Source organism: Vibrio sp. 1751 (assembly GCF_033339895.1).
GTDB classification, from domain to species: domain Bacteria; phylum Pseudomonadota; class Gammaproteobacteria; order Enterobacterales; family Vibrionaceae; genus Vibrio; species Vibrio alginolyticus.
On sequence record NZ_JAWOVM010000017.1, the window covers coordinates 1 to 57671 of the forward strand.

A 57671-nucleotide genomic window follows, 5' to 3' on the forward strand; every position below is an offset into this window, starting at 1 on the left:
GCTGATCAAGAACTGTATTTCTACAACTGGTCGGAATACATTCCAAACGAAGTTCTTGAAGACTTTACAAAAGAAACCGGAATCAAAGTTATTTACTCTACATACGAATCTAACGAGAGTATGTACGCAAAACTAAAAACTCAAGGTTCTGGTTACGACTTGGTAGTACCGTCTACCTATTTCGTCTCTAAAATGCGTAAAGAAGGCATGCTACAACAGATCGACAAAGAGAAATTATCTCATTTTGCCGATCTTGATACTAACTTCCTAAACAAACCGTTCGATCCGAACAACAACTACTCTATCCCATACATTTGGGGTGCGACCGGTATTGGTATCAATGCTGACATGCTAGACAAATCATCGGTTACTAAGTGGGATGATTTTTGGGATAGTAAGTGGGAAGGTCAACTAATGCTGATGGATGATTCTCGCGAAGTATTCCACATTGCATTGACTAAGCTTGGTTACTCACCAAACACGACTAACCCAGAAGAAATCAAAGCCGCTTACGAAGAACTGAAAAAGCTAATGCCAAACGTATTAGTATTTAACTCAGACTTTCCTGCAAACCCTTACCTTGCGGGTGAAGTTTCACTAGGCATGCTTTGGAACGGTTCTGCATACATGGCTCGTCAAGAAGGTGCGAACATCGACATCATCTGGCCAGAAAAAGGCACTATCTTCTGGATGGACAGCCTAGCAATTCCAGCTGGTGCGAAGAACGTTGACGCAGCTCATAAGATGATCGATTTCCTACTACGTCCTGAGAACGCAGCTAAGATTGCACTAGAGATTGGTTATCCTACGCCAGTTAAAACGGCACACGATCTGCTACCGAAAGAATTTGCTAATGATCCAAGCATCTTCCCACCACAAGAAGTGATGGACAGCGGTACTTGGCAAGATGAAGTTGGCGAAGCGAGCGTAATGTACGATGAGTACTTCCAAAAGCTAAAAGTGAACAACTAATTCGTTAGTTTTAAAGATATGAAAAAGCGGCTCATGAGCCGCTTTTTTGTTCTTAATGACAAGACAAAAACTCTTCCTGTTGAAGTTATTACGCTCTTTCTTTTCCTTCTAGAGCCAGTATCTCGTCAACTAATTTTGGAACCTCAACGCTTGCTTTTCCGTAGCGTTTTTCCTCAAATTCACTTTCTACCGCACTAGGTTCTAGGTTAATTTCAATGGTATGTGCGCCGTGCATTTTTGCATCATGAACAAAACCTGCTGCGGGATACACAACGCCAGAAGTCCCAATAGAAATAAACAAATCTGCTTCTTCTAATGACGCGTAGATATCCCCCATTCGCAGTGGCATTTCACCAAACCAAACAATATGTGGTCGCATTTGTGAAGGGATCTGACAACAGTGACAAAGTTCGCCTGTCTTAATGTCCTCATTGTGCTCTACTACTTGGTTAGATTCACTACAGCGCGCCTTGAGCAACTCACCATGCATGTGAATCACATTCTGACTGCCGCCTCTTTCGTGAAGGTTGTCTATATTTTGAGTGATGACCGTCACTTTACCTTCTAACTCAGCCTCTAAACGACCTAATGCTTCATGCGCTGCATTAGGCTTTATCGCATTATCTTGAAGTTTCTTGCGGCGTTGGTTGTAAAAGTCTTGAACAAGGTCCGGATCGCGAGCAAACCCTTCAGGCGTTGCTACATCTTCGATACGGTGATTCTCCCATAGGCCATCTTGCGCACGAAATGTTTGAATACCAGATTCGGCCGAGATACCTGCACCAGTAAGTACTACAATATTTCTATAAGGGAAATTCATAACTCATCCTTGCTGTTTTTTCATTAGCTTAACACTGAAAGAATAGCAACAGTAGTAATATGGATTAGACCATAGTCGTAATGGTCACTATTAGAATTACAATTTAAGAGGAACAGCAATGAGACAAGTATCTCTAACGTTTACATTGCTTCTGACTTTGGCAGGCTGTCAACTTACCAATGTTGAAGGCGAAGTCGATGATGTAAAGGTAAGAGTCAGCACCAATGATGATGACCATCGAGGTAATGGTAATTTCTGTCCTCCGGGCCAAGCCAAGAAAGACAATTGCTAAAAGAGCGGCTTTATGCCGCTCCCATATTGGCCTCAATCCTCGTTGGTCGAAGATATTTTATGAATGGCTAGGTCAGCGCCATTGAATTCGTCTTCTTCTGAAAGCCTCAGTCCCATACTGGTATTAATCGCACCGTAGACTACAAGTGCACCAAGCACTGCGATGGAAAGGCCCAAAAGCGTTCCTAGAAGCTGAACGATAATACTCACGCCACCTAGCCCACCCAATGCGCTTTGACCAAAAATCCCAGCGGCAATACCACCCCAAGCGCCACATACACCGTGTAAAGGCCAGACACCTAGCACATCATCAATCTTGGTTTTGTTTTGTAGGTGGGTAAAAAGATAAACAAATAGCACGCCAGCAATCGCACCTGTCACTAAAGCACCGATAGGATGCATTAAGTCTGAGCCCGCACATACAGCAACCAAGCCAGCTAGTGGGCCGTTATGAATAAAGCCAGGGTCATTCTTACCAGCCAACAGTGACGCGACAATGCCCCCGACCATTGCCATCAATGAGTTCATAGCCACCAAGCCACTTATGCCTGACACAGTTTGAGCTGACATGACGTTGAAGCCAAACCACCCCACACATAAGACCCAAGCTCCCAAAGCCAAAAACGGAATATTCGAAGGTGCAAAGTTGGTGTGCTTTCCTGCTCGAACTCTGCCTTTTCTCATGCCCAAAAACACGACAGCAACAAGCGCTATCCAGCCGCCAACACCATGCACAACGACTGAACCTGCAAAATCGTGGAAGCCATAACCAAAGCTATTTTCAAACCAAGCTTGAACACCAAAGTTTCCGTTCCAGATCATTCCCTCAAATAACGGGTATACGATGCCGACAGTGAAAAATGTTGCGATTAGAATCGGATAAAAACGAGCTCGCTCTGCGATACCACCAGAAACAATAGCAGGAATCGCTGCAGCGAAGGTCAGCAAGAAAAAGAACTTCACCAACTCGTAACCATTGCCTTGAGATAACGTCTCTGCATCAGCAAAGAAGGTGCCGCCATAAGCGACCCAGTATCCAATGAAAAAATACGCAACGGCGGAAATACCGAAATCGGCCAAGATTTTAACTAAAGCATTAACTTGGTTCTTTTGGCGCACGGTTCCTACTTCAAGAAAAGCAAAACCAGCATGCATCAAAAAAACCATGATTGCGCCAAGTAGTAAGAAAAGTGTGTCGGAACTTTGCGTGAGAGTTTGTACAGCGCCGTGTACCTGATTGGCAGTTACACTCATTATGATTGTCTCCGTTGATCTGTAGCGCACTTATCCTGTGCATCAAAGTTAGGCTCATCACCAATTTGGTGAACTTGATTTATAGAGCGTCTAACAGAGCAATTCTCATTCCATAATTTACATTTCTAACACTTACGATTTAATTTATTGTTTTGCATGAACTTTAATAAAATTACGTATTCTTAAAATGGCGCTTAACACGCTAATAAGTGCACCAATATGGTTTTAGTGCACCAACATAAAGCGCACCATATAACTCAACAAACAGCAAACTTTCTACGATAAACGTAAAAGCCACCTCATGAGAGGTGGCTTATATACTGAATGGCTAACTAAAGGAGTTTATCGAGTGATCTTCCCTGCTTTTACTTCTTCTAGCCAACGCCCCTCGACGAGATATAGCGGAAGCTAACTAAGCAGCAAGGTTTAAAATCTCTCTATAGGATATAGTACGTTATATTTAGGACTAGTACTTGCAATTCTGCAGCTCCCATACAACATCGCTTTAAAACTCTTCTATATCTGCCTCGTCGATCCTACCTTTTTTGAGTGTCTTTAAAGCTTTTTCTGAAACTACAAGTCTATAGTCTTCAGCTATCCAAAAATCATCCTTTTCCACACTACCTACTACCTTCAACCAATAGAATTTAGGCAATTGTATTCCTGGATATAGTTCGCCAAATTGCTCAGATGTTGATATCTCCACATCACTCAGTTTGTAACCTGTTAAATTTGCTGATCCAATTTCTTTTGCTAATGACTCGGTAACAATGTAGCACGGAAACGTCGCCAGTAAATCATCTCCCAACCAACCATCAAATTGATAGTGTAACTTAAACACTTTAGGTGGATGAGTTGATGTATCAAGTAAAGAATGCCTTCCCAATCCACCACTAACCTCAGGTTCAATATAAAAATACATGTGCTCCTCCGGACTAATTATCTAATAGGTGGGTTGAATTGTGCACCAAACATATCATCAATTTCTGTCGCCTTATCAAGTAACTGTTGCTTATTCGGGTTAGGGTTCTGCCGATAAAACTTGTCCCACTCTTTCCTGATCTTACTCAAATGAAGTTTAGAGTTTACTTCTTTTGGTATCCCACGCAAATTTTCAAGAGAGTGCATTTCGGATTCCTTTATTATCCCTGGGTATCGCTCACGAACTTGTTGCTCGACTGCATGATGAACAACCACTTTTCCTTCCGTTAAAGGGTTGGCTTCAAAGAACGTTTTTCTATAATTTATAGTTGTAGACTCACCAAATTTAGCTGATTCGTATTGGCCAAAAACATAAGTCACTCTAGATTCTTTGCGCGGGTGTAAAAGAACAAACTCCTCAATCCCAACAACATACTGCACTTCGTGTCTGCTGCCATCTGAGTGATTAATATGACGATAAAAAGTAATCTCGTTCTTCTCGCAATCAATATGGTCTAAATCGTATTCATATCGAATAAGATTTTTACCTTTGGGTTTTCGGATTTTGACTTGCGAGCGAACGCCATCTTCTCCGACGGATGATTCTTTTGCTGCCTCTAAAATCTGATCGCAAACCTCTTGGGGGACATCGCTTTGCGCCTGATACTCTGCCAACATTTGACCCAAGCGTTTTAGCCCTTCTTCACAAAGGAAACCTGTTGGATCAATCCACTGGATAGGGTTGACTGCATATTGGTAATGATTAATACCACCAGCAATAGATATCGGATCTTGTTGGATAAAACGTCCTAGTTTAGGATCGTAATACCGAGCGAGGTTGTAATGTAAGTTGGTTTCTTGATCGAAGTACTGCCCTTGAAAACGCAGTGGATTTGCTACATTTTCAATATGTACATGAGCAAAGCCGTTAGCATCGTAGCTGGCACTCCATACAACATTCCCCTCGCAATCGATCAGTCGCTCTGGTTTACCAACTTGATCGCACTGGTACCAATAAATAACGTCATTTTCTAGCAGTGCCACTGGCGTGTAGGTTTCTGGTTGATATAGGTACCAACGGAAAGCACCTGAAGAGCGTTCACCAATTAAACGTTCACCTTCCCACAGGAACTCCGTAACGCCTTGTTGTGTAATTTTCTTCGTTCTGCGCCCTAATGCATCATATTCATATTGACTGATGCCATCGTCGGTGTGAACTTCAATGAGCTGATTTAACGCATCAAATACGCGAGTCTGAACGTGTCCTTGCCCCTCACGTTTTGTCTGATTTCCTTGCGCGTCATATTTGAACCTGACACCATCGTGTACTTCAATACGATCAGCGAATACCTCTGAAGTTGGCAAAGTAGGATTGCCAAAACTATCGTATTCAAATTTAGTCACATCTCCGGAAGCATTGACTCGTTTAAGTTGCCCTAAGGCATCGTACTGATAGTGTGTTGCTCCTGCCGTATTATCAATGATTGATGAAATACGGTTTTGCGCATTGTAAACGTACTTTTTCTCTCTATCTGGCCAATGCTGTTCAACCAAACGACCAACACCATCATAAATGATGCGCTCATTAAAATATGCCGTTTCAATTTGGGAAACTCGTCCCATTTCATCGTAATGAAATTTGATTTGAGGTAAATCTAGGTTTCCAAACCGAATCGCTGAAAAACGCCCATATCGATCATAAGAGAAGTTCAGCTCCGTATTATCTGGCAGTACCTGAGATACGCGTTGGCCAACTCTGTTAAACTCCTGCGTTATCTCAAACTGGCCTTGAATGCGCTTTGTTAAATGCCCGAATGAAGAGTATTGGTATTGCAATGTGTGATGGCGATTGGATGCGAAAGTAAGTCGCCCACCAAGCGTATAATTGAAGTGGTTCTCTACAATACTGCTACCATTTCCTGCTTTGACGTGCTTGAGATAACCCGCAGCGTCATAGCGATACAGCACCGTCCTATCGGCGACTTGCTTACGATGGATTCGCCCCATATGATCATAATCAAATTGGCTTTGTAGATTATCAAACCCGACAGTTCCTGACAGCTGGCCTTCATCGTCATACAGGAATTCGAACTCTAAGCCGTCACTCCGAACTAATTTAGTCAGGTTACGTTGTTGATCGTATTCGTAAGAAATATGGCTGCCATCGGGAAAGATGACTGCTTCTTGTTGCGCGAGTGCTCCCCATTGATACGAGGTAATGCCTGCTGGCGTTCGAATCTGAGCAACACGGCTGTGCTCATCGTAAGAATATTCTTCGCTATAACCGACTTTGTCTTCGTCGTTAAAATAACGAACTGATGTACGCCTGCCAAATTGATCATAAGCGAGTTGAGCAATACACCCATCGGGATAAGCAACGCCATTCACTAAATCTTCTTCATTGTAGCTATAACGAAGTAATGTACCGTCTATTTCATTCGCGATAAGTCTTTGTTGTTCATCCCACCACCACTGACTTTTCTTACCATCTTCAGACTCTTTTTTGACGACTTGACCGTGTTTATCGTAATCATATTCCGTGACACAGCCGAACTGATCGGTATCCCAAACTCTTTGACCGAGGCTATTGTAGTAAGCCTTCTCGATATCCCCGTCAGGTGAAACCGTTTTAACTAACTTACCTAAGCCGTCATAACCATATTGAATTTCTTTGCCAGAGGAATGAAACTTAGAAACTAATTGACCATGCTGATTATATTGATAATTGACCGTTGACTGATCAGGATAGATAGCTTGCGCTTTTCGCCCTAATTCATCATATTGCCATCGCCAAGTTCTACCTGTGGGGCTTATTTTCTCGAGTAAGTTACCCTGCTCGTCATGCAAGAAAGACCATTGATGATCTAACGAGTCAGAATAAGAAGAGTGATTTCCTTGATAATGGAAGCGATAGTCATAAATTCCTGCGTCCCCAACGTTTCTGATGCATTTCGCTTTTGCACCTTCGCCATCCCATTCAAAATAATGAGTAAAGCCAGTTGGTCGTACACGTTTAACAATTAAATGCCCGCGGTATTGATACTGTTCCTTTAAGCCTAAATGATTAGTTGCACTGACCAAATCATCGTGCTCATCATAGGTATAAGTTGTCAGAACTTTTTGGGACTTTGCATTTAGCAGTTCTACAAGGCGTCCTTGCTTATCATATTGACATTCAAGAACCGGACGCTTGTTGTATGCAATCTCGATCAATCGATGGTTTCGAGAATACTGCAGTTGAAACGTTGAAAACGTGCCATTTCTGACTTGTTTAACAACCCAACGATCATCTTTCTGTTCAAATCGATATTGATGCCCACTAGCGAGCGTCACGATCCGAGTTGCTGAATTTAGGAAATAACAGCTCGCACCAGCGTATATCTGGTAACTTGTTGCTCCAATATCTACTGGCTCAAATTCTGTGATATCGGCCTTATCGTCAACAAACTCCCAAGCGATAACATTGTCTTTCTCGTCCGTCTTTTCGCGTAATTCAAACTGAAATGCATGTCGCCAACCAAAGCCCATTCCATGATTTACATCCGACTGCGAAGAGCGGTAAGTACGCTGCCAAGTAGTACCTTGTTGTAGCTCGATATCATAGAGTTCGAGAATTTCTTCACCCGTCACAAGTGATACAGGATCACCGGCTTTCTCATGTTTTTCGCTGCTTTGTTGCTGAGGCTTGGCGGATGCGGCACTTCTGCCACTCTTTTTATTCGACTTCCCCTTTCCCTTCGATGGTTTTGCATTGACGGTATTTTGAGTCGGTGGAGGCGTAACCGCCGACGAGAGTGCGTAGTTTTCGCCGGTAGGTACAATTCGAGCGACATGCAAGTCACCGTTCACCAAAGCATTGGCAAACGTTGAATTATAGTGTTGGGAAGTAAGCTCACCGTCAGGTATGTTTGGCTTGAATTGACCAATCGCATAGAACAAGTCCTCGACAGAGCGAAGGTCAAGCTCACCAAAGCTCTCAAGAAACTCTATTGCCTCTTGTTTGGTCACGAATGTTTTAGGTTCGCCGCTAGTAAGTAACTGACCAGAGAAGTGATAACTTTCGCCAAAGCGATTCGTGATAGGAATGACGAATTGAGGGATCATAGCCGTAACGTGTTTGTCCTTTTCTTACCTTGCCGCATCATTTAATGCTCGTTTCGCTCTTTTTATTTGTGAGAGCAAGATGCCTTAATCAAACATCCTCCGATAGAGATTCCTCTGTATGCGTAGACTGAATGTATTGATGGCAATTTTCACGTATGCAACTCTTTGAATTTCTGAGCGCAGCGTACTTTAACGGGACGATGAATCCTGAGTAAATGAACAATAGCGTGAGTGAGACTAATGTCTCATCGTGACGCGATTTTTTTACATGTTTCTTACTTAACTATGATTTTCTGCCCAGTTACGTAAATTCACTCAATAAGTTGCATCAAGTATCACCACTGCGACTCAACGCTTCATATTTGAGACAAAACAGCAACAAAAAAACCGCCTATTACGGCGGTTTTGCTTAAAGAATACTGATTAAAGGTTTGGACCTGTCGATGGTCTGTGTGGTTGGTTATTGAGCAGTTGCTGCATCCCTTGAAACATTCGCATAAACCACACCAAGATGGCTAATGCAGCAAACACCATCCCTACCCAAGGAATAAAGTAAGCGATGGTTTCAAGCAAAGTACTATGCAACCAATAATCACTCACGCCAACGAGTACACCGTTAGAAGTCGCGACGGTGACGATCAACACAACAAAAAACGTCAGGTAGAGAAAGAAGGTGCGAATTAAACCGTAGTAATGAGAAATCACTACGTCGCTGTCTTCTCCCTTATCTAATCGGTAACCCGCATAGATAATTGCGATAACGCCTGAGATCAGAAACGTAAACGGGGTCAGACAGCTCAGGATGTACGCAACCCAAATCCCGTTATGAGGTTTGTTCATTCGCTTTCGCTCCTTTTACTTCCGTTTGTGCCGTATCTGTTTCACCCATCGCTTCTTTGGACTTCACTTCCTCATACCAAAGATCGTGATGCTCTTTCGCCCATGTTTCATCAACTTCACCTGTCACCATGCCTTCTAGCGCACCTTCCATACCGAATAGACCAATATAGATGTGGAAGATAAAGCCACAGATTAGAATCAGCGCCGAAATCGCATGAACTAAGTTAGAAAGCTCCATGTCACGGCGAGTTTGGCCAAAGATAGGAAAGTCCAGAACTAAGCCACTCACTGCCGCGATAGCACCAAAGAAGATTAACAACCAATAGATTGCCTTCTCACCACCGTTTGAGAAACCAGCTGACGGATGTGTGCCTTTGTATTTACCAACCATGCCGCCCATTTTCATAAACCAACGAACATCTGTCATGTTTGGAATCGACTTGCGCCACCATTTAAAGAGCACGAGCATCAGTAAAATGAAGAACAATGGTCCCATGTAATTGTGGTACTGCTTCGCCAACATGACGATAAAGCCCCAGAACTCAGTAGGAACGTACGGTTTTAAGAAGTGCTTACCGTAAACCAGCATCAAACCACTGAATGCCAGCGTTAAGAATGTAAACGCCATACTCCAGTGAAGCGCGCGGTCTAAACGAGACCAACGCTTCATTTTTTTACCAGTACGCGGCTTGCTAAGCATCAAAGGACCAACGAATACGTAAGCCATGATTACCATTGCAATACTGCCGAAAATCGCGACAGCACCCGCTGGAGACATCCATTTCTCTTTTAGAATGTACCAAGTCTCACCAGGTTTACTGATCAATACGCCATGTTCTGGCGATTGAGACGTGGTGTAGCCTTCTTGCCCCTCTCTGACTTCGCGCCAATAGTCTGCCCCGGCGAGTTGCGTGATCTCCTGTTGAATAACTTTAGAAGATTGTTCCTCTGCTGAAGCAGGCATTGCGAAAGTCAGCAGCAATGCTGTCATCATTGACAGCATTGCTAAAGATGCACGTTTAAGCGTGTTTAACATGTGCCTCTCCTTACTTAGCTTTTCGTCGCATCGTAAGAAAGATCGTTTCCGTCTGTCCAACCTGCGTTTTTCGCGCCGCGTTCTACCACACGTTGACGGAAAATGTCAGAGACTTTCTCTGCGTCACCCGCAAGCAGCGCTTTGGTTGAACAAAGCGATGCACACATCGGTAACTTGCCTTCTGCGATACGGTTCGCACCGTACTTTTGGCGTTCTTCCTCAGAGCCAGGCTCTGTTTCTGGGCCGCCCGCGCAGAAAGTACATTTATCCATTTTGCCACGTTCACCAAACGCCTCTTGTTTAGGAAATTGAGGTGCGCCAAACGGACAAGCAAACAAACAGTAACCACAACCGATACACAGATCTTTATTGTGAAGAACGATGCCGTCTTCAGTATGTTCGAAACAATCAGCTGGACAAACTGCCATACAAGGCGCATCGGTACAGTGCATACAAGCAACAGAGATAGAGTTTTCACCAGCTTCACCGTCGTTTAGTGTTACCACGCGGCGACGCTGAATGCCCCATTCAAGCGCATCGTCGTTTTCGTTCTTACATGCAGTAACACAGCCGTTACACTCGATACAGCGCTTGGTGTCACATAGAAATTTCATTCGTGCCATTGTCAGACTCCTTACGCTTTACGAATGTTACATAGGGTTACTTTGGTTTCCTGCATCAAGGTAACCGGGTCGTAACCGTAAGTGGTTGCCGTGTTGGCCGATTCGCCAACAACGTAAGGCTGTGTACCTTCTGGGTATTTAGGACGTAGGTCTTCACCTTCGAACTTACCGCCAAAGTGGAACGGAATGAACGCCAAACCAGGTTTCACACGACGTGTTACCATCGCTTTCACCTTGATTCGTCCCTTCTCTGCACCTTCTACCCAAACATCATCACCATCTCTGAAACCAAGGTCGTTCGCGTCTTTCGGATTTACTTCGACAAACATTTCTTGTTGAAGCTCGGCAAGCCATGGGTTTGAACGCGTTTCTTCACCACCACCTTCGTATTCAACCAGACGACCAGAAGTCAGAACGATTGGGTACTCGCCCGATTTGTCTTGCTCTTGAATGGATTTATACAACGTAGGTACACGGAAGATTGCATCTTTGTCTTCCCAAGTTGGGTAGTCCGTTACAAGGTCACGACGTGGTGTGTAAAGTGGTTCACGATGCAGTGGCACACGGTCTGGGAACGTCCAAACAATCGCACGCGCTTTCGCGTTACCAAATGGAATACAACCGTGCTTGATCGCGACACGCTGAATACCGCCAGAAAGGTCAGTCTTCCAGTTTTTACCCTCTGCTGCCACTTTCTCTTCAGCAGTTAGGTCGTCCCACCAACCAAGTTGTTTCAATAACTTGTCAGTGAACTCTGGGTAACCATCTTTGATTTCACAGCCTTTCGAGTAGCTGTCTTCTGCAAGAAGGCTCTTGCCTTCAAATTCCACACCAAAGCGCGTACGGAAATTACCGCCACCTTCTGCAACCGTCTTTGACGTATCGTACAGAATGTGTGTACCTGGGTGTTTCATTTCTGGTGTGCCCCAGCATGGCCAAGGTAGACCATAGGTTTCACCGTTGACAGGGCCACCTTCCGCTTCCAATGTGGTTTTGTGGAACGTATGCCAGTTTTGTTGGTGCGCTTTCAAACGCTCTGGGCTTTGGCCTGTGTAACCAATCGTCCACATGCCTTTGTTGAATTCACGCGTTAGGTCTTCAATCACCGGCTGGTTGTTTTCAACACGGATGTTTTTGAACAGAAGATCGGAATAGCCCAGTTTCTTCGAAAGCAGGTACATGATTTCGTGGTCTGGTTTTGATTCAAACAAAGGTTCAATCACCTGATCACGCCATTGTAGAGAGCGGTTAGATGCGGTAACGCTGCCGTGTGTTTCAAACTGTGTTGTTGCAGGAAGCAGGTAAACGCCGTCGGTACGGTCGTTCATTACCGCAGCAACCGTTGGGTAAGGGTCCACAATCACCATCATGTCCAACTTCTGCATCGCTTTTTTCATCTCAACACCACGTGTTTGAGAGTTAACTGCGTGTCCCCAGTAGAACATTGCACGGATGTTTTCGCGTTGACGAATGTTGTCTTTGTTTTCCAGTACACCATCAACCCAACGAGATACAGGAATACCTGCACTGTGCATTGGTTTCTGACCGCTATAAGCGTTGTCATCGAAACGACCTTTGATCCATTCGTAATCGATTTCCCACACTTTTGACCAATGACGCCAAGCGCCTTCAGAAAGGCCGTAGTAGCCCGGTAGCGTGTCAGAAAGTACGCCAAGGTCGGTTGCGCCTTGTACGTTATCGTGACCACGGAAGATGTTTGCGCCGCCGCCTGATTTACCAATGTTACCAAGCGCTAGCTCAAGCACACAGTAAGCACGTGTGTTGTTGTTACCAGTAGTATGCTGAGTACCACCCATACACCAAACAATACAGCCTGGGCGATTTTCAGAAAGCAGTTTTGCTGTTTGGTAAACGTCTTCTTCGCTTACGCCTGTTACGCGCTCAACTTCTGCTGGCGTCCATTTCGCCACTTCAGCACGGATCTCATCCATACCGAATACACGTTGACGGATGAACTCTTTATCTTCCCATTGGTTTTCGAAGATGTGCCACAACACACCCCAAATGAATGCTACGTCAGAACCAGGACGAAGTGAGACATAGTGATCCGATTTTGCTGCCGTACGTGTACGACGAGGATCCGCTACGACGATCTTACAGTTGTTCTTCTCTTTTGCGATCAGAATGTGCTGCATCGCTACTGGGTGTGCTTCAGCTGGGTTTGAACCAATGAATAGCATCGACTTACAGTTGTGCATGTCATTGAAAGAGTTGGTCATCGCACCGTAACCCCAAGTATTCGCTACACCCGCCACGGTTGTTGAGTGACAAATACGCGCTTGGTGGTCAACGTTGTTCGTACCCCAAAGTGATGCCATTTTTCGGAACAAATACGCTTGTTCGTTGCTGTGCTTTGCGCTTCCCAAGAAGTAAACCGAATCAGGGCCGGACTCTTTACGGATGTCCATCACCTTGTTACCGATTTCTTCGATCGCTTGATCCCAAGAAAGCTTTTTCCACTTACCGTTTTCAAGCTTCATTGGGTATTTAAGACGGCGCTCACCGTGGCCATGTTCACGCAGTGCTGCACCTTTTGCACAGTGACCACCGGCGTTAAATGGGTGGTCGAATGCAGGCTCTTGACCCGTCCAAACACCATTTTGAACTTCTGCGTAAATACCACAACCCACTGAACAGTGAGAACAGATAGTACGTTTTACTTCTGTTTTCGCTTCTGGATCGACTGATTTTGCTTGCGCTTTTTTCATCATTCCCGGTGCGAATAGACTAGCACCAACCACTGCGCCACCAGCGGCAAGCGAAGTGTTTTTCATGAATGCACGACGAGATACGCCAAGCTGGTTCGTTTCTTTGCTCACACTGTCGGAGCGTTTGACAAGTTTCATCCGTTATCTCCTAAAGTGTGTCGTAGTAATCGCGAATGTGTTGAGTTTCACGATACCCTTTCTTCTTCACGTCGTTTTCAGAAGGCTCAACCGTTTCTGAAGCAACGGCCACTTTCGTGGTTCCCGCAACAACAGCACCGGCAACGGCAGCGGTTGTGAAGCCTTTTAGGAGATCCCTACGGCTTGTGTTTATTTCTTTATTATCTTTCATCATTGCTTCCTTACCTTACGGTAGATCTTTGGAGACTCATGCCTCTCTATCGATATGACCAAGTACTGCTCGATTACTCGTAATCAGTGACGTTTTTCACATCAATTTTTAATTTGTTCTTACTGCTTTTGGTGTTCACGCTAAAGCGGACTTGCTCTAACGTTAAAAATACATCGCAAAGCTGTGCAGCTGGCTTGTAGAAGTTCACGCTTTCGGCGCTCTCTAGTTGGCGCGTAAAAGATTGGAACCAAGGAGCAATGTGTTTGTTAAACACCGCTTGTTGAAGTTCTTCCTCTTCACCTGTCAGCATTGCCATCACTTCGCACAGTGCAGAAATATGGTCTTCAGGCTCTTTCACGTTCTCTTCTCGTTCGATGCCTAAAAGATCCAAATCGCGACGAATTTCCGCTAACGGTTTTTCCATCATCGAGCCAGTGCGATGCCAAGATCCGAATGGCACAACTTCACCACGTCCAATGCCAATAAACAGATCTTGATATTCTTCTTCTAACGCTTCTCGCTGCGCTTCGTTCGCGGCTTGTTGCAGTGCGAGCCAAGCTTTTTGCATCGCGCTCTCAGACGGTTCAATTTCTAGCGATTTCAGGAACGCCAGCATTTCATCACTAGGCGCACTACGAAAAAGTGCAGATAGAACGAGATAAATGTCTGTTCTCAGTGTTTGTTCTTGTTGTGTGTCCACTGCGAGCTCCTAGTATTTTAATTGTTTCATTGGGTCTTCTGCCATCGACTCAAACATGTCGATCACACGGCAGTCTTCACACATCGCGATACGATTGATCGCCGCTTCATCAGAGAAATGAGAGTGACCGCGTAACTTGTTTTGTAGCATGTCGATCATCGATTGCGGAGCAAAGGGCTTGTGACAACGAATGCACTCGGCTGCCTTTTCTTCATGAATCACAACCGCTTTCTGGCGTTCTTCTTTCACCCAGTTCATACGAGGAGTAAGCGTCAGCACTTTCTCTGGACACGCTTTCTCGCACAGCCCACATTGAATGCAGTCTTGCTCGACGAATTTAAGCGACGGAGATCGACCGTCCGTATGCAATGCACGTGTTGGACACACCGCCACACAGCTCATACACAACGTACAACCTTTACTTTCACAAGAGACTGTGCCGTAAGGTGCGTTCGCTGGAAGTTCAACAATGTTCTCAACTGGAATACGTGATGCGGACAACGCATCCAACGCCGTAAATAGACGCTGACGTTTGTTGCCTTGCAAGTCTCCTAATGCCAAATCAAAAGACTCGGTACAAAGTGTCGGAGCACCTTCACGTAGTGACTCTAGATACAGAATGTCGATGGTTTCTTTGGCGATACCAAGCTGACCGAGCAGCTCTTGAGCAATACCTACTTCGCTATTAAGCACACGAATAATGGTTTGAGGCATAAAACGTGAAGCCGCAAACAGCACCTGAGTAGCACCATTCACAAGCGCGGCGAACCAAGTATCAATACCAACCGAAGGCAGTTCTTCCACCACAATTGGAATCACATTATCTGGCAGTGCTTTTAGTGCCATCACGTTGTAGCTCTCGTGGCGAGAACTGCAAATCAATACGATAGGATCTAAACCACCCGCTTGCTCATAGTTGGCGAGCGTACGTTCAATAAACTTTTGCGTATCTTCAGGGTTTGGCAGTGCGTAATGAATCGCTTCTGTCGGACACGCTGTAGCACAAGTACCCACGCCTTGACATAGGTATGGGTTGATCTCGATGCGATGGCCCGTTTTGTCGCTGCCTTCACTCGATAGTGCCCCTGCCGGACAAGCATCCATACACCGTTCGCAACCTTTTACGCCACGAGAGCTGTGTGCACATAAATCGGTATCTAAACGGAAGAATTTCGGTTTATCGAACGTCCCCATTAAGGTTGGAATCTCTTCCAACGCTTCAGCCAGTTTCGGATAGCCACGACCTACTGGGTAGTAGCCCGGTACTGGGACTTCTTCCGACATGCAGCTGTTAAGGCAAAGATCGAGTACGATATCGAAACAATCGCTATTGGTCGCGACCTTGGCAAGGTTGTTGGTCAAACCATGATTTTCAATCAGAACTTCAAACGTACCTAAGAACCCTGAAACCTGAACCGAATTGGCGTAATAAAGCTCGGGATTTGTGCCCTTTTCGCCATCGGTAGAAAGCAGAGTTAGGCTGTTCATTTGCGACAATTGCGCTGCCGCACTTTCGATGATTGCTGTTGGGCCCACAATCAAAGTATTACCGCCGCTTTCATAGCTTACGGTTGGTGGAATAAGATTGGTCAACTCTACGGTATTTTCGAAAGCGTACAGCCTCGCTTTACCGTTATTGGAAGTTGCTTGTTCTAATAATTGTTTCAGCATTGCTCAATTCCATTTATGAACATGGATAGTCTTTTCCATCTCTTAGTGTAGTTAGCGCCGGAGATTCTGCTGATTAACTTATCAATGAGAATTCTTATTCCGCCGTCTATAGGCGATGAATACTACGCAGTGCGTCCGTACTAACTTCAACCAGATTGGTATTGAGCAACAAATAGCAAGTGTCATGCCAATAAAATATCAACTGAAAATCAATAGGTTATCAATTTTACTGACAAATAGTAGGGATAAAAAAACCGGTTGAGACATTTTGTCTCAGCCGGCTCATTGAGTGTTTAGTCAAAATGTACCTATTCTTTGTGTGGTATATTTTGTCTCACCTCGTTAGGCTGTGATTCTTCAGCAAAAGTATCACTTTCACTAGATACTGTATTTATATATAGCTCACTTTCATCTTGAGTAATTTGGCCACTTTTGTCGGTGTTTGACTCTGCGTCTTCAACTACCTCAGATGCGATATCGTTAGCGTTAAGCTCAGACCCTTGCGCAGTTTCGGCGTCTGGTTCGTCTTCCACTTTGTCTTTAACCCAATCACGCAGCGTCTCAGCGACGTCTTGAGAAAGTGACTTTAAGTTACTGTAATCATCATCGTAATCGTCTAGGCCGTCACGCACGTTAAATTCTTCGGACAAGAACATTTTGCGCAGCGCGGCTTTCTTAACACTTTCTGACGCTTCAGAAACCAGCAGTTGCGCCACAGACATTTCTTCGGTTTTTTCAGTCTCTACACTCGCGGTAATGTCTGGAGCCTGACTATCCTCATTGACGTTCAAAGCATCTAAGCTTTCGTCAGCGTTTGAAAGCGCTGTGACACTATCTTCGGATTGCTCCGTCTCTGCTATCGGCGTGATCTCTTCAGCATGTTGGGAAGATTCTTCTAGTTTACGTTTCGACCAACGGCTTAAAAAACTAGTTGCCATTTGCTCTGCCTGCTCCTTTGCGTTTCTTGCGTCTTACTTCTAACAACTCACCGTGACGACCAATAAAGGCTTCCATCCAAGCCTGAACGGCTAACGGCATATCGTTAGATAGTACAAGGTTATCACCATCCATATATTGCGCCGCAACAGATTGTGAAGCCGTCAGTAACTGTATCGCTGGTTTTTCACCAGACTCGACGTTATCCATCACTAAAAAGAGTTTAGGTTGCTGAGAGCTTAAGTTAAAGCGGTAGTCTGTACGTTCATCTTTATGTAATCGCAACGGACAAACATCTGGAGTCTCTTCCGTCGGATTCAGCGCAAATCCTGTCAACTGCCATTGGGTTGTCACCCAAATCCCTGTACTGATCTCATGCTCAACAAGCTCTACGCCGATTGGCCATGTATCCTCAGTCTTTTCGTAATTTTTTTCGAAATCTTTCTTATCCGACATAACTCACCCAGTCTTTCTATTTTTGGTCTGAAAACACACAGGAGATTTTGCCCCCGTTTTCGACCATTTTTATTGTCTTCGAAGCAATAAACGCGCCAAGCTGATATAACTTAGTCTATATACTCCTTCAGGCTATAAGTACCAAACTAGACGAAACTCAAATGTATTGATGTGTCATTACTGCGAACTCGCAGTTTTAATGCATTGTTGACATAAAACCTCGCAATTTCTGTGCGAACCGCTATTTTGGAATGAGATTTGCTAGCCACTTAACAAGCTAAAATGCGTAGCAACCTAACGCTCTTAATCACTAGGACACGACTGTGCTGAAACCAAATATTATTAAAACCAGTGAAAATCCCCTGCAAACCATTGAAGTCGATGTGTACGACGAGTACGGCGAAAAGCTCACGAAGCAAATCGCTTGCGAGCGTCCTCTTACGGTCATGCTGAACTGGAAAGAAGTGGTCACGCTCATGACGCTGGGTTCGCGTCCAGAAGCACTAGTACTGGGTTATTTAAAAAACCAAAGCTTCCTGTCCGATCCAGCCGCGATTGAATCCGTTATTATTGACTGGGAAACGCATTCCGCAGCGGTGATTACTAAAGAAAACACTGAGCACTTAGAAGGCGCCCTGAAAAAGAAAACCGTCACCTCAGGTTGTGGCCAAGGCACTATGTATGGCAACGTGATGAAGCAGCTTGAAAATTATCAAGTGCCTCAAGTTCCTCTTAAGCAGTCAGAAATTTATTCTGCGCTGGAAGCGTTAACCCATTACAACGACACCTACAAAAAAGCGGGCGCAGTACACGGCTGTGCGGTTTGCAAAGGTAATGAGGTGTTATCATTTGTGGAAGATGTCGGCCGTCACAACGCAGTGGATACACTTGCAGGTGAGATGTGGCTCAAAGAAGAAACAGGTGAAGATAAAATTTTCTACACAACAGGTCGCCTTACATCAGAGATGGTGATTAAAGTGGCTCAAATGGGCATTCCTGTTCTGCTTTCTCGCTCTGGCGTTACTCAAATGGGGTTAGATCTAGCGAAGCAATTTGGTATTACAACCATTGCGCGTGCGAAAGGTTTGCGCTTCCAAGTGTTTACAGGAGCCGACAAGGTTGAATTTGATGTAAAAGGCAACCAATAACACCTTTTCAGTGTAAACTAAAACCAATAATGCGGATTCACAGAGGATGTGGACTATGAATAATGACCAATTGTGGAATTTTCTGCTTACGCCCAGCGGTATCATGCTTTCTATGATTATTACCTTTGGCGTAGTCGGGCTCTATGCGTATATAACAGGTCAGTTTAAGGATTAAGGCCAAATATCAAAAAAGCCTCGCTAAATAGCGAGGCTTTTGCTTTTTAAACGCTTTGCGAGTAATTACGCGTCAACACCACGAGATTTTAGGAACTCAGAGTAAGTGCCTTTAAAGTCTGTGATTTTACCATCGCGGATTTCGATAATACGCGTTGCTAGTGAGTCTACGAATACACGGTCGTGAGAGACGAAGAACAACGTGCCTTTGTATTGCTCAAGCGCCGTGTTCAAAGATTCGATCGATTCCATGTCCATGTGGTTGGTTGGTTCGTCCATTAGCAGCATGTTTGGCTTGTGCATCATTAGCTTACCAAGCAGCATACGACCTTGCTCACCACCAGACAGTACTTTTACTGACTTCTTAATGTCATCTTGACCAAACAGCATACGACCAAGGAAACCACGAACGACTTGCTCGTCATCACCTTCTTGACGCCATTGACCCATCCAATCCGTTAGGTTCATGTCTTCTGCAAAGTCATGCGCGTGGTCTTGCGCGTAGTAACCGATGTTTGCATTTTCAGACCATTTGTACTCACCCGCACGTGGTTCAAGCACACCAGCAAGCGTGTTTAGAAGTGTTGTTTTACCCACACCGTTCTCACCGATGATCGCAACGCGCTCACCCACTTCAAAAATTGCATTGAAGTCTGAGAACAAGTCCTCTTCGAATCCTTGGCTTAGGTTTTCAACAATCAGAGCGTTACGGAACAGCTCTTTCGACTGTTCGAAACGAATGAATGGGTTTTGACGGCTAGACGCTTTAACTTCATCCAGTTTGATCTTGTCGATTTGCTTAGCACGAGATGTCGCTTGTTTTGCTTTCGATGCGTTTGCAGAGAAACGAGCAACGAACGTTTGTAGCTCAGCGATTTGTGCTTTCTTCTTCGCGTTGTCGTTTAGTAGACGTTCGCGAGCTTGAGAAGCCGCCGTCATGTACTCATCGTAGTTACCTGGGTAAACACGTAGCTCACCGTAATCCAAATCAGCCATGTGCGTACATACTGAGTTTAGGAAGTGACGGTCGTGCGAGATGATGATCATTGTGCAGTTACGTGCGTTTAGCGTGTCTTCCAACCAACGGATAGTGTCCATATCCAAGTTGTTGGTTGGTTCGTCAAGAAGCATCACATCTGGGTCTGCGAATAGAACCTGAGCTAGAAGCACACGAAGTTTCCAACCCGGTGCAACTTCACTCATTAGACCGAAGTGTTGTTCCATTGGAATACCTACAGCAAGAAGAAGCTCACCCGCTTTGGCTTCTGCCATGTAGCCGTCCATTTCAGCAAACTGAACTTCTAAGTCAGCCACTTTCATGCCGTCTTCTTCGCTCATTTCAGCAAGTGAGTAAATGCGGTCACGCTCTTTCTTCACTTCCCATAGCTCTTTATGACCCATGATGACGGTATCGATTACCGTAAATTCTTCGTAAGCGAACTGGTCCTGGTTCAGTTTTGCAACGCGCTCGTTTGGATCGTAGCTTACGTTACCGCTGGTTTGCTCAAGCTCGCCGCTGAGGATCTTCATAAAGGTTGATTTACCACAACCGTTAGCTCCAATTAAGCCGTAGCGATTGCCTTCGCCGAACTTAACTGAAATGTTTTCGAATAGCGGCTTAGCGCCGAATTGTTGAGTAATATTCGCTGTGGAGATCAAAACCTTTACCTTAGCAATTGGGGTGTATTTAGAAAAACCGGGCAACGGTACTTGTTCATGCTACATACTGCAAGTGTTGTTTTTATTAATTCACTCCAAGTGAAATCATTGTAAGGTTTCTAAGAAGCAAAAGCGTAAACATAAATGCGTCATTAAATACAAAAAAGAGCCACTATTGTCAGTGGCTCTTTTTCCATTAATACTTCAAAAAAGTGACTAAGCGATGTTCGTCACCTCTAGGATCAGTTCGGCTTTTTTAGGTAAATAAATACTGAATTTACTGCCTTTTCCCCATTCAGACTCTGCTTTTAACTCACCACCCGTTTGGCTGAGAATACTTTGGGAGACCGATAGCCCTAACCCTGTGCCTTCTCGTTTCGTTGTGTAAAATGGCGAGAAGATTCGACCCAAGTTTTCTGGTTTAATACCGCAGCCCTCATCGATAACATGAATCGCGGCTCCTTTCACTTCGCCCTCTTCAATCCAGTCTTCACTGACTACTGTTAATGTTCCTTTACCGCTCATTGCGTGAATGGCGTTCATTTGCAAATTAACTAAGATTTGTAGCAAGTGGTGACGGTTTATCTCAACGGACGTATGCGCTTGTAGGTCAGTCACAAACTCAACGTCGCGTTTCTTGGTGCCAGTTTTAACCAAGGTGATGCTTTCATCAATGATAGGATTGACATGTTGCCAAGTGATTTCATCTTGAACACCGCCTTGGCGACTGTATTGCAATAAACTGCGTGTGATATTGCGGATACGATCAATTTGCGCGTGAATCGCATCAATCTCCTCTTGTACTCGACTTGCATCGTCACCCAATTCAAAATGGATCAATTCTACGTTGCCAAGAATCACGGCGGTTGGGTTATTAATTTCGTGAGCAATCCCCGCGGTGAGTTCTCCCAGTGCTGCAAGTTTTTCATGAACAACGAGTTTGTCGCGGGTTTGGTTGAGCAATTGAATATGCAGTTCAAGATCTTGGGTTTTTTCTCTCAGGCTTGCCGTACGCTCTTGAACTTTGCATTCAAGTTGAGCTGCGGAGTTTTTCAGTTCAATTTTGCGCTCTTCTAGCGCGTCTAACATATCATCAAACTGTCTGGCTAACTGCGCAAGTTCATGATCGGCATCTAATCCTAACGGGCCAATCCGTTTTTCTTTACCTTGTTGGACCTGCTTCACCACTTTATGAATGCGTTCGATCGGTCGAAACAGATCATAAGAACCGCGATATACCATCACGCCAGAAACCAGCAATAACATAACCGTAATCAAGCTGATTTCGGCAATGTTGGTCATGTAGGCTTTAATGAATGGCCACATTAGGTAACCCGTATAAAGCATACCAATGACGTTGTCGTATTGGTCTTTGATCGGTTGATACGCCGTAATATACCAAGCGTCATACACATAAGCGCGATCAACCCACTGTTCACCCTTCGAAAGTACTTGGTTATACACTTCCGCGCTCACGCGAGTGCCTATGGCGCGCCCTAGCCTATGATCGCTGTCTAAAGGAACGTTGGTGCTCACACGCAAATCATCGAGAAATACCGTCAACGTACCCACAGGGCGAAGGCGGTCATTATCACTTAAGTAAATGAGATCGCGGATTTGATCCACCAGCACTGTGCTGTTGTTAAGGAGCAAACCACCATCAAGAAAGCCGATCAAATCGTTCGCTTGGCTGTATACCGGAATCACGGTTCGACTGACTAACCCACGCACTTCCCTGTCACCATCAGCAAGAATAGGCACTTCTGCTCGTTTGGCGAGTTCAGGATCGAGGCGTTCGAGTTCTTCTTTATTGAGTACATCAAAAAACGATTCGCGCTTGGTGAGATCCATAAAGCGGAATTTGTTTTCCATGGAATTAACGCGTTGGAAAGAGAGAAAATCTAAAGCATATCTTTTCTTCTGCTCTGTGACCCACTTTTGCAGGTCACCTTGTGGCGTTCCTTGATTAATGCGAATACGGAAATCGTACGAATCGGCAAACGCCCGCACGTAATTGGCTTGCTTTTGCTGTAACAACGTTACACTGTTATTTGCAACACCAAGACGTTCCGAGACATCAAGCAGCGCATTTTGCCACGTGTAATGAATAGACCAATAAATGGTAATGCCGATCAGAGCTAACAATGTGAGGAAAATCGGCGCAGAGGTTAAGAATAACAAGCGATAACGCACCATGGTTTTAAAACGGTGCGTCCATTTTGACAATCCTTTGTGCTGTGGGCCGTTAGTCGGCATATTCCTCACCCTCAGAATCCCATTCTTTGTACTTACGTTCTAAGGTCTTGCGAGCTACGCCCAAGTCGCGAGCAGCGGCTGATTTGTTGCCTTCGTGCAAGTTAACGACTTGTTTAATATGTGCTTTCTCGACTTCTTTTAACGTCCAGCTGTTTGGATAGCCCTCGCCAGTAAATTCTTTGCCTTCTTTAAAGGTTGGTAACTCAGCTGAGTGAGAAACAGTAATCGATACATTAGGCAGTGAATGCCCGCCATTCAGCTCTCGCCAATAGTGTGCAGGTGGTTTGCCAAGCAAGATACAACGCTCAATTAAGTTTTTCAGCTCACGAATGTTTCCTGGCCAATCGTACTCACTCATGGCTTCCATGTCCTCGTGCGCCCATTTGGGCGCGGGCATACCTAGCTCGCGCGTCAGCATGTTGCTGAAAAATGGCACCAACTCAAATAAGTCGGTTTTGCGCTCTCGCAGCGGACACACTTCAATTTTCAGAACGTTTAAACGGTAATAGAGGTCACTGCGGAAATTACCTTGATTGACCTCTTCTTGCAGGTTTCGGTTGGTTGCCGCTACGATACGGACATCAATACTGATCTCTCTTTCTGAACCGACAGGGCGAATCGTACGCTGCTCTAACACACGTAATAATGATGCCTGCATTGCAAGTGGCATCTCCCCGATTTCGTCAAGAAATAAGGTGCCACCGTTCGCAACACGGAACAAACCTTCACGCGATTTTTTTGCACCGGTAAACGCGCCCGATGTATGACCAAACAACTCACTCTCTAAAAGCTCAGGTGCAATCGCGCCGCAGTTGATTGGCACAAACGGGCCCGTTCGCCCACTCGCCTGGTGGATACCTCGTGCAACTAGCTCTTTACCTGTACCCGACTCACCTTCCACCAAAACAGAAGCGCGTGATGGTGCAAATTGGTTAATAAGTTGCTTAAGCAGACGCGTTTTTTCTGAGCCGCCGATGATCTCTGAGGTATTGTGACGCTGGTAATCGCGTGTCATGGCGTACTGCATGCGTTCGTTCAAACGGCGATCCATACAGCGACTGACCGCTTTTAACATCTGCTCAAGGTTGAATGGTTTGAGGATAAAGTCGGAAGCACCGAGCTGTAGCGCTCGAATGGCAATTTCTAAATCCGCATAACCCGTCATAAAAATCACATCGGCACGTTTGTCATCATCTTCAAACGCTTCTTCCCACTCAATTCCAGAACGCCCTGGCAGATTAATATCCAGTAAGATCAGATCATAATGTCGAGAATTACGCAGTAGTTCTGCTTCTTCGATGCTACCAGCTGTATCGACATGTGAAAAAAGCTTACCCAATGCCTTTTTCAAGATGGCTTGCATGCCTAATTCATCATCGACGACCAGTACGGAAAAGGCGCTATATTGTTGGTTTGTACTAAGATGGGATTGAGTAGACATATTTACCCCAGATGGATTTCGATGGGACAGAGTGTACCAAGTTTAAACAGAGATACCCTACAAAAAGTGCGACATTTTGTACCAACGCAAACTTTTATGCAAATAACCCCATGATTTAGTGCATAAACCAAGCACTTTAAGCTTGTAAAAGGTTGGCATCTTGTTTGCTATAAGGAGGATACGGAGCGCATTTAAGTGATCTCAGGATGTTGATGTTTGCTTATTCCAACACCCTAAGACAACTTGCGTATTACGCTAATCGCTCTCGTCCAAAAAGGCTTCTCCCTAAAACCTGGAGAGATTCCAAAGAATCATTGGAAAGGAACACATAAAAATGAAAAAAATTGCGCTAACTCTGGCTGCAACGTCTATCACGCTTGTAAGTTACTCTGCGTTTTCTGCTCAAGACGGAGAACATGTTCGCCTTGCAACCACAACCAGTACTTACCATTCAGGTTTACTTGATTACCTGCTTCCACAATTTGAAAAAGACACGGGCTACAAAGTCGATGTTATTGCTGCAGGTACTGGTAAAGCCTTAAAAATGGGCGAAAACGGTGACGTAGATTTGGTGATGACACATGCACCAAAAGCTGAAGGCGCATTTGTTGAGAAAGGCTACGGCGTTTTACCTCGCAAGCTAATGTACAACGACTTTGTGATTGTAGGCCCGAAAGCTGACCCAGCAACAATCAAAAATGACGAAGGCGTGTTAGATGTATTCAAAGAGATCGCAAACAAAAACGCAACGTTCATCTCTCGCGGCGATGATTCTGGTACGCACAAAAAAGAAATGGGCTTCTGGGCTCAAACTAAAATCGAACCAAACTTTGGTGGCTACCGCAGCGTAGGTCAAGGTATGGGCCCAACTCTGAACATGGCGTCTGAAATGCAAGGCTACACCATGACGGACCGCGGCACATGGCTGGCTTACCAAAACAAATTGGATCTAGAAATTCTGTTCCAAGGCGATGAAAAACTGTTTAACCCGTACCAAGTTATTCTTGTTAACCCTGAGCGTTACCCAACGATCAACTATCAAGGTGCGAAGGCATTCAGTGATTGGTTGGTAAACCCTCGCGGACAGGAACTTATCAATGGTTTCCGCCTAAACGGTAAACAACTGTTTGTTGCGAATGCTGAGAGCAAATAACGCAATATGAATCTTGCTGATACAACACTGGAAGCGCTTCGCTTACTGGTGAATTTTGATGCAGACCTATGGGAGATCGTTGCGGTCTCCTTTAGTGTTTCTATCACGGCAATATCCCTAGTGGTATTGCCGGCTATTTTGATGTCCTTTGTACTGGCGTATACCGACTTTCGCGGTAAATGGTTTTTGTTGTCGATCGTAAATACGCTGCAAGCGGTCCCTACCGTGGTGATTGGCCTGTTGCTGTACATGTTGCTGTCGCGTGCTGGCCCTTGGGGAGACTGGCAAATGCTGTTCACTCAGAAGGCAATGATCTTCGGCCAAATGGTGATCTGCTTCCCTGTTTTGGTATCGATGATGCATGGTGCATTACAATCTAGCGACCGTCGTGCAGTGGAAACTGCCATCACGCTGGGCGTCTCCATTCCGCGCTTAGCAGCTACGATGATTTGGGAAACCCGCTTTCCTCTACTTGCGGCTATCATTGCAGGGTTTTCACGTATCGTGACCGAGGTGGGCTGCTCAATGATGGTAGGCGGAAACATTATGGGCGTGACGCGAAATATTCCCACGGCTATCGCAATGGAAAGCAGTAAAGGTGCTTTTGCGCAAGGAGTTGCATTAGGAATTGTATTACTATCTTTAGCGTTGGCTCTAAACTTCTTCTTATCAAGTATGAGAGGCAAAGGCTACCTCAGAACATAGAACATGAAGCAAACAAACGACTCACCATTAACTCCATGTCGAGGCGAATTATGACTATAAAAATCACCGCCGAACAGTTATCCATGCGCTTTAAAGAGCGTGTGCTTTTCCACATCCCTGAGTTAGCCATCGGCCCAAATGATGCCATTTATCTCAAGGGTGACAATGGTGTGGGCAAAACTACCCTACTCAAAATCCTTGCTGGCTTGCTCAAACCCTCTACTGGCGATGTTGTTGCGCCAAAAGATACGTGGCTGAAAAGACTGACGCGTCGCAATGGTCGTGTCGATGTGATTTATCTCCATCAATCCCCTTACCTTTTTGACGGCACTGTATATGAAAACGTAGTCTATGGAGTGAAATATCAACAAGACACGCAAAAAGATAAGCGAGCTCAAGTTATTCACGCGCTGCGCATGGTAGGTTTAGAAACCTTAGCGGACGAACATATTTCCGTGTTGTCCGGCGGTGAAAAACAGCGCGTTGCCATGGCAAGGGCTTGGATTTTAAAACCGTCGATTTTATTGATGGATGAGCCAAGTGCGTCTTTAGACCAAGAATCCATTGAACGATTGGTAGTGATGGCGAAAGATCTTTTGGATCGTGGTTCCAGTATCGTGGTGACAAGCCATCAGGCCAACGCACTGACCGACTTATGTAAAAAACAGTGGTGGATTAAAGACAAGACTTTGATAGAGTCTCCTCTGTTGTATGTCATACCAAAAGACACATCCCAAGAGAATGCATATGCTTCAACCAACACAAACTAGTTGGGTCATTTTGGCTGGTGGCAAAGCCAGCCGTATGGGTGGAAAAGATAAAGGTCTGATTGAGTTAAATCAGAAGCCACTCATCGAACACGTTATTGAACGTTTATCTCCACAAACTCCACGCATTTTAATTAATGCCAACCGAAACCAAGATGCGTACAGCAAATTTGGTTTCGTATTTAGTGATCAATTCAAAGATTTCCCTGGGCCTATGGGCGGTATTCACGCGGGTTTGATGCATGCTGAAACTGACTGGGTCGGATTTGTACCTTGCGATAGTCCACAAATTAACACCGACCTTGTCGAGCGTTTCTGCCAGGCCGTCAAAGAAGACAGCGATATTTTGGTCGCGCATGATGGTGACCATCAGCAACCTGTTTTTACGCTCTACCACAAGCGCGTACTGCCAAAACTCACCGCGTTTTTAGAACGTGGCGACCGCAAAATCATTCTGCTCTACAAAGAGTGCAACACCAGTTACGTTGACTTTAGCGACTCACCAAACTGTTTCGTCAACTTGAACACTCCGGAAGAACTGGCGCAATTTGGACAATTAGAATCATGAAACACACGCTAAACATTCCTATTCTTGGTTTTGCAGCTTATTCAGGCACAGGCAAAACCACGCTACTTGAAGCCCTATTGCCAAAGCTGACCGAAGCAGGTTTACGCATTGGCATGCTAAAACATGCGCACCACAACTTCGACGTCGATAAGCCGGGTAAAGACAGCTACCGTTTACGCAAAGCTGGCGCATCTCAAATGCTGATTGCTTCTCGCAACCGTTTTGCGTTAATGACAGAAACGCCAGAAGCCGAAGCGGAGTTTGAATTCCTATTAACACGTTTTGATGAAGACATGCTTGATGTGGTTTTGGTCGAAGGCTGCAAAAACATCGCGTTTCCTAAAATCGAATTGCACCGTGAAGAAGTCGGCAAGCCTTGGCTTTATCCAAACGATGAAAACATCATCGCTATCGCTTCAGACGGCGGCGAGTTGGACTCTGAACTGCCACAAATGAACATCAATGATCTTGAAGCGATTGCTCAGTTCGTTATTCAGTATGTTCAAGAAGCGAAAGCACCAAAAAACAAAGAGAAAGAAGCCGCATGTTGCGACACACTTTCTCCTGCTTTCCTTTCTGTGGTTCAAGGCCAAGAGAAAATCCTTTCTTTGGTGAACACGGTTTCGGAAATAGAAGCATGCAAGATTGAAAACGCCTATGGCCGCGTTCTTGCGGAACATATCGTTTCACCAGTAAATGTGCCGCAATACACCAACTCCGCGATGGACGGTTATGCCATCCGCAGTGATGATGTTGACCGTGATAGCTACCAAGTGGTTGCTGAAGTGATGGCGGGCCATGCTTACGATCAGCCTCTGGAAGTTGGTCAAGCAGTTAAGATCATGACTGGCGCACCAACACCACGTAACGGCGATACAGTGGTCATGCGTGAGCAAGCCACTCAAGAAGGTGACAAGGTCACTTTTAACGGTGCGAATATCAAAGCAGGCCAAAACGTTCGTCAAGCAGGTGAAGATCTCGCTATCGGCAGTGACGTCTTTACCGCAGGCACTCGCCTCGCCTCTCCAGAAATGGGCATGATCGCTTCGCTTGGCTTTGGTGAAGCGAATGTATTCCGAAAATTGAAAGTTGCCGTGTTCTCCACCGGTGACGAAGTACAAGCGCCGGGAACAGAGCAAAAAGCGAATTCTATCTACGATTCCAACCGTTTTACCATCATGGGCATGCTTGAAAAGCTCGGCTGCGAGATCTTGGACTTCGGTATTCTGGAAGACAACGAACAGTTAATGATTGAAGCATTGGAAAACGCATCGGCGCAAGCGGACGTGGTTATGACTTCTGGTGGCGTATCCGTTGGTGATGCGGATTACATCAAACTTGCCTTGGATAAACTTGGTCAAATCGATTTTTGGCGAATCAACATGCGTCCGGGACGTCCATTAGCGTTTGGTCAAATCAACAACAAGCCGTTCTTTGGTCTGCCGGGCAACCCTGTTGCCGTGATGGTTTCATTCATCAACTTTGTCGAGCCTGCACTGCGTAAGATGCAAGGCGAACAAGGCTGGAAGCCTCTGAAAGTGAATGCCATCGCGACTGAAAACCTTCGCTCTCGCCAAGGTCGTACCGAGTTTAGTCGAGGAATCTATGAACTGGATAACACTGGCCGTTTAACCGTTCGTACAACAGGCAAGCAAGGCTCTGGTATTTTACGCTCAATGAGTGAGGCAAACTGTTTGATCGAAATCTCCCCAGCTATTGATACAGTAAAAGCGGGAGAAAGCGTGACAATTATCCCACTTCAAGGCAGAATCTAGCTCAAACTAGAAATTCAAAGGTCAGCGAGTCTGGCCTTTTTGTTTAATATACAGAAACCTTTTCAGAGAGACAGCTATGGCTCGCACCATTCTTTACACTTACAAAGACCAAGACAAAGAACTGACGTTCTCATACCAGCAACACCGCAACATTCAAGAAGCAGTTGCAGAAGCCGAAGGTATCGATATCACTGAGTTCCTAAAGATGGAGCAACAAATCGAAGCAGTGTCTGACACTAAAGCGGTGCGAAACTACCGCGACAACTACTTCAGAAAATTAGGCTTTAGCAAAATCACCCTAGCTCAAAAAGAAAACCTGGGCGTAGGCAAAAAGAACAAATAAGCTTAGCTGCAAACAGAAAACTCACGATTCGTCGTGAGTTTTTTATGCATGCTACTTTTGTTCATGATCCATACCCGAGCATACCGAAATTACTTAGGTATATGAGTTACTTGGGTATACAAGTTACTTCGGTATATAAGTAAAAGCCCCGTTTAACCTTGAAAGTCTAAACGGGGCTTTAAATTTCTTCTTACTTTATATCGAGTAAGGTTTAAGTCATTACTTGATGTTTAAGAACGCAGCGCCGCGTACACCACCTGAATCACCGTGTTTTGCTTTGATGATCTTAGGACACTTAGCCACAGACAATAAGTGTTTAGGGATGCGTTTTGGCATCTCTTCGTAAATCAATTCGAAGTTAGATAAGCCGCCACCAAGTACAACGGTGTGTGGGTCTGTTGCAGTAAACAGGTTTGCAAAGCAGATCGCTAACAGCTCCATAAAGCGCTCGACGTGCTCTACTGCTTTCTCTTCACCCTCTGCGTGCGCTTTAATAATGTCGATCGCTTTCTTCTCTTCGCCGTAGTAATGCGCGTAAAGAAGCTCGAAACCACGACCAGATAGGTAACTATCTAAACAGCCTTTGTTGCCACAGCCACAGCCAAGTAATGGTGCGTTTTCGCCCAGGTGGAACCATGCGTCGATAGGAAGACGTGTGTGACCCACCTCACCCGCTACGTGGTTGCGGCCAGAGAATACTTTGCCTTCGTAGATAAAGCCGCCACCAAAACCAGTACCAAGGATCAAACCTAGTACAGATGGTTCATCTTGAAGATCTTCATCCCAGGCTTCAGAAAGCGCGAAACAGTTTGCATCGTTTTCAATTTTTACGCTGCGACCGATTTTAGCTTCTAGATCAGCACGAAGTGGTTTGCCTTTTGCCGCAGGAACGTTAACTGTTAGTACCGTTGCATCATCGGCGTCTTCCATACCTGGTAGGCCAAGACCAATCGTACCTTCGCAGCCAAACTCTGTATCGTATTTATTCACCAATTCCGCAATGGTATCAACCAGCAGCTCGTAGTTGTCTGTTGGTGTAGGTACACGTTCCGTCGCTACACGCTCAAGCTTCTCGTTAAATGCACCAAATTCAATTTTAGTGCCACCGACATCAAAGCCGTAATACATGTATTTCTCTCCTAAAAAATGCTTCAAACGACTCTCAAAAATGGCTAGAGTCAAAAGTATAAACTGATGGCATTATCCATATCTGTACGCCTGCAAACCGTGACCGAATGCAGATTTATCCCCTCACCGAAGCCAGTTGAACAACATACCATCAACAAAAGCTCATTCCTTAGAGTCAGCTCTCGGTTTTCATCCACTCTTTGAAACGTTTCAAGTGTGGCTGGTTAGGGTCGCTTTTGACTCGAGTCTTGCTCAGCATGTAAGTTTCTCTGAAGGCTTCAAACCACAATTGAAGGCATTCCGCAGCTTTAGGCTCACCAGCTTGTTTTAAAACTAATGTCGCGACTTCGGCGGTTGAAAGATGCTGATCATTCTCGGAGCGGCGCATGATGTATTCAGACAGAGATTCCGGCTCAATGGAAAGCACAGGCAAAGATTTAAGAAAATCAGAACGACGGAATATCTTTCGTGCCTCACGCCAGCTACCATCAATAAAGATCAGCAACCATTTTTTGTTCTCGACATCTTCTTTTACCAATCGCCCTGGCTCTAGATCTTCAATTAAACGAGAGGGATCATCCACATAGTCTGCAGGAAATACAATCACCGGTTGGTAACTGTCATCCTGTAGTAGCGCTAGCATCTCTTCAGACGGTTCTGTTCGGTTCCATTGATACACGTAAGTCTCTTGAATCGTATCAGCGATTAGACGACCGGTATTACTTGGCTTAAATACTTCGTTTTCAGAAACAATCAACATACATGCAATATTAGCCTTAATGTTTGGCTGAAGGTCGCACAAACAGTGTTGCTCAGAAACCTGGCAATATTGGCAACGAACCACTTTACATCCACGCGCGTTGAAAGGCTTGGTTGAGATAGATTGTCGGTACTGATATAAACGGTGGAAAGCGTGAATTCTCATGGTAAGTAATGCCAAGTAAAAAGTAGAGCGCGATTCTACTGATATTATGGTTTCGCCTCAAGATAAGCCCATCAGCAGTGTGTTGAAATAATTTCACACTTATCTCGGTCATAGATAAAGAAATAAATAAGGGAATGACAGTGACAGAAACGACATTTCAAGAACCCTCATGGCTCAGATTAGGCTTTTTCCTTGGCGTATTATTGCTTTGTGCCATTTGGGAGAACAAATTGCCTAGAAAAACACTGACCGCTTCGCGCAGGTTTCGCTGGGTCAATAACTTGTCATTGGTTGCTTTTAACAGCCTAGTTATTGCTTTAATCATGCCTATCGCCGCCTTTCAAGCTGCGGTCATAGCTCAGGAGCAACAATGGGGGCTGCTGAATATTCTGTCCCTCCCCGATTGGTTAAACATTTTCCTAACCGTCATTTTGCTTGATTTCGTCATTTACGCTCAGCATGTTGTCTTTCATCATGTAAAACCGCTGTGGAAGATTCACCGAATGCATCACGCCGATCTCGACATAGACGTCACTACAGGCGCACGCTTTCATCCCTTCGAAATAATCATTTCAATGGGAGTAAAAATTGCAGCCGTGTTTATCTTAGGTGTTTCACCTATCGGAATTGTGGTATTTGAAATTGTGCTTAATGCGAGCGCGATGTTTAATCACAGTAATGCAAAACTGGCTTTATCTATGGACCAAAAACTGCGAAACGTCATCGTTACACCAGACATGCATCGCGTGCACCATTCAGTGATAGTAAAAGAGACCCACTCAAACTTTGGTTTTTTCCTTTCAGTTTGGGACCGCTTTTTTGGGACATACCGAGCTCAGCCTAAGTTGGGTCATGAAGATGTTGTTATTGGTGTGCCGGAAATTAGAGACGAAGAAGAGCAAAGATTAGATAAGCTGTTAACGCAGCCCTTTCGCTACAATAAAGAGAAGAAGTAATGGTTGAAAAAATATTGTTGGATGAAGTATGTCAACAAAACGAATAGACCAAGCCTAAACCCCAGTTAAACACTACTTCATCCTCATGATGTGTAAGAACAGATTAGTTTTCTGCTAGCTGACGCTTTTTGTTTAGCTGAGTAATACCAACAAATAAACCAACAACACCAAGCACTGCACATGCCAAAGCATTGGTGTTCATTACTTGCTGTGCCTCTATTGAGCTGTATAGAAAAGCAAGGCTGAAGAAAGTGGTGGCAAAGCTCAAACCTGTCAGTACGCTGAAACCAGCAAAACTGGCCAAGTCTTTAAAATCGTTCATAACGAGTCCCTGTTTACAATCCTTAATCGAGTGTTGTGAAAATAATAATTAACGAAATATTTGGCGCGATTGACTATGTTTTCGCGCATTCCATAACCAGATAGATACCCCAAATGAGAACCCTAAAAACAGTGTCTTCATTTGTAGGGCGACGTTGTTATCTAATATTTCTAATGTATAGTGAGCGTGGGAACTAAAGATAACATTGGTTATAAGAATCAATAACATAACGACTATGCCAGAGCGGCGATGCTTGACCAATAGATACGCTGCTAATAAGTCCAATAGTCCCAAAGCGCTCCAATACATATTCAACCAGCGTGGCGCAAAATCGTAAGGTAAAAAGCCACCAACAATGTTGTCATAAAGATGAACCACTCCGCCAACTGTCATAAAAAGGCATAAGAGAAACAAGACGAATTTATCCATTACCGTTTCCTTATCTGAATGAATGAGCAAAGCATATAGAAGTCACTTAAACATTTGTAATCTCATCGCCATTTTTGAGATCGACAGTGCCATTATCAACACGATGAGAACAGTAACGGCTACTCTACCTTCTTTATTTAGCATAGTGTTTGCTTTGTCATTGTCCCAAATCCGCCAATGCAACGACAGAATCCTCCTTTAAATCACGCCTTGGTTTAGCAACTCTCGTACCTTTTCCAGCCCGCGCTGAAACACAGTATGTGCATTCGCGGGAAGGCCGCTCTCGACATCGTGCCAGAAGAACGCGAAATCATGTCCACCATCGTCTTGCGTATGAAACAGCCATGAATTAGCGAGATCAGCACACTCACACAAAACAAAATGCCATGCTTGATTTTGAAAGCCACTGTCCCATGAGCATAAATATCGTGCGGAACGAACATGTATGATACCAGACTCCTCAGCGAGCTCCCGCTTGGCCGCTATGATGTAACTTTCATCAAACACTTCAACAGTGCCCTTGACGAGCTGAACACCCGCCAACGGATGTTTAAAAAGTAGGATCTCTTGATTTTGATTACGTAGAACGACGGGGCAAACTTTATCGATCACAAAACCACTCCTTCTTATGGCTTTAGCTTTCTCTGGATATAAAAAAATCGCATGAAGCTGCATGATTCATTCCTTTGAATTCTGGCGACATTCTAGTCAACGAGTCCCTCGAACAAAGCATTAACATCACGTTGTGATAACTAAACCCTTTAGAAATGAACGAGATGAGATGTAACTCACTTTTGCGATGCAAATAGGAGCCATTAAATGAGTAGCCGTAACAAAAAAGCAGAACCGAGGTTCTGCTTTTAGTCGGTGGAAACATCTCATTTACTTGGTCTGATGAAGCTCATACTTGTGCAGCATTGCTTGCTGGTGCCCAGCAATTTCCGCCACTTGCTCAGAACTCTCAACCATAGACTCAAGCTGCAGCTTTGTGCGTTCGCCAAGATCAGAAATATGTGTGATGGATTGAGATACATCTGCCGTCGCTCGTTCTTGTTCTTCTGTAGCAACTGAGATTTGCTCAACACGTTCTTGAATGTGCTTAACCGCGAGGTTGATATCAGAGAATGTCGATTTCACTTCATTGCTGGACTGTAGCGCGTGGGTCATTTCTTCTCTTGAATCATTAACTGCTTGGCGCGAGCGCTCTGCGGCAGTAATAAGCTCGCTCATCATTTCTCGGATGTTCGTAGTTTGTTGAGAGGTATCACTTGCAAGTTTGCGAACTTCATCAGCGACAACCGCAAATCCACGCCCTTGCTCACCAGCACGGGCAGCCTCTATTGCCGCGTTGAGAGCAAGTAAGTTGGTGTTGTCCGCGATCCCACTGATCATATCCACCATTTCACGAATCTGTTTAACACGCTGGTCTAGCTCTAACATTGACTGTTCATTTACATCCAAAGAGCTTTCTAATGACTCCAAACGTTCGCGGTTTTGTTCCACGACTTGAACCCCTTTTTCAGTGTGTTGGGTTGCAAGGAGCGAGTCCTGTGAAGATGCATTTGTCACCATTGCTATTTCACGAATAGAGGCTTCAAGCTGCGTTATGGTCGTGATCATACTCGACAACGCTTCATTTTGTGTTGCCAACCCATCACTTGTTTGTTCGGCTGCACTGTGACTTACTTCTGCCGTCTGATAAAGCGTTTCACAATTGCGCGTCACCGTTTGAATGGAGTCATGTGTGGAATCGATTACTTGATTCAACTTTCGTGCTACTTCTTTCAGCTCATAGGGGCCAACTTCTTCTGCCTTGTCACGAAAATCATGTTCGGTAAGTGCTGAAAGACGCGTTAGTACATTCCTTAACCCTCGGTTTGTCCATGACTTGAGACTAAACCAAGTAACCAGAATAATAAAAGAAATCACACACGCCGCAAACACGAGCACAACGCTCACCGATTCAATGGTCTCGTTGACCACCCGCTCCTTTTCATCGATCAACTGACCAGCGGTTTGGGAGATTTGATCAAGTAACCGCATGGTTTCATCCGCAAGCATCGAAGCCTGTTTAAACTCTGAACGTTGCAATTCCCCTTGTTCTAGTTTGGCGAGGATCAAACGCAGCACGCCCTTTTCACTAAAGCCTTGTTTCACCATCTCATATGGTGCGGTTAAGCTTGCATATTCACTTACTTCAGGATGGAAAGATTGGAAGTCTTCATAGGCGAGTTTAATACCTGCTATGCGATTTCGCATTTCTCGGTATTCTTTTTCGGCTTTGTTTAATTCTGAGTGCATCATCATGACTAAGAACGTACTTTCCATTGAGCTTGCAGAAGCAATGAAACGGTTAGCGGCATCGCTCGACTCAGGATTATCAGCACTAAGGAACGAACTGATTCGATTCATTTCCGGGCCGATAGAGCTAAGCCCATAGCGAAAACCACCAACAGCGGCATCAATATCCATTTGAATTTGTATCACCGAAGATTGCTTCAACAAAATGGACTGCGTGATGTTATGTAAACGCGCTAGTTTGGTGTCTAACTCCTCCGAGAGTTGCTGAGCTACACCAGACGCTTTCACAACCAAAGTTGTGCTTTGAGTTGCAAGAGAGTCGATTTGCTCTTTTATGAGAGGCAACTCTTTCGGCTCAGTAATCTGCATACCATGGTTGAGTAGCTTAACCATCTCCAATACATTCCTGGTTAACTTTGCGTTTGCCATCGCGATTGGTAATGCTTTTTGCGACAAGTCTTCAAATTGTTCCCCTACCTGTTCCATTCCTTTGAAACTTGAGACAGAAAGGGCTATAACAAGAGCAATGATAGTTAAAAATGTTGCACTGACAGCCTGAATCAGTGAAAGTGATGTGCGTGAGCGTTTTCGCTTTGCCATAATCAATTTTTATTCTTTCTTAAGGTTGAATCGGTTCTGCAGTGATTCCGTCACATTTGTGAGACAAAACCGTGATTTGCAGCCCATACTATGGATTGGTTATGACACTAATATTTCAGTTGTGAGTCATAGAGATGACAGGTGGTGATTTGCGTCGAGTATATTTTCCTTTGATAATCAGTGTGCTACTAAGCGCCTGCTCTTCTGGGCCTGAGCCTAGTGAGCAAGCTCAAGTGACAGCACCTACAAATCAGCTATTGTCGGACAACCCCGACTTGTTCGAGTTTTACACAGAGTGGCACGGCACGCCTTATCGCTTAGGCGGGACACAGAAATCTGGAATTGATTGCTCAGCATTTGTACAAAAAGCGTTTATTGAGGCTTATCAGCTCTCGTTACCAAGGACAACGAGGCAGCAATCAACGCAAGGTGTGGAGTTAAGTTGGACGGATGCCAAGCAAGGGGATCTAGTGTTTTTTAAAACAAGACGTACAACTTATCATGTCGGAATTTACTTGGGTAACAAGCAGTTCATGCATGCATCGACGTCTAGAGGTGTGATTATTTCAAGAATCGACAACCCATACTGGGCATCTAAGTTTTGGCAAGTAAGAAGAGTTACAATGTAACTCTTCTTACTCTTAACCGGACATTGCTGTAAGTTAAAACAATATCAGTCGTAAGTCGCAACAGCATTATCGAACAGATTTTTGACCAGAGCGATGTATTCATCAAGGAACGTGATCTGTTCATTGGTCGCTTTTTTATGCCATACCCCAGCCAATATCTCACCAAGATCTTCAACAACTGCATCAGCCTCTTTCAACAATTTGAAACGTACGCTCGAGTGAAGTTCTGGATTTTGCTCGAAAATCGCCATGATGTTTGAAGCCACCATATCGGTGACAACATCTTCGATGCTTTCGGATCCAGTGTCGCCAATTTCGGTCGTAAAAATATCTAGATTTAGAGACAAGTGCTCGATAAGAGCGAGATATCCATCGGTTTCTAAAACCACTGTTTTTCTCCGTTTATTGCAAGCCTTCGAAGCTGAAAGCAGAATAGTTTCAATAGTAAGACATGCCGAGAAAATTTCATTAACTTATTTCATATTAACAAACATTCACGAACCAACTGGATGATTTTCAAACAATTGAGCTTTGCTTCACTGAATTCGGATACAGGGTTTCTTCAAACCTTTTTATATTTCAGCCATTTTCATGCAAACAGGTTTGGTTACGACCATTTTCTTTTGCACGATACAGCGCAGCATCGGCACTCTTTAACCATTGAGTGTGAGTTTCAAAATAAGGCTTATACTCGCAAACACCAATACTTATCGTGTAATTAATCAAAAAATCTTCCACTTTCACGATCTCTTGCTCAATTCTTTTGCGCAAACGCTCTGCGAAATAGCAAGCTTGCTCCTGGTTTGTGTGAGGAAGTAGTACGGTAAACTCTTCACCACCAAAACGACCGCAGATGTCACTGCTTCTTGCTGTTTTTCTCAACAAGGCAGAGGTTCGACGAATGACTTCGTCCCCTGTCGGGTGACCATAAGTATCATTCACCTTCTTAAAGTGGTCGATATCGAATATTACTAATGAGCATGGTCCGTCGATAACTTTTAAGTGAGCAAACTCATCTTTCAATGATTGCTCCCAATAAGCGCGATTAAATAAACCTGTTAAACCATCTTTGCGACTGATTTCCGACAAATGTTGATTTGTTTCTTTCAAATGAATGCGATTTCTCGCAGTTTCAGAAACATCATTGACTTGAATCGCTATGTGGCTGACCTCTCCTGAGAGCCCAATTAACGGCGTGATCACGATATCTTGATACATAAAATCACTGCTGTTTGAAACCGGAGAAAAATTGTTGAACTTAAAAAGATACGGTCGGTTTTCCCAGCTAGAAAAAGAACGAGTTTCCAGATCGGCGGCAGCTTTTATCTTGGTTTCTAGCCAAGTTCTTGGCAGCTCTTCAAAATGCTCAAATAAACATTCACCAAGAATTTCTTGTGATAGAATGCCACTGTATGACTGCATAAAACTGTTCCACACACACACTTTATACTCTTGATCCAAAACAATAAGCCCTGAATCCATCGTATCGAGAATTTGTGTGACCCAATGAAAGTCTGCTATGTCCAGCGTGATATCGGACATTAGATTAGCTCCATGATTTCATAGATTATTTCTACGGATGGCTTATCAATTAAAAACAGTACCTCGCACTCGAAATCGAGCGCTTCTGCCATGTAGGTGTATTCGATAGTAAAGAGCTCACCCAACTCGCCTTGCTCTTCACAATAAGGTGTTAAGGTATCCACAATGCCTGGCTGACGAAGTGAGAACTGCTTGTCGAGTTGATCGCCCAATGATGTGAGAAATGACGAAACCAGTAGGTTAGAGATATTCAAGATGATTTCATTATGAGGCGTAAACTCAAGGAGGTAACCTAATTTTTCCCCAATCTGATTGATATCCCTACCACGTAAGCACACCAGTGCCTCTCCGTGAATACCACCACCGACAAACCTCTGCGCTACCGCAACGGAACTGTCACGCCCAACCACATCAACCAGTGTCATATGAAGCTCGCCGTAGGACAACGGTCCAACATGAGGAACAGGAAGTTGTATGAACTCATGTAAATGGTCGGCCATAATCGCAGCCCCTTTACCAAGGGCAATGTTCGCAATTTCACGGAATTTGGCTAGTAAGGAAAGCTCTTCGCAACCCTGGTTTTTAGAATCAACCGAATGACTAGGTTTGAACGCATAATGCAGTCCTAATTGTTCGTATAGTGGGAGCACCTGCTCTTCTGTCAGAGGCTTAGCGATAAAAGCTTGAGCACCAAGATCGAGACAGCGCTGTTTTGCCTCTTGTTGAACATCTCCAGAAATAATGACGATGTTGGTCGGGTACTGACTAACAGGTAATGATTCGAGGACCTCAAAACCATCCATTATGGGCATCGTTAAATCGAGAAACAAAATATCGATATTTTGCTCAGCAAGAATATTAAGCGCCTCATAACCATCTTGCGCTTCAATAAGATGCAATGATGTATCTTGTACGATAGAACGCGCAATAAGCTTTCTTGCAACAGCTGAGTCATCACATATCAGTATTTTCATGCCACCAATGGAACTAACGTCAAAAAAATCATAATACCTGTTGTAAACGTTCATCTCCATATGCTAAGCCAACAAATCAGAGGCTTATAAGCGATTTGATTCACATTTATACAAATTGACTACACTAAGAGGAAGGTTTCTTTACTAAGTATGCTCAACATAGCGCCAACTCCCTGCTATTTATCCTAAACTATTGGTGGTCAAATAGATTCGCGAGGTTTTGTATGTGGCAAGCAATATCGCAACAGCTTTCTGATACTTTATTGTTCGATTACCAGATCACGGAAAAAGTAAGGCTGTCTGGTGGGGATATCAGTGAAAGCTACATGATCAATGATGGCGAGCAACGTTATTTTGTGAAAATTAACGATCGCGAGTTTTTGTCTAAATTTGAGGTAGAAGCTGAAAGCCTGCATCTTTTGCGTGAAACATCAACCCTATTTGTACCTGAGGTGGTATTGGTTGGTAAAACCAAAAATGCCTCATTCCTAATTCTTAACTACCTTCCAACGAAACCATTAGAAGATGGTCCCAACAGCTTTAAATTTGGGCAGCAATTAGCTCACCTACACCAGTGGGGCGAGCAAAAAGAGTTTGGTTTTGATACCGACAACTATCTCGGTTCGACTCTACAGCCCAACAAATGGCACAAGAAATGGTGTGTATTCTTTGCTGAGCAACGCATAGGTTGGCAATTACAGCTCCTTAAAGAAAAAGGCGTCACCTTGGTTGATATCGATGACTTTATCGACGTCGTAAAACAGCGGCTAGCAAACCATGCTCCGAAACCTTCTTTGTTGCATGGCGATTTATGGAATGGAAATGCGGCACTCACTGCATTCGGTCCTATCTGTTACGATCCTGCGTGCTATTGGGGGGACAGGGAGTGTGATATTGCGATGACAGAGCTTTTTGGTGGATTTCAGCCAGAATTTTATCAAGGCTACGAATCGGTTATGCCACTTTCTTCAAGCTATGAGGAACGTAAAGATATCTATAACCTTTACCATGTTCTCAACCATTGTAATTTGTTTGGCGGCCATTACTTGGAACAGGCTCAACTGGTTATTAATAAAATCATTTCTTATTAATTTGGAAGCCACTGCATATTTCAAGATGTAAAATCTCGAGGCACATCACTACAGAAAATCACCCTAAGATCAAGGTTGAGTTTGGGGTCAAGTTTTGTACTTATTTCGACTCAATTAGCAACAACTCTGCCTAATATCAAAGGAGACTTAACTTTGGATTGTGCCTATTTTCCTTGTAGGCAAAGTAAGTAAAGGGCTGTACTTCATTGATGAATAGTGTGTTTAAAAGCCCTGCGAGATTAGGAGTTGCTGTATGAAAAATTATACCGAAAGGTATGTAAAGTGCCCGCATTGCGGACACTCTATCGGCATTACATTAGATGCAAGTAATGGTGACCAAGAGTTTTATGATGATTGCCCAGCTTGTTGCCACGCTATCCACCTAAATATGCGAGTGGATGAGTTACAAGATAAGGTCGAACTATTTATCGATGACAATTACGAATAACAGCTCGAGCATGTGAACATCAGAAATATAAAAACGCTTAAATGAAAAAGGAGCACTAGGCTCCTTTTTCTCATTCTAAAGCTGTTTTGCTGCAAGAACGCGCTCAACAGTATCAACAATTGCTTGAGTCTGAGGATCAAACTCAATATTAACACGCTCCCCTACTTGTCTCACTCCGAAAAGCGTTCGCTGCAAGGTTTCTGGAATTAGGTGTACCGAAAAACGACACGCTTCAACTTCACCAATAGTTAGCGAGCAGCCATCTAAACCAATGTAACCTTTCGCTAATACATATTTCATTGATTCTTGCGGCAGTTGGAACCAAATCGTGCGGTTATTGGGCGTATCGATGATATCGACAATATCTGCCGTTAAACTAATATGACCAGACATACTATGCCCGCCTATTTCGTCACCAAACTTAGCCGCGCGCTCAATGTTTACGCTATCCCCTTCCACCAGCCGACCTAAATTAGTAAGAGCCAATGTCGCTTGCATTAAATCAAAACTGATAAGGTTGCCTTCGATCTTAGTCACAGTTAGACAACATCCGTTGTGTGCAACGGATGCACCAATTTCTAACCCTTTACAAAGTTCATCGCTTAACTCGACAACGTGCGTTTGAAAGCGTTCTTTTTTATCAATTTTAACGACCTTCGCCGTACCCTGAACTATTCCTGTAAACATTTCTTTTTACCTATTGATTTAATACCAACTGTAGTCGAAGACTAAGCCCTAAACACTGCGCTACAGGTCGGAAATAAAGACCGCAGACGATAAAGCAACGGCTTAATGAACACTGGTTTGTTCTCATGCATGCTTCAACATTACCATGATTCGCTGCTGTTCTCAGTAAAAGCGTATCCTTAGCGTGGAGAGCGTCCAGTCACTGTTATCGACTATTCACTACCTAGCTATGGAATATAAACATACAATTGTTTATCATTTGCGCGGAGTTTCTCCGAGGCATTTTTTCACCTTATCGTGACTAAAATCAACCATCAGATCCGTTCACCACATCTTTTGCCCTCGAGTACTCTCATTCTTTCAACTTATTGTTCCGCTCTGGAGTATTTTTCGTGCATCGCTATAAAGAAGAAGCATCAAGTCTTATCAAATTGGCGACCCCGGTATTGATCGCATCTGTCGCTCAAACTGGTATGGGGTTTGTTGATACCGTAATGGCTGGCGGCGTTAGCGCCACCGACATGGCTGCGGTTTCTGTCGCTTCAAGTATTTGGCTACCATCCATTTTGTTTGGGGTGGGTTTATTAATGGCATTGGTCCCTGTTGTCGCACAGTTAAATGGCTCTGGTCGTCGAGTGAAAATACCGTTTGAAATTCAGCAAGGCGTCGTTTTGGCATTGCTGATCAGTGTGCCGATAATTGCAGTCCTGCTTCAAACCCAGTTTATTCTCGGGCTGATGGATGTTGAAGCACTGATGGCTGAAAAAACGGTGGGATACATTCATGCCGTTATATTAGCAGTACCCGCTTTTTTACTTTTCCAAACGCTTAGAAGCTTTACGGATGGTATGTCATTGACGAAACCGGCAATGGTTATTGGCTTTATCGGTTTGCTGCTCAACATTCCTCTAAACTGGATTTTCGTGTACGGCAAGTTTGGTGCACCTGAATTAGGCGGTGTTGGCTGTGGTGTAGCAACCACGATTGTTTACTGGGTCATGTTTGCCATGCTATTGCTGTATGTGATGACATCAGAGCGATTGAAAAGCATCAACCTATTTGGAGAATGGCATCGCCCACAATGGAAAGCGCAAGTTCGTCTATTCAAGCTCGGCTTTCCTGTTGCAGCAGCGCTGTTTTTTGAAGTGACATTGTTTGCTGTTGTTGCACTGCTCGTTTCACCACTGGGTCCTATCATTGTGGCAGCGCATCAAGTCGCGATTAACTTCTCCTCGTTGGTATTTATGCTACCAATGAGTATTGGTGCAGCAGTAAGCATTCGTGTCGGCCATCGACTTGGTGAAGAAAACGTAGATGGCGCGCGCGTAGCGTCACGAGTCGGCATTATGGTTGGTCTAGCATTGTCCGTTCTCACAGCGATTTTAACCGTCTTGTCTCGTGAGTGGATCGCCGAGCTTTATACTAGCAACCCAGAGGTAATCACTCTAGCGATGCACCTGCTCGTGTTTGCCGCTGTTTATCAATGTACGGATGCGGTTCAAGTGATCGCAGCTGGTGCATTACGCGGCTATAAAGACATGCGAGCCATCTTCAACCGTACTTTTATTGCTTATTGGATTCTTGGGCTGCCAATTGGTTACGTCCTTGGCCGTACAGACTGGATTGTCGAGCCAATGGGAGCACAAGGCTTCTGGCTTGGTTTTATCATCGGCCTATCTTCTGCGGCCTTTATGTTAGGCGTCAGAATGCGTTGGATGCATCGCCAAGAGCCAGAAGTGCAATTGAACTTTTCAGTTCAATAAAAAGTAAAAAAAGCCAGCATCCGCTGGCTTTTTTGATCGAATAATCACACGGTTGAGTATACTTATAACAAGATTGCGAAGTGGTTGATTTTGCTCTCTAGACAACGGATACGAAGTTATAAAAAAGGATATTTGTGCGGTCTATTTTATTGTTCTTAATCTTGATTCTTAATGGTTGTGATAACTGGTTCAATCCAGAGAACGCCATGTTTGATAAGTATCATCAACGTGTAGCCAATGTATTGGACGTTCCTGCTATTCCAATAGAATTACAGTCTACGGTAACGATTCCTGCGAAACGCGTTTTGTTCGAGCCATTGCCAAGGCTATCTATTGGCCTGCTAGAGAGCTATCAATTACGACAATGCGGACTCTTTAATTTACTTGCCGAGAAAAACTCACAACTTGGAAAGGTGCAGGATGCCTTTCATGATTTTGATTATCAAACTGCCCTTTTAAGAGTCATAAATCGATGTTTATCCGAATTTCCACTTAGCGATGAAGAACGCGCGACATTGACAGAGCTTTACTCAACCAAGTGGCAACATCTAGACATTCATCTCGACAACTTACTACTCGTAAGTGATGCCATGCAAAAGCAACTAACAGCCTCTGATTGGCTATCTCAAAATACGACGAATGATATTGCACGCATTAACGATGTCTATCGTATTTTCAGCGAAATGTATGATTTACCCCACCGCGCGGTCTCACGTCTACCCGATGTGGAAGTTACTCAATATCAAGAAGAGTTAGAGAAATCTCGTTTACTCGGACGACTTTACTATTCAATGGTAAATACATCCCTTTGGTTAAAAGCGACAACTCAGCTACTTGAGCAGAACCAGAGCAATGTATTGTGCGGGCCGAACAGAGACACCACCCAGTTCCGCTACTTAAGAAATGTCTTTCAATCCATTTACGTTGAAGAAGTGCAACCTTATTTGGCTTATTTAGACAGCACCTATCAACAACTTAATGATGGTGCCACTTTGGTGGAGAACCGTATGCAACTCCATGGTCACCAGTATGGCATCATTGAGGCACATAGGACATTTAGGCAAGAAACCCTAAACCACGTTCAGTTTTGGCAGGGTCTCTTCAAACGATGTGGCGTAACCGTTGGCAACTAGTAAGTGCAGAGCGTTCTATTCCTTCAACCTTTCACGCAAGAATCGAGCAAAACGTGGTTTACCAGTATGTGTAAAACCGTTATATCTAAATGTAATGGTTGAACCAATTTTCGGAGGCTGGCGACGCACTTCATCGGTAAATCCGCTACCGATGTAAAACTCAATGCCATTTGGTAAGCGAACTAACATTGCTCCCATCATACCTAATAAGCGCCCTGTTCCTGGCTTATAACCCACAACTAACGCTTCATCATCTGCGTATCGTTTAAGTTTAAGCAAATCACTACCGCGTCCAGCCTGATAGCGGCTTGATACCTTCCGCAACATCACCCCTTCACCGTCGGATATTGAAATTTTATCCAACTGTGTAAACAGATGAGCTTCATTTTGAATGGCTCGGTGCTCGACATATTTGATATGAGGCTGGTCGACTTCAAGCACTAAATCTTTGATGTTGTAATAACGCTTCCGATAATCACCAGCGGAATATGGCATATCAAAGATCATAAAGTCGATGTGTCGCCAAGCAGACTCTACAGGAGTTTTATCTAATACCGTTTGCTGAACAAGATGGAAGTTACCTCTCCCAGCCCAAAGTTCACCGTCCAACGGATAATCAGGCAAAGGTCCTGTAAACCAATCTGGGGCGTAGATTCGATTACCATTTCTCGTCACGAGATGTTGCCCAGTCCAATAAGCGCGAACACCATCAAGTTTTTCGCTATACCAATATTCAGACACATCAATGCCATCCTGATAGCTTTGTGCAAGAGAAACTGGTGGTGCGAAAGACGTATCCGCTTGAGGCTGTGAAGACGCTGCCATAACAGCCAGCGCAATTAATGTCATTTTTAATGGCATAAGAAGACCTTGTACAAAAAATCGCCTTTATTGAAACGTAAGTCCTCTCGATGACCTATTTATTACTAGTTATTCTTCGACTCATAACAATCAACATTAGTAATAATTTGCAAAGATAATCATAAACTTTAGACAGGTTTTGCATTTAGTCGTTACACATTATTCTCGTATGGCGGATGGTTCGTCAATCGAGTTGGAATCTAATCATGACGTGCCTCCCCCGGTCTAACGACTTCTTTCGGCTCAAAACCTCTTATAAGCAAACCATTTCTCTGTGCGTTTTTGATTCTCAATTTGAGAATCAGTCCTTTCTCAAATTGAACAATATAATTAACAATATTTAACTGTTTGATTTTTCATTAATTTCAAATTGGCACGTTACCTGCTCTATATCCAATTAGAAAAACAAACGGAGACAGAGTCATGGAATTACGCAAACTAGAAATCAATCAAGACAAGTTAGCCATTGAGTTTTTTGGTGACTTAGACGCAAGTGGCTGTCGACAAGCACAACATCACATTGATGAAGTAATTCACAACAATCATCACAAAGAAGTCGAAATTAACCTACAGCACGTCCAATTTCTTGATTCTTCAGGGATTGGTGCCATTGTTTACTTATATAAGCGTCTAGTTGAACGTGAAAGAAGCATGAGTATTGAAAACGTATCAGGCCAACCTTTAGAAATCATGAGCTTGCTTCGTATCAACCATGCCATTCCCGTTAACTCAAAAGGACACTAAAAATACCGGTTTAAACGGAGGTTGGCATGGTAAATCTTTTACGACGATATGCAGTAAGCGGTCTTGTTGTCGGCATGTTTGGTTGTTCGTCGTTTGACTACCCAGAACACGGGAAAGGTGGCTTGGCGGAAAGCTATCAAGATATCTCGATCGAGAATTATCAGTTTTCCCCAGTAATGCCTGACGAGCCTTTAGGTCCAGAACATGGGTTAAGGTTTGATTGGCAATTGACCAAGTTACATCTAGACGCACTAATCCAAGAGGGCGCGCGCTGGTGTTTTCCTGCGGCAGTTGTTCAGGCCCTTGAAAAACAAAATAGAATTGCGCGCGAGTTAGAAGGTGGGCTTTTACTCGACGCTGCCAACGACCTTGTGATTCAGCGTCGACGCTTAAACCAGCTCGAACAACAACTCGACTACGTACTGAGCCAAACAACTTGCACACCGCCCGATGATATTGAAGCACTACGTAGCGACCTAAACATAGTCTCGGATATCTATGCACTACTTAATATCGACAACCAGTTTGCTGTCGATTCAGCAGAAATCAACCCGAAGTACATGGGACATTTGGCAGAAGCAGCCTACATTTTACGTGACCACCCCAACCTATCTCTTGTAGTAACGGGGCATGCGGATGCAACTGGAACACCCGATTACAACCAGAAACTTGCTCAAGCGCGTGCAGAACAAGTAAAGCGTTACCTAACCGTATTTGGTATCACTTCAGAGAGAGTCACTACCAAATCTGTCGGAGATAACCTGCCACTCTATGAAGGTGAAACATCCGCCGTGCGTTTAACTAATCGTCGAGTAAGCATCGAGGTTATTAGCCCTAATTCAGATAGCGATACCTCAATAAACCGCAACTCAACGGCAGGAGGCGCGCTATGAACACGATGAAACCATTTATCCTCTTAATGTTGTTGTGTCTGGTTGCGTGGGTACCTTCTTCCATAGCGGATGAGAGCAATACTGTTAAGGTCGGTGATTTAATACAGATTAACTTACCCGGAGAGGCGTCGTTAAACCAAGGGTTTCAGGTCGATCGTCGTGGACGAATTAATTTACCAGAAGTCGGCCCTGTATTAGTGGCCGGCTACAATGAACAACAACTCCAAGACGTGATTATCGACAGGCTAAAGACCGTTTATCGTGACGTTAACAACGCTCGAGTTTTTATTAAACAGCAACAGTTGTTAGTGTCCGTTCAAGGCTACGTGGTCAAACCCGGTGAATATACCTTACCTTCTGGGTCCAACATTCAAATGTTTGTGTACGAAGCTGGCGGCCTGCGCGCAGGGGCTCAGCTTGATAAAATGATCGTGAAACGTGGAAATAAAAACATTGAATTTGACTACAAACGCTTCCTTGATACGGGGGACAATAGCCAACTGCCAAAACTAGAATCACTGGATGTCTTATTTGTCCCCGCTTCCCCACTCGTAGGGAATATTGAGCAAGAGTTTGATGCAGCAAAACTCGCGAATTCAGGTGACAGCGCAGATTCCGCTCGTGCAATCAAAGTCTTTGGTGAAGTCAACGCACCTGGCTCGTTCTCATACAAGCCAAACACCACGCTAGTTGATGTCGTAATGCGAGCTGGCGGCGTGACACGATATGCCAGTGTTGAGCAAATTCGCGTGATAACAAACAATAACCCAACCATGTTTAACCTGAAAAAGTACCTTGATACTGGAGACCAAAGCCTACTGCCGGAGATCCTGCCAGGTGCCACCATCTTTGTCCCAAAACAGGAAGAAGAAATCAAAGCAGGTGCAAATGTGGTTTACGTGATGGGTGAAGTCGCCCATCCTGGGGCATACGAAGGCAAGCAAGGCGCTAGCTTCATGGATATCCTCGCCAACGCTGGCGGGCCCACTCGCTACGCAGAATCTCGCCAAATTCGCGTTATAAAAGCCGATGGCAAAGTCATCAAATTCGATCTTACCGCGCATACAGAAGGACTATCTTCAGCCAGACCACCAAATGTTGGACCAGGAGACGCGATTTTCGTGCCGGAGAAAACCGATTTCAATGAGAAGTCTTGGTTAAAAGTAGCACCTAGTCGAGCGGTCGCAGTGATGGGAGAAGTTGTTCGCCCTGGACGCATCGAGTGGTCAGACGAAATGGATTTGATTGATCTGCTTGCACACGTTGGAGGCCCAACTCGACGAGCTGATACCACCAAAATTGAAGTCGCCAATAACGGTCAAATGACACAATTTGACTTAGACCAATACATTCTGGATGGCTCACCAACATCAAGCCTACCTCAAGTTTCCGCTGGTACAGTCGTAAGGGTACATGCATTGCCTGACGACCCATCCGATAATAAATCGCAATGGGTAAGCCAAAGCTCTGACGCATCGATATACGTTTTCGGGCAAATCAATGCACCTGGGCGCTATCGTTTCACTGAAGATATGCATTTTCTGGATATTTTGTCTGCCGCCGATGGACCGACAATGGATGCAGATATTCACAACATCCGTGTCACACACCGAGGCCTAGGTTATGCCAAAGTGAGTAAATTGAATTTATCGATGTACTTTGAAACAGGCGATGAATCAATTCTGCCCCACGTTCGTCCTGGTGATACCATTTACATTCCAGAAAAAAACAAAAACTGGTTAGATCGTTCAAAAGAGTCCACGGTACGCGTATTAGGTGAAGTAAGAGACCCAGGGCGATACGTATTCAATGACAACATGACTGTGCTTGATCTGTTAGCGGAAGCAGGAGGACCAACTGACAATGCCTACCTTGAAAAGATCAGTGTGGTCAATATGTCTTGCTGCCAGGGCCAAGCCCGAACATTTGATTTGGTGAACTTTAGTAAAACAGCCAACATTTATGAGCTGCCAGTCATTCGCGCAGGCGACACGATTTACATTCCCCATAAAGACGAAAGCTTTGTTGAAAAAGCGAGGGCCGGATTAAGAGATATTTTACAAATCACCACAACCATCGTGTTAATAGGAGCGTTGTAATGACTATTCCTGCAACTCACGCTGAGATTGAGCAAATTTATCTTCAGAGTGAACAGAAAGGCCACAAAACGATTTGTGTTGTGGGTTGTAAATCTGAAGATGGTGTCACTTCCGTGGCGTCATCTCTTGCAGAGCGCTTGGTTTTAGCAGGCCACAATACTTTGTATGTAGACCTTAACTTATTCAAACCCGCTTATCACACTGTTCACGAATTTGATGATGACGAGAAGGTTGGCCATTTGATCACACGAGAGAATACACACCAAACTTTAGTCGGCCTCCCAGCTCCATCTCTCGCCAGTACTCAGTTAGCGTACCGAGACCCAACAACGCTGAAACAAAACATTGCACAATGGTTAACGCAGTACGAGCGCGTCGTGATAGATACATCACCACTTCTCAGTGTCAACCGAAGCAATATTGCGCCTCAAGTGATTGCTGGCGTATGTGATGCTACTTTGTTAGTAGCGCATTATGGCTCTACGACTGCAACCCAGCTCGAGCAAGCCAAAAAGCTACTCGATGCTAGCGATGCGAACTTGATTGGTTCTGTACTGAACATGAAGCACACTCCAAGCCTGAAAGATGAGTTAATCCGCCAAGTTTCCAAGCTGCGTTTCTTACCAAAAAAGTGGAAAGAAAAACTGTCTCAGCAAATTAAAAAAAGCGAACTGTTTATGTTATAGGGAGCGCTATTATGACGATAAATAACACATTGACTGTCGAGCAAGAATTAGTGGATGAGCATATTCTTCAGCAAATGATCAAAGATACGTGCGCCGAAATCATCCCTACCTTGATTGATCACTATGTCGAAGAGTCACGCGATCGCATGGAGAAAATAGAGCAAGCATTAAGCACAAAAGACCTTCAAACATTAGAGTTCGAGGTTCACACACTGGGCAGTTCTGCTCTCGCTCTAGGCAATCGAACGCTTTCAAGACAAGCAAGAATGATTGAGAAGTACTGTGTCGAAGGAAAAATACCAAAAGCATTGGAGCTTTGTGAAACACTTCCTCAACTCGCCAATGAATCGTTTGATGCGTTAGAAAAGCGAAAAGCTCAAGGGTTTGAGTAGTATCAGTGTCTTACTCCCTAGCGAAGCATCGCGTTTGATAAAGCGCGATGCCGACATCATCTCAGAAATTTAGGCTCCAAATTCAGTCACCCTCGCCAAGCCACACACCTTGAAATTATTTGGGCATAACTTAATCAATTAAAAAGTATGGATTTTTCGCAAATTTCCTACCTTGTGCTAATACTTAAATAACGCTTTTCTCAAATTGAGAATTTTCAGCACTAGAGAGCAATAAACCACTCATAACGCCAAATAGTAGTGCTGACAAAAATCATAAAAAATGAAACAAACTACGTTGGGATGGGACTATGAGACCAAGGGTGTTACTGGTAGAGGACTCTACTTCACTAGCCATACTTTATAAGCAGTATGTTAAAGACGAACCTTATGACATTTTTCATGTCGAGACAGGTCGCGAAGCGATTCAATTTATTGAAAGAAGCAAACCTCAGCTCATCATTCTCGATTTGAAACTGCCCGACATGTCTGGCGAAGACGTGCTGGATTGGATCAACCAGAATGACATTCCTACGTCCGTTATTATTGCTACGGCACACGGCAGCGTCGACTTAGCCGTTAATCTAATTCAAAAAGGTGCGGAAGATTTCTTAGAAAAGCCCATAAACGCTGATCGCCTAAAAACGTCAGTTGCATTGCACCTTAAACGCGCCAAATTGGAAGATTTGGTGGAAAATATTCAGTCCAAGTTTGATCGCCACAACTATCACGGATTCATCGGTTCAAGCCTCCCGATGCAGGCGGTATACAAGACCATTGATGCTGTTGCGCCAACTTCTGCCAGTGTATTTATTGTGGGAGAAAGCGGCACAGGTAAAGAAGTTTGTGCTGAAGCCGTCCACCGCCAGAGCGACCGTAAAGACAAGCCTTTTATTGCAATTAACTGTGGGGCTATTCCACGAGATTTGATGGAAAGTGAGATTTTTGGTCACGTTAAAGGGGCCTTTACTGGAGCAACAACAGATCGAAAAGGTGCGGCGACGCTGGCACATGGTGGTACGCTTTTTCTTGATGAGCTGTGTGAAATGGAACTTGAGATGCAAAAGAAGTTGCTCCGTTTTCTACAAACGGGCACTTACACCCCTCTTGGTGGCACTCGAGAAATGAAAGTAGATGTGAGAATCATTTGTGCCACTAACCGAGATCCATTAACAGAAGTAGAAGAAGGTCGTTTTCGTGAAGACTTATACTACCGTGTGCACGTTATACCTATCGATATGCCCCCATTACGTGAACGAGGAAGTGACATCGTCACGCTTGCCAAGCACTTCTTGACCACTTACGCCAAACAGGACAAAAAGAAATTCTCAACAATCGACAGTGAAGCTCAACATATCATCAAGCATTACGAATGGCCGGGTAATGTAAGGCAACTACAAAACATCATACGTAACATTGTGGTGCTTAATAACGACGAAAAAGTCACGGTGAGCGACCTACCCGCTCAACTTACTAAAAAGTCTAAAGTGACGAAAACAACGACGCCTGCGCATGTTGCTCAAGAGTCAGCAAACATTGCACCAATCACACCACCACCTGTTTATACTGAGGAACCTTCACCTTCTGCGGTCGAACCTTTGATTACCGCAGCGGAGCAGCCTGGTACACCGTCCTCTGCTGCTACCTCACCGTACTTTAACTCTGATGGAACCATTCGCCCTATGTGGCAAGTAGAGCGTGAAGCAATTCAAAACGCAATTGCGTACTGTGATGGCAACGTCCTCAACGCCGCTGTCATGCTGGAGTTAAGCCCATCTACGGTTTACCGAAAAAAACAAGCGTGGGAAGCGGATGAAATTAATCTCGAACAATCTTGATAAACCTGCCATTGGTGAAATTTGGATCTTGCTTGATAGCCGTCTATTCGGTGGCATTGAAAGTCACGTTATCGAGCTAGCTCGGGGATTAATCGCCTTTGGAAACAAAGCTCGAGTTGTGCTAACCACTGAGTATTCACCAGCTGCTCAGATTGTACAGAAGGCAAAAGAAGCCGCGATCCCTGTGAGTTACTTAAACTATTTGTCTGGCGAGCCCAATAAAGCTTTAAAAATTAAACACCTAACAAGCGCCGTCGCCAATCACCAACCCTCAGTGGTTCACTCCCATGGTTATAAAGCGTCGATTTTGTCGCGCTGCGCCAAACTGCTCACCCGTACGTTTCCTCGTTTGATTTCAACTTATCATGCTGGTGAATCGTCCTCAGGGAAGCTATGGCTATACGATTGGCTTGATAGAAGCTCAGGCTGCCTATCTGACCATTGCTTTGCTGTCAGTCCAAGTATTCAGCGCAAAGTTTTTTGTTCTTCAGAACTGCTGAATAACTTTGTTTCGATTCCCAACAGTCAACTCAACTATCAGGAGATCGCTTTTGTCGGCCGATTGAGTCAGGAAAAAGGCGCCGATCAATTTATTGAGGTAGCGAGGCTCTGTCCAACATTACAGTTTAGTGTGTACGGTGATGGCCCAGAAAAAGAGTCGCTTAATCAAACTGCCCCTTCAAACGTGACTTTCCTCGGCCATCAAACCGATATGGAAGGTGTTTGGGAAAATATCAGTGTACTTATCATTTCTTCTCGTTATGAGGGTCTTCCGATGGCGGCGCTTGAAGCCATGTCGAGAGGCATTGCCGTGATGAGCTTACGTGTAGGTCGTCTTCCAGATATTATCCAAACGGGTAAAAATGGTTTTATCGTCGAAGACATTCCCTCTCTTGCTAAATGTCTTCATGACTGGATGTCGATTGGTGAAGCGCAACAATCACTCATTCGCCAGAATGCTCGACAAACCATCATTGATGATTTCTCAGCGCAAAGTGTGATTCCCGTATTGCTACAAAAATATCAAATTGAAACGGATCACTAATCCATATTGGTTCTCAATATGAGAATGATGAGTTCCAAACATAAATATCATATAAGATTCAATCACATAAACTAATGGCATATTTTGGCATCTCTATTGCAGCTCAGCAGTTAACGCAGATTAATGATGAGACAGAGGTGACTTATGACTACGCCAAAACGCATTCTATATGTTCATTATGGTGATAATTGGATTCGCGGCAGTGAAGTGGTGCTTCTGGATCTCATTTCAGGAATCGACCGCAATAAGTTTGAGCCATTCGTATGGTCAAACTGCCAACCATTAATCGATAAGTGCCAATCGCTCGGAATTGAAGCGGAACATTCAGCCTTCAATTTGGTGGGTGGTTGGAGCGCTCCACGCTGGGATATTAGCGGGTGGAATAGCCTTATCAAACAAGGCTCAGATTTGATCGAAAAGCACAGCATCGACTTGGTACACGTCAATAGCGGCGGCCCTTGTCAATGGATGTGTTTGGCTGCTCGCATGAATCATATACCACTTGTCACGCAACTTCATTGCCATTATACATTGCGCGATCGCTTCTCTCTCGGACTTCACCTCTCTCCAAAATTGATTTGCGTTAGCAAAGATGTTGGACGCGAAATTCTTCAGGACGGCTACCCACAAAACCAACTTCATGTCGTACACAACGGCGTGTCACTTCAAGGCGTGGATACACCCATCGACATTAAAGATAGCCTCGGAATCCCATCACAGGCCTTTACCTTTCTGTCGGTGGGTTCGCTGATTAAGCGCAAAGGGTTCGACCGCCTTATTCGCGCAATGCGCATGCACAACTACCACCACCACAACCCTCACCTTGTTATTGTTGGTGACGGCGAAGAAAGAGAAGCATTGCAACAGCTTGCCGCGGATCTTGGTATCCAAGAGCGAGTGCACTTTGTCGGGGAGCAACACAATGCCGGAGCGTGGATGTGTGGTAATGCAGACGCTTTTATTTGCGGCGCCTATGAAGAGGCCTTTGGTCTCGTGCTCGGGGAAGCGGCCTTAGCTCAACTGCCTATCGTGGCTCCTAAAACGGGAGGCATTCCTGAGTTGTTCGAGCATAATCACTCTGCATTGCTGTACCAGAACAGTGGAATGGCGAGCCTGTTAAACGCGATTCAACAAGTCATGCAAGACGCGGCATTAAGAAACAAGCTGGCGGAAAACGCTTACCTACATGCTAGCCAGAACTTAACGACGACTGCATCTATCAACGCTATTGAACATATTTACGAAGGTGAACTTAATAACAACGCCATTACACCAATGCCAATGACTCACTGCATGAAGCCTCTTTCACGCTGGTTGAGCATCAATTGAGGAGCCCAGTCATGAAACGTGTATTGATGTTCGACGCCATCCCAATGCAAGGTGGATCCAAAATCGCGAATGCAGAGCTCCTTAAGCAGTGCGATAAGCTGAACGTGATTGGTTATCTACTCACTACAAATCCAGAGCATTGGGCGTCACTGCTTAGTGATACACCGCGTGTGCAAGTTATAAAAATAAAACCATCACCATTTAACTCGACTCATGGACTGACCTACTGGTTGATGAACGCTTACTACTTTCTCCAACTTCTCTACGCGTGCATGAAGCTGCCAAAAATAGATAGCTTTTTGGGCCTATCTTGCCCAAGTAATGATATGCCTTTGTACTTACTACGATTAATTAGCAAAAAGCCTGTGGTACAGATGGTTCATGGCCCTATTGGACGATCGAGATCTGCTGGCTACTGCTTAGTAAAAGCATCGGCAATTTACTACTTGGCAAACACCCGCGAATCAATGGTAGAAGCATTACAGGCCTACCTCAAAACAGAGAAGCCAGCCACCGAACGCTATTGGTGTGGTTTGAATACATCTACGTTTGTTAATGGATTATCGAAAGATCGCTGGCCAAAACAAGCGAATCCGATTTCAAGCCGCGTTTTCTGGGCAGCTAGCTTACTAAAATGGAAGAACATCGATCTTTTGCTTGATGCTTTAACACTTGATGAGTCGAAAAAGATCAAATCCACCGTGTGTTACATCAAACCTAACGTGGCAGGTGTGGAATATTCAACACCGGACTTCAACACACAAGGTGTTGAATGGCATGAGTGCCCAAACAACTTAGATGAATTGCGTTCACAGTGTGGTGTGTTTGTTTCCACCAGTCTCAACGAACCTTTTGGGTTATCTATTTTGGAAGCGCTCGCTGCAGGTATGTGTGTCGTCATTCCACATGATGATAGTTATTGGGACCGCGTGTTAACTCACGGCCGAAATTGTATTAAATACACGCCTAACAATGTGGCTTCGTTACACAACGCAATTCGCCTTTTGAATGAATCGCCGTGGATGAAAGTAACGATGGGTATCGAAGCACTCAATGTTTCTCAATTATACACAGCCGAACGTTGTTATTTGCCAATCGCCCAGCACCTTGCTGCCGAAATTGCTACCAACAATGATTGCACACTCAAGACACCGCGAGACATCAAAGGATATGATCATGTCTAAAGCAATGACCAACATGACGCTATTTGCTATCGCCTTAGTGATCAATAAAAGCATCAGCCTAATCATGCTGCCTGTATTGCCCCACTTTCTCTCACCAGAGCAAATGGGCAAGCTTGAGCTTCTAACAACCTTTGGTGTTGTTACGACCTTGTTTGTCAGTTTCGCTTTGCATGAAGCGCTTTATCGATTCGTCGGCGTTGAAAAGGATAAAAATACGCGCACAAGCCTACTAAACCAGCTGTACTCACTTGCTTTACTCATCGCTGGCGTCGTCGCTCTTAGCTTGCTCACTATCATTTTAATCGCCCCCATTCCCGCGCCTTTTACGCGAGTCGAATTTGCTATTGTTATGTTTGCCATCGTTCTAGAAGGCAGTATTGCAATCGGCACTGCCTGGTTAAGAACACAAGACGACAAAGCAAGAACTCTGCTTAACGTCATGGTCACTACCACCATTTTTCAGGTCATTTTTATCGTCGCGGCGCTGTCTGTTCATCCCCATGTTATTTCTGTTTTGTGGGGTGGCTTGTTGGCTGCTATTACTCAATTTGTTTGGCTGCACATCGTTAACCGTTACAATGTCACACTTCCTAAGCTGACATTGGCAAAACAATACCTAAACTACTGCCTACCAATGATGATGGCCGGTTTAGTAGCATTTTGTCTCAATGGCGCTGAACGCTGGTTCATTGGTGCCAACACTTCTCTTGCGACGTTAGGGATTTACGCGATAGCGGTAAAATTTGCAGTGGGCATGTGTATTTTAGTGCAGCCGTTTGGCATGTGGTGGATGCCACGTCGATTTAACTACTTAGAAGGGCGCAAGAATACTGAAGCAGTGCGCATCACACACTTAGGTATGATTTACATTACAGGTTTGAGTGTAGTGGTCGGCACATTAGCAATGGTGATGATCACCTACTTACTGCCAGAAACCTATCATGAGGCGGTACTATTCAGCTTATTCTTGCTACCTATCGCCATGTTAAAAGAATGGAGTGAGTTGATTAACATCTCCATTTTGTACAAGCGTCGTACTCGCTGGCTACTGGGTATAAATGTCGTCTCTGCGTGCGTTGCGATTGCTTTGCTGTTTGGCTTATCTTCTCTGGGTATTTATGGGGTGTTCATTGCGCTTTATTACGCACAACTGTGTAAGTTGGGCCTGACTTATGTAGTAGGCCAACAATGTATGACGTTGCCTTTTCACCTCAGTCTGATGGTTTTATTACAGATTATATCCGGTGTGGCACTGTTCCTGCTTCACTCTTCACAATCAATAGGAATCGCCATCGCAATTTGCATTTTGACATGCAGTTTGCTGGCAGGGATAGCCACTCGCTACATGAGTAAAGAGACGCTCAATGCTCTCACTCGATACATAGTGAAACGGCGTGGACAGGTGAAGAGATACTCGTTATGAATGAAACCAAGGTGAGAACAAAACAGTCCATCGCAGCACTGACGATTACAGTCTGTATCGGCCTGCTTTGGATTGTTATGCCTCATCCCATTTTGATTGTTGCGTTGTGTTTCGCACCACTCGCGTTACTGTTTGTTCTCAATCAAACGTTTTGGCTTGTCACACTGTTCGTTATTTTTTCATTCTTTCGTATTCACGAAGCCTTTCCTGTTATCTATAACTTCAAGATCCCATTACTCTTATCACTGGGGGCACTCGCCGCACTCGCTTTTCACCTTCTTATAAGCCGCCAGATTACAGCTTTTTGGCACCCTTCATTAAAGTGGCTGTGTATATTTTGGGGTCTGGTGATCATCGGAATCATATTCGCTTCCAGTCGTGATATCGCAATAACGGTGTTCAAAAACACCTATTGGAAAATCATCATTATGACGTTGGCCATCACCTGGCTTATTACTAAACCTTCACAGCTCGCTCAGATGTCAAAAGCAATTATTTTCGCCGGATTATTGATTGGTCTAGTGGCATTACAAAACGCAGCGAATGGCATTGATTTAGTCG

Annotated in this window: 53 protein-coding genes (1 of these 53 running past the window's edge); 26 read left to right on the top strand and 27 right to left on the bottom strand. The window is 44.5% G+C overall.

All coding sequences use genetic code 11. The annotated features are described in order from the left end of the window. On the top strand, window positions 1-972 hold a 972-nt coding region (locus R7041_RS08320), incomplete at its 5' end, for an extracellular solute-binding protein (RefSeq protein ID WP_318128609.1). 88 nt (window positions 973-1060) lie between these two features. Here R7041_RS08320 and cobB read toward each other — a convergent pair. Next, a complete protein-coding gene (cobB, locus tag R7041_RS08325) occupies window positions 1061-1792 on the bottom strand; it encodes a Sir2 family NAD+-dependent deacetylase (protein ID WP_005377522.1) in 732 nt (243 codons plus the stop codon). A 118-nt stretch (window positions 1793-1910) separates the two neighbouring features. On the opposite strand from cobB, the gene R7041_RS08330 reads away from it, so the two are divergent. After that, window positions 1911-2084, top strand: coding sequence for a hypothetical protein (locus R7041_RS08330; protein WP_005377524.1), 174 nt, complete (start codon window positions 1911-1913; stop codon window positions 2082-2084). Window positions 2085-2116: 32 nt separating this feature from the next. Here R7041_RS08330 and R7041_RS08335 read toward each other — a convergent pair whose 3' ends face one another. The 12 genes from R7041_RS08335 to R7041_RS08390 form a co-directional block, all read right to left on the bottom strand. Next, entirely contained in the window at window positions 2117-3337 is a 1221-nt protein-coding gene (locus R7041_RS08335) for an ammonium transporter (protein WP_064368422.1), read from the bottom strand. 505 nt (window positions 3338-3842) lie between these two features. Next, entirely contained in the window at window positions 3843-4259 is a 417-nt protein-coding gene (locus tag R7041_RS08340; protein WP_021486723.1) for a hypothetical protein, read from the bottom strand. Between the two features lie 17 nt (window positions 4260-4276). Continuing rightward, window positions 4277-8362, bottom strand: a complete 4086-nt coding sequence (locus R7041_RS08345; RefSeq protein ID WP_231972247.1) for an RHS repeat-associated core domain-containing protein — start codon at window positions 8360-8362, stop codon at window positions 4277-4279. Between the two features lie 423 nt (window positions 8363-8785). Then, on the bottom strand, window positions 8786-9202 hold the full coding sequence (locus R7041_RS08350) for a membrane protein (protein ID WP_005377532.1): 417 nt from the start codon (window positions 9200-9202) through the stop codon (window positions 8786-8788). Then, the gene (locus tag R7041_RS08355) at window positions 9186-10238 is read right to left on the bottom strand and encodes a formate dehydrogenase subunit gamma (protein ID WP_064353916.1); all 1053 of its coding nucleotides are present in this window, start codon (window positions 10236-10238) and stop codon (window positions 9186-9188) included. The genes R7041_RS08350 and R7041_RS08355 overlap by 17 nt, the downstream gene beginning before the upstream one ends. A gap of 14 nt (window positions 10239-10252) precedes the next feature. Next, window positions 10253-10861 (bottom strand): formate dehydrogenase FDH3 subunit beta, encoded by a 609-nt coding sequence (gene fdh3B, locus R7041_RS08360; protein WP_005377536.1) that lies wholly within the window; start codon window positions 10859-10861, stop codon window positions 10253-10255. An 11-nt stretch (window positions 10862-10872) separates the two neighbouring features. Beyond that, window positions 10873-13728 (bottom strand): formate dehydrogenase subunit alpha, encoded by a 2856-nt coding sequence (locus R7041_RS08365; protein ID WP_005377539.1) that lies wholly within the window; start codon window positions 13726-13728, stop codon window positions 10873-10875. A 10-nt stretch (window positions 13729-13738) separates the two neighbouring features. Continuing rightward, entirely contained in the window at window positions 13739-13939 is a 201-nt protein-coding gene (locus tag R7041_RS08370) for a twin-arginine translocation signal domain-containing protein (protein WP_005377542.1), read from the bottom strand. Between the two features lie 73 nt (window positions 13940-14012). Continuing rightward, window positions 14013-14639 carry a molecular chaperone gene (locus R7041_RS08375; protein ID WP_064368420.1) on the bottom strand — a complete coding sequence of 209 codons (627 nt, stop codon included), beginning with the start codon at window positions 14637-14639 and terminating at the stop codon, window positions 14013-14015. A gap of 9 nt (window positions 14640-14648) precedes the next feature. After that, window positions 14649-16310 (bottom strand): 4Fe-4S dicluster domain-containing protein, encoded by a 1662-nt coding sequence (locus R7041_RS08380; RefSeq protein WP_064368419.1) that lies wholly within the window; start codon window positions 16308-16310, stop codon window positions 14649-14651. Between the two features lie 308 nt (window positions 16311-16618). Further along, entirely contained in the window at window positions 16619-17248 is a 630-nt protein-coding gene (locus R7041_RS08385) for a DUF3306 domain-containing protein (RefSeq protein ID WP_064368418.1), read from the bottom strand. Further along, entirely contained in the window at window positions 17238-17702 is a 465-nt protein-coding gene (locus tag R7041_RS08390) for a DUF3305 domain-containing protein (protein WP_064368417.1), read from the bottom strand. The genes R7041_RS08385 and R7041_RS08390 overlap by 11 nt, the downstream gene beginning before the upstream one ends. A gap of 323 nt (window positions 17703-18025) precedes the next feature. Here R7041_RS08390 and R7041_RS08395 point away from each other — a divergent pair, with 323 nt between their 5' ends. Beyond that, a complete protein-coding gene (locus R7041_RS08395) occupies window positions 18026-18850 on the top strand; it encodes a formate dehydrogenase accessory sulfurtransferase FdhD (RefSeq protein WP_017820681.1) in 825 nt (274 codons plus the stop codon). A 240-nt stretch (window positions 18851-19090) separates the two neighbouring features. Here the strand turns inward: R7041_RS08395 and R7041_RS08400 are convergent, their stop codons facing one another. From R7041_RS08400 to R7041_RS08410, 3 genes are all read right to left on the bottom strand, one after another. Continuing rightward, window positions 19091-20683 carry an ABC-F family ATPase gene (locus R7041_RS08400; RefSeq protein ID WP_064368415.1) on the bottom strand — a complete coding sequence of 531 codons (1593 nt, stop codon included), beginning with the start codon at window positions 20681-20683 and terminating at the stop codon, window positions 19091-19093. Between the two features lie 216 nt (window positions 20684-20899). Then, complete coding sequence (locus R7041_RS08405) at window positions 20900-22939, bottom strand: cache domain-containing protein (RefSeq protein ID WP_206949505.1); 2040 nt, start codon at window positions 22937-22939, stop codon at window positions 20900-20902. Next, the gene (locus R7041_RS08410) at window positions 22929-24380 is read right to left on the bottom strand and encodes a sigma-54-dependent transcriptional regulator (protein WP_206949507.1); all 1452 of its coding nucleotides are present in this window, start codon (window positions 24378-24380) and stop codon (window positions 22929-22931) included. Before R7041_RS08410 ends, R7041_RS08405 begins: the two co-directional genes overlap by 11 nt. 334 nt (window positions 24381-24714) lie before the next feature. On the opposite strand from R7041_RS08410, the gene R7041_RS08415 reads away from it, so the two are divergent. From R7041_RS08415 to R7041_RS08440, 6 genes are all read left to right on the top strand, one after another. Next, entirely contained in the window at window positions 24715-25533 is an 819-nt protein-coding gene (locus R7041_RS08415) for a substrate-binding domain-containing protein (protein WP_005389522.1), read from the top strand. A gap of 6 nt (window positions 25534-25539) precedes the next feature. After that, window positions 25540-26238, top strand: coding sequence for an ABC transporter permease (locus tag R7041_RS08420; RefSeq protein WP_005389524.1), 699 nt, complete (start codon window positions 25540-25542; stop codon window positions 26236-26238). A gap of 50 nt (window positions 26239-26288) precedes the next feature. Continuing rightward, the gene (locus R7041_RS08425) at window positions 26289-27008 is read left to right on the top strand and encodes an energy-coupling factor ABC transporter ATP-binding protein (RefSeq protein ID WP_206949509.1); all 720 of its coding nucleotides are present in this window, start codon (window positions 26289-26291) and stop codon (window positions 27006-27008) included. Further along, the gene (gene mobA, locus R7041_RS08430) at window positions 26986-27573 is read left to right on the top strand and encodes a molybdenum cofactor guanylyltransferase MobA (protein ID WP_258512475.1); all 588 of its coding nucleotides are present in this window, start codon (window positions 26986-26988) and stop codon (window positions 27571-27573) included. Before R7041_RS08425 ends, mobA begins: the two co-directional genes overlap by 23 nt. Continuing rightward, window positions 27570-29348 (top strand): bifunctional molybdopterin-guanine dinucleotide biosynthesis adaptor protein MobB/molybdopterin molybdotransferase MoeA, encoded by a 1779-nt coding sequence (locus tag R7041_RS08435; RefSeq protein WP_206949511.1) that lies wholly within the window; start codon window positions 27570-27572, stop codon window positions 29346-29348. Before mobA ends, R7041_RS08435 begins: the two co-directional genes overlap by 4 nt. A gap of 76 nt (window positions 29349-29424) precedes the next feature. Beyond that, on the top strand, window positions 29425-29691 hold the full coding sequence (locus R7041_RS08440; protein WP_005377584.1) for a DUF2960 domain-containing protein: 267 nt from the start codon (window positions 29425-29427) through the stop codon (window positions 29689-29691). A gap of 219 nt (window positions 29692-29910) precedes the next feature. Here R7041_RS08440 and nagK read toward each other — a convergent pair whose 3' ends face one another. Continuing rightward, window positions 29911-30819, bottom strand: coding sequence for an N-acetylglucosamine kinase (nagK, locus tag R7041_RS08445; protein ID WP_005377586.1), 909 nt, complete (start codon window positions 30817-30819; stop codon window positions 29911-29913). 175 nt (window positions 30820-30994) lie between these two features. Next, window positions 30995-31744, bottom strand: a complete 750-nt coding sequence (locus R7041_RS08450; protein WP_005389532.1) for a tRNA-uridine aminocarboxypropyltransferase — start codon at window positions 31742-31744, stop codon at window positions 30995-30997. Between the two features lie 140 nt (window positions 31745-31884). On the opposite strand from R7041_RS08450, the gene R7041_RS08455 reads away from it, so the two are divergent. Continuing rightward, on the top strand, window positions 31885-32700 hold the full coding sequence (locus tag R7041_RS08455; protein ID WP_025766660.1) for a sterol desaturase family protein: 816 nt from the start codon (window positions 31885-31887) through the stop codon (window positions 32698-32700). A gap of 103 nt (window positions 32701-32803) precedes the next feature. Here the strand turns inward: R7041_RS08455 and R7041_RS08460 are convergent, their stop codons facing one another. The 4 genes from R7041_RS08460 to R7041_RS08475 all read right to left on the bottom strand — a co-directional run bounded on the left by R7041_RS08460 (window position 32804) and on the right by R7041_RS08475 (window position 36352). Further along, window positions 32804-33022 carry a hypothetical protein gene (locus R7041_RS08460; protein ID WP_005389537.1) on the bottom strand — a complete coding sequence of 73 codons (219 nt, stop codon included), beginning with the start codon at window positions 33020-33022 and terminating at the stop codon, window positions 32804-32806. A 48-nt stretch (window positions 33023-33070) separates the two neighbouring features. Continuing rightward, window positions 33071-33451 carry a hypothetical protein gene (locus R7041_RS08465; protein ID WP_025766661.1) on the bottom strand — a complete coding sequence of 127 codons (381 nt, stop codon included), beginning with the start codon at window positions 33449-33451 and terminating at the stop codon, window positions 33071-33073. Between the two features lie 198 nt (window positions 33452-33649). Further along, the gene (locus tag R7041_RS08470) at window positions 33650-34063 is read right to left on the bottom strand and encodes an NUDIX hydrolase (RefSeq protein WP_206949542.1); all 414 of its coding nucleotides are present in this window, start codon (window positions 34061-34063) and stop codon (window positions 33650-33652) included. Between the two features lie 270 nt (window positions 34064-34333). After that, window positions 34334-36352: a methyl-accepting chemotaxis protein gene (locus R7041_RS08475; protein ID WP_005377618.1), complete on the bottom strand. Its 2019-nt coding sequence runs from the start codon at window positions 36350-36352 to the stop codon at window positions 34334-34336. Between the two features lie 134 nt (window positions 36353-36486). Here R7041_RS08475 and R7041_RS08480 point away from each other — a divergent pair, with 134 nt between their 5' ends. Beyond that, entirely contained in the window at window positions 36487-36981 is a 495-nt protein-coding gene (locus tag R7041_RS08480; protein ID WP_206949512.1) for an NlpC/P60 family protein, read from the top strand. A 44-nt stretch (window positions 36982-37025) separates the two neighbouring features. Here the strand turns inward: R7041_RS08480 and R7041_RS08485 are convergent, their stop codons facing one another. The 3 genes from R7041_RS08485 to R7041_RS08495 all read right to left on the bottom strand — a co-directional run bounded on the left by R7041_RS08485 (window position 37026) and on the right by R7041_RS08495 (window position 39497). Further along, entirely contained in the window at window positions 37026-37370 is a 345-nt protein-coding gene (locus R7041_RS08485) for a DUF3802 family protein (RefSeq protein ID WP_005377620.1), read from the bottom strand. Window positions 37371-37560: 190 nt separating this feature from the next. Continuing rightward, on the bottom strand, window positions 37561-38523 hold the full coding sequence (locus R7041_RS08490) for a GGDEF domain-containing protein (RefSeq protein ID WP_005377621.1): 963 nt from the start codon (window positions 38521-38523) through the stop codon (window positions 37561-37563). Next, entirely contained in the window at window positions 38523-39497 is a 975-nt protein-coding gene (locus tag R7041_RS08495; RefSeq protein WP_042523017.1) for a response regulator, read from the bottom strand. The genes R7041_RS08490 and R7041_RS08495 overlap by 1 nt, the downstream gene beginning before the upstream one ends. 224 nt (window positions 39498-39721) lie before the next feature. Between R7041_RS08495 and R7041_RS08500 the strand changes: the two genes are divergently transcribed. Both R7041_RS08500 and R7041_RS08505 read left to right on the top strand, forming a co-directional pair. Next, window positions 39722-40588, top strand: a complete 867-nt coding sequence (locus R7041_RS08500; protein WP_042522943.1) for a fructosamine kinase family protein — start codon at window positions 39722-39724, stop codon at window positions 40586-40588. Window positions 40589-40841: 253 nt separating this feature from the next. After that, on the top strand, window positions 40842-41036 hold the full coding sequence (locus tag R7041_RS08505) for a CPXCG motif-containing cysteine-rich protein (protein ID WP_017634925.1): 195 nt from the start codon (window positions 40842-40844) through the stop codon (window positions 41034-41036). A 75-nt stretch (window positions 41037-41111) separates the two neighbouring features. On the opposite strand, the gene R7041_RS08510 is transcribed toward R7041_RS08505, so the two are convergent. Beyond that, window positions 41112-41723, bottom strand: coding sequence for a riboflavin synthase (locus R7041_RS08510; protein ID WP_005377625.1), 612 nt, complete (start codon window positions 41721-41723; stop codon window positions 41112-41114). Window positions 41724-42115: 392 nt separating this feature from the next. On the opposite strand from R7041_RS08510, the gene R7041_RS08515 reads away from it, so the two are divergent. Both R7041_RS08515 and R7041_RS08520 read left to right on the top strand, forming a co-directional pair. Continuing rightward, complete coding sequence (locus tag R7041_RS08515; RefSeq protein ID WP_005377626.1) at window positions 42116-43486, top strand: MATE family efflux transporter; 1371 nt, start codon at window positions 42116-42118, stop codon at window positions 43484-43486. 134 nt (window positions 43487-43620) lie between these two features. Then, window positions 43621-44619 carry a DUF3080 domain-containing protein gene (locus R7041_RS08520; protein WP_042522941.1) on the top strand — a complete coding sequence of 333 codons (999 nt, stop codon included), beginning with the start codon at window positions 43621-43623 and terminating at the stop codon, window positions 44617-44619. Between the two features lie 15 nt (window positions 44620-44634). On the opposite strand, the gene R7041_RS08525 is transcribed toward R7041_RS08520, so the two are convergent. Then, entirely contained in the window at window positions 44635-45480 is an 846-nt protein-coding gene (locus tag R7041_RS08525; RefSeq protein WP_053307085.1) for a DNA ligase, read from the bottom strand. A 423-nt stretch (window positions 45481-45903) separates the two neighbouring features. On the opposite strand from R7041_RS08525, the gene R7041_RS08530 reads away from it, so the two are divergent. The 11 genes from R7041_RS08530 to R7041_RS08580 form a co-directional block, all read left to right on the top strand. Next, window positions 45904-46224 (top strand): STAS domain-containing protein, encoded by a 321-nt coding sequence (locus tag R7041_RS08530; RefSeq protein WP_017634929.1) that lies wholly within the window; start codon window positions 45904-45906, stop codon window positions 46222-46224. Between the two features lie 26 nt (window positions 46225-46250). Next, window positions 46251-47117, top strand: a complete 867-nt coding sequence (locus R7041_RS08535; RefSeq protein ID WP_017820663.1) for an OmpA family protein — start codon at window positions 46251-46253, stop codon at window positions 47115-47117. Next, the gene (locus R7041_RS08540) at window positions 47114-49216 is read left to right on the top strand and encodes an SLBB domain-containing protein (RefSeq protein ID WP_017820662.1); all 2103 of its coding nucleotides are present in this window, start codon (window positions 47114-47116) and stop codon (window positions 49214-49216) included. Before R7041_RS08535 ends, R7041_RS08540 begins: the two co-directional genes overlap by 4 nt. After that, window positions 49216-49902: an AAA family ATPase gene (locus R7041_RS08545; protein ID WP_005377635.1), complete on the top strand. Its 687-nt coding sequence runs from the start codon at window positions 49216-49218 to the stop codon at window positions 49900-49902. Before R7041_RS08540 ends, R7041_RS08545 begins: the two co-directional genes overlap by 1 nt. Before the next feature lie 11 nt (window positions 49903-49913). Next, a complete protein-coding gene (locus R7041_RS08550; RefSeq protein WP_206949515.1) occupies window positions 49914-50294 on the top strand; it encodes an Hpt domain-containing protein in 381 nt (126 codons plus the stop codon). Between the two features lie 308 nt (window positions 50295-50602). After that, complete coding sequence (locus R7041_RS08555; protein ID WP_064368410.1) at window positions 50603-52129, top strand: sigma-54-dependent transcriptional regulator; 1527 nt, start codon at window positions 50603-50605, stop codon at window positions 52127-52129. Next, window positions 52104-53174 (top strand): glycosyltransferase family 4 protein, encoded by a 1071-nt coding sequence (locus R7041_RS08560; protein ID WP_206949517.1) that lies wholly within the window; start codon window positions 52104-52106, stop codon window positions 53172-53174. Before R7041_RS08555 ends, R7041_RS08560 begins: the two co-directional genes overlap by 26 nt. A gap of 144 nt (window positions 53175-53318) precedes the next feature. Next, window positions 53319-54503 (top strand): glycosyltransferase, encoded by a 1185-nt coding sequence (locus tag R7041_RS08565; RefSeq protein ID WP_206949519.1) that lies wholly within the window; start codon window positions 53319-53321, stop codon window positions 54501-54503. A gap of 11 nt (window positions 54504-54514) precedes the next feature. Then, entirely contained in the window at window positions 54515-55687 is a 1173-nt protein-coding gene (locus R7041_RS08570; RefSeq protein WP_005377641.1) for a glycosyltransferase, read from the top strand. Continuing rightward, window positions 55680-57110: a lipopolysaccharide biosynthesis protein gene (locus tag R7041_RS08575; protein WP_175413445.1), complete on the top strand. Its 1431-nt coding sequence runs from the start codon at window positions 55680-55682 to the stop codon at window positions 57108-57110. Before R7041_RS08570 ends, R7041_RS08575 begins: the two co-directional genes overlap by 8 nt. Then, window positions 57107-57671: the start of an O-antigen ligase family protein gene (locus R7041_RS08580; protein ID WP_005377645.1), read on the top strand. The gene runs 800 nt beyond the window's last position; only the first 565 of its 1365 coding nucleotides appear in the window; its start codon is at window positions 57107-57109; the stop codon falls past the right edge of the window. The genes R7041_RS08575 and R7041_RS08580 overlap by 4 nt, the downstream gene beginning before the upstream one ends.

What these genes read in the sequence shown, in the direction of transcription:
- cobB (WP_005377522.1), bottom strand. Translation starts at nt 1,792, where the DNA reads ATGAATTTCCCTTATAGAAATATTGTAGTACTTACTGGTGCAGGTATC.
- R7041_RS08330 (WP_005377524.1), top strand. Translation starts at nt 1,911, where the DNA reads ATGAGACAAGTATCTCTAACGTTTACATTGCTTCTGACTTTGGCAGGC.
- R7041_RS08335 (WP_064368422.1), bottom strand. Translation starts at nt 3,337, where the DNA reads ATGAGTGTAACTGCCAATCAGGTACACGGCGCTGTACAAACTCTCACG.
- R7041_RS08340 (WP_021486723.1), bottom strand. Translation starts at nt 4,259, where the DNA reads ATGTATTTTTATATTGAACCTGAGGTTAGTGGTGGATTGGGAAGGCAT.
- R7041_RS08345 (WP_231972247.1), bottom strand. Translation starts at nt 8,362, where the DNA reads ATGATCCCTCAATTCGTCATTCCTATCACGAATCGCTTTGGCGAAAGT.
- R7041_RS08350 (WP_005377532.1), bottom strand. Translation starts at nt 9,202, where the DNA reads ATGAACAAACCTCATAACGGGATTTGGGTTGCGTACATCCTGAGCTGT.
- R7041_RS08355 (WP_064353916.1), bottom strand. Translation starts at nt 10,238, where the DNA reads ATGTTAAACACGCTTAAACGTGCATCTTTAGCAATGCTGTCAATGATG.
- fdh3B (WP_005377536.1), bottom strand. Translation starts at nt 10,861, where the DNA reads ATGGCACGAATGAAATTTCTATGTGACACCAAGCGCTGTATCGAGTGT.
- R7041_RS08365 (WP_005377539.1), bottom strand. Translation starts at nt 13,728, where the DNA reads ATGAAACTTGTCAAACGCTCCGACAGTGTGAGCAAAGAAACGAACCAG.
- R7041_RS08370 (WP_005377542.1), bottom strand. Translation starts at nt 13,939, where the DNA reads ATGAAAGATAATAAAGAAATAAACACAAGCCGTAGGGATCTCCTAAAA.
- R7041_RS08380 (WP_064368419.1), bottom strand. Translation starts at nt 16,310, where the DNA reads ATGCTGAAACAATTATTAGAACAAGCAACTTCCAATAACGGTAAAGCG.
- R7041_RS08385 (WP_064368418.1), bottom strand. Translation starts at nt 17,248, where the DNA reads ATGGCAACTAGTTTTTTAAGCCGTTGGTCGAAACGTAAACTAGAAGAA.
- R7041_RS08390 (WP_064368417.1), bottom strand. Translation starts at nt 17,702, where the DNA reads ATGTCGGATAAGAAAGATTTCGAAAAAAATTACGAAAAGACTGAGGAT.
- R7041_RS08405 (WP_206949505.1), bottom strand. Translation starts at nt 22,939, where the DNA reads ATGCCGACTAACGGCCCACAGCACAAAGGATTGTCAAAATGGACGCAC.
- R7041_RS08410 (WP_206949507.1), bottom strand. Translation starts at nt 24,380, where the DNA reads ATGTCTACTCAATCCCATCTTAGTACAAACCAACAATATAGCGCCTTT.
- R7041_RS08415 (WP_005389522.1), top strand. Translation starts at nt 24,715, where the DNA reads ATGAAAAAAATTGCGCTAACTCTGGCTGCAACGTCTATCACGCTTGTA.
- R7041_RS08420 (WP_005389524.1), top strand. Translation starts at nt 25,540, where the DNA reads ATGAATCTTGCTGATACAACACTGGAAGCGCTTCGCTTACTGGTGAAT.
- R7041_RS08425 (WP_206949509.1), top strand. Translation starts at nt 26,289, where the DNA reads ATGACTATAAAAATCACCGCCGAACAGTTATCCATGCGCTTTAAAGAG.
- mobA (WP_258512475.1), top strand. Translation starts at nt 26,986, where the DNA reads ATGCTTCAACCAACACAAACTAGTTGGGTCATTTTGGCTGGTGGCAAA.
- R7041_RS08435 (WP_206949511.1), top strand. Translation starts at nt 27,570, where the DNA reads ATGAAACACACGCTAAACATTCCTATTCTTGGTTTTGCAGCTTATTCA.
- R7041_RS08440 (WP_005377584.1), top strand. Translation starts at nt 29,425, where the DNA reads ATGGCTCGCACCATTCTTTACACTTACAAAGACCAAGACAAAGAACTG.
- nagK (WP_005377586.1), bottom strand. Translation starts at nt 30,819, where the DNA reads ATGTATTACGGCTTTGATGTCGGTGGCACTAAAATTGAATTTGGTGCA.
- R7041_RS08450 (WP_005389532.1), bottom strand. Translation starts at nt 31,744, where the DNA reads ATGAGAATTCACGCTTTCCACCGTTTATATCAGTACCGACAATCTATC.
- R7041_RS08460 (WP_005389537.1), bottom strand. Translation starts at nt 33,022, where the DNA reads ATGAACGATTTTAAAGACTTGGCCAGTTTTGCTGGTTTCAGCGTACTG.
- R7041_RS08465 (WP_025766661.1), bottom strand. Translation starts at nt 33,451, where the DNA reads ATGGATAAATTCGTCTTGTTTCTCTTATGCCTTTTTATGACAGTTGGC.
- R7041_RS08475 (WP_005377618.1), bottom strand. Translation starts at nt 36,352, where the DNA reads ATGGCAAAGCGAAAACGCTCACGCACATCACTTTCACTGATTCAGGCT.
- R7041_RS08480 (WP_206949512.1), top strand. Translation starts at nt 36,487, where the DNA reads ATGACAGGTGGTGATTTGCGTCGAGTATATTTTCCTTTGATAATCAGT.
- R7041_RS08490 (WP_005377621.1), bottom strand. Translation starts at nt 38,523, where the DNA reads ATGTCCGATATCACGCTGGACATAGCAGACTTTCATTGGGTCACACAA.
- R7041_RS08495 (WP_042523017.1), bottom strand. Translation starts at nt 39,497, where the DNA reads ATGAAAATACTGATATGTGATGACTCAGCTGTTGCAAGAAAGCTTATT.
- R7041_RS08500 (WP_042522943.1), top strand. Translation starts at nt 39,722, where the DNA reads ATGTGGCAAGCAATATCGCAACAGCTTTCTGATACTTTATTGTTCGAT.
- R7041_RS08505 (WP_017634925.1), top strand. Translation starts at nt 40,842, where the DNA reads ATGAAAAATTATACCGAAAGGTATGTAAAGTGCCCGCATTGCGGACAC.
- R7041_RS08510 (WP_005377625.1), bottom strand. Translation starts at nt 41,723, where the DNA reads ATGTTTACAGGAATAGTTCAGGGTACGGCGAAGGTCGTTAAAATTGAT.
- R7041_RS08525 (WP_053307085.1), bottom strand. Translation starts at nt 45,480, where the DNA reads ATGCCATTAAAAATGACATTAATTGCGCTGGCTGTTATGGCAGCGTCT.
- R7041_RS08530 (WP_017634929.1), top strand. Translation starts at nt 45,904, where the DNA reads ATGGAATTACGCAAACTAGAAATCAATCAAGACAAGTTAGCCATTGAG.
- R7041_RS08535 (WP_017820663.1), top strand. Translation starts at nt 46,251, where the DNA reads ATGGTAAATCTTTTACGACGATATGCAGTAAGCGGTCTTGTTGTCGGC.
- R7041_RS08540 (WP_017820662.1), top strand. Translation starts at nt 47,114, where the DNA reads ATGAACACGATGAAACCATTTATCCTCTTAATGTTGTTGTGTCTGGTT.
- R7041_RS08545 (WP_005377635.1), top strand. Translation starts at nt 49,216, where the DNA reads ATGACTATTCCTGCAACTCACGCTGAGATTGAGCAAATTTATCTTCAG.
- R7041_RS08550 (WP_206949515.1), top strand. Translation starts at nt 49,914, where the DNA reads ATGACGATAAATAACACATTGACTGTCGAGCAAGAATTAGTGGATGAG.
- R7041_RS08555 (WP_064368410.1), top strand. Translation starts at nt 50,603, where the DNA reads ATGAGACCAAGGGTGTTACTGGTAGAGGACTCTACTTCACTAGCCATA.
- R7041_RS08560 (WP_206949517.1), top strand. Translation starts at nt 52,104, where the DNA reads ATGAAATTAATCTCGAACAATCTTGATAAACCTGCCATTGGTGAAATT.
- R7041_RS08565 (WP_206949519.1), top strand. Translation starts at nt 53,319, where the DNA reads ATGACTACGCCAAAACGCATTCTATATGTTCATTATGGTGATAATTGG.
- R7041_RS08570 (WP_005377641.1), top strand. Translation starts at nt 54,515, where the DNA reads ATGAAACGTGTATTGATGTTCGACGCCATCCCAATGCAAGGTGGATCC.
- R7041_RS08575 (WP_175413445.1), top strand. Translation starts at nt 55,680, where the DNA reads ATGTCTAAAGCAATGACCAACATGACGCTATTTGCTATCGCCTTAGTG.